Here is a 57,671-nt window from a genome sequence, read left to right as displayed (position 1 = left end):
GTTCACCTGGTCATTCCGGACAAGAGCCTGTTCATCGAAGAGCAGGCGCCCACGTCCGCATCGGTTGTTTTGAAGATGAAAACATCGAGCGCCCTTTCTCAGCAGGAGATTCGGAGTATCGTCAATCTGGTGGCCATGGGTGTCGAAGGAATGACCGACGAGCACATTACCATTTCCACGACCCAGGGCCGGGTGCTCTACCAACCCCGGGACGAAGAAGGGGTCGGCATGACCAGTACGCAATTCGAATACCAGCAGAACCTGCAGCGTAATCTGGAACGGCGTATTGAACAATTGCTCGCTCCTATTGTCGGCCAGGGAAGAGTCATTGCCCGGGTCGCAGCCGATTTGGACTTCAGCCGAACCAATATCCACGAGGAACTCTATGATCCGGACAGCTCCGTGGTCCGGAGCGAGCAACGCAGTGAAGAGGAGAGTGTCGGCAACAGCCGTGCGGAACAGGGTGATCCCGAAGCCGAATATCAGGCGGACACGAACGCCATGGCCGGGACATCCCAGTCATCCTCCAGAACCACGTCAACCACGAATTTCGAGATCAACAAGGTGGACAAGCACACCGTGTCCTCGCTAGGAAGAATCGATCGGCTCAGTGTAGCCGTCATCGTGGATGGAACCTACCAGAAAAACGAACAGGGCGGGTACGCCTATCAGCCCCTTCCCGAGCCGCAAATGGAACGCATCCGCAGCCTGGTGGAAAAGGCTGTCGGGTTCGACGCGGCACGGGCCGACTCCGTCGAGGTCTCCAATATCGCCTTTGGCGCACCCGAGCCCGAACCCATGCCCACCATCAGCGACACCGTATCCACCTATTTCAAGCTGATCGGCAAACCCCTGCTCAACGGTCTTCTGGTCCTGCTGTTCCTCCTTCTGATCGTCAGACCGGTGATCATGGCCATCATCAAGCCCAAGGTTTCGGGTCAGGAAATACCCGCTTCCGAGGAACTGCCTCTGGGTGAGGAACGTCTGTCCCTGGCCGAAGGGATCGACAACGAAGTCATGCAGGATATCGAAGATCAGGCCAAAATCCATGATGCCAAGGCCTACGCGACGCAGCTGGTCGACCAGAACATGGATCAGGCCGTGCTGATCATCAAGAAATGGGTTACCAAGGGAGGTTGATCCGTGGCGAACATAGAAAATGCAGCAGCCCTCGACGGCTCCCAAAAAGCGGCCATCCTGCTGCTCGCCCTGGGCAAAAATCTTGCGGCAACGATCTTCAAACATCTGGAACGTGAAGAGATCACCGCCATTTCCAGGGCCATGGTGGAGATGGACACCATCTCCAAGGAAATGGCCCAGGAAGTGCTCAAGGAATTCAACGAGACCATGATCGTTCAAAAGGACATGCTCGTTGCCGGCCCCAAGCAGGTCAAGAAGATGCTCACGGAAAACCTGGATGCGGACACGGCCAAATACGTGATCGACTCCCTGGACCTGGATCTTGGCCGTACCCCGTTCAAGGAGCTGCAGAATGTCAGCCCCAAAATCCTTTCCCAGATTCTGCGTAACGAACACCCCCAGACCCTGGCATTGATTGCCGGGCATCTGCCCTCTGACAATGCTGCCGAACTGATGCAGAACCTGGCTCCTGGAGTCAGAACCGAGGTGATGATGCGTCTTGCCAAGCTCGAGGCAGTCCCCGAGGACATGCTCATGGAGGTTGACAAGGTCCTGCAGAACCAGCTCATCGCCATCGGCGGCAAGGAAGGCAAGCACGTGGGCGGTGTCCAGGCCGTGGCCGAAATCCTGAACGCCATCGACCACAGCACGGAAGAAGAAATTCTGAATGAAATTGAAGAGGATTCCTCTACCCTGGCTGACGACATCAGACAGCTCATGTTCGTCTTCGAGGACGCCACGACCCTGGACAATCGGGCTATCCGTGAAGTGCTCAAGGAAATCAGCAACGAAGAACTCGGCCTGGCCATGAAAACCGCCTCGGACGAAGTCAAGACGAAATTCTTCAGTAACATGTCCGAACGAGCCGCGACCATGATTCAGGAAGATCTGGAGATCATGGGACCGGTTAAACTCTCGGACGTGGAGTCGGCCCAGCAGAGTATTGTCAAGAGCATCAGACGCCTCGAGGCCGAGGGGAGAATCGTGATCGCGGGCAAGGGAGGAGGCGATGTCCTTGTCTAGCCCCCGCAAGCCCTTCAGGAGTGGTCGCATATTCATGGGACTCGACACCCGGGGCGCCGACCCTCTTGCCCCCTTGCAAGATACCTCAACGCTCTCTCCGGAAATGGAGGAGGAATATGTCCAGCGGGTCAAGGCCAAGGCCCAGGTTGCGGCCCGGGAGATCATCGTCAAGGCCATGACCGAGGCCGAAGCCCTCAAGCAGGAAGCCTACGATCTGGGATACGAACAGGGCAAGGCCGCCGCCGACGGGGAACTCGAAGCGCATCTTCAGAAGCTTTCCGGCAAGCTCGATGAGCTCCTGAAACAGATCCAGATTGAAAAAAAGGCCCTCAGATCGAAGCAGAACCAGAATATGGCCCTGGTACTCAAGGCGGCCCTGGAAAAGGTCCTGTCCACGGAACTCGAAACGCACAAAACCAAGGTTCTCGAGAATCTCCTTGAAGAGGCCCTGAACCGCATCGATACCCAGGAACGCGTGACCATTTCCTGCTCCCCGGAGGACACCTCCTTTTTGAAGGATCTTTTGGCCCGGACCGAACAGCAATTTCCCGACCTTTCCAAGTGGGTGCTCAACCCCTCCCCGGCCATGAAAAAGGGCGGCCTCAAGGTGGAGAGCAAAAACGGCATGGTCGATAATTCCATTGAATCACGATATGCCCTGGTCAGGGAGATCGTCGAACAGATCAGCCTGGAGGACGACCAGTGAGTCTTTCAACCAAGGCGGCCATGAATCTTCTTGCCGATCTCACCCCGGTCCAGTCCTATGGCAAGGTGAGCAAGGTTGTCGGTCTGGTTGCAGAAGGTCAGGGAATCAAGGCTCCCCTGGGCTCCATCTGCCAACTTCTCCCGGACCGATCGGGAAGGACGGGATGCATCAATGCCGAAGTGGTCGGTTTCAGGGACGGGTCGGTGCTGTTCATGCCCTATGAAGACATGCGAGGTATTCAACCGGGAAGTTTGATCCGCAACGCCTCCACGCCTCCCCTTTTTCCCGTGGGAAATCGCTACCTGGGACACGCCCTGGATGCCTTTGGCCATCCTCTGGACAAATCCGAACATATTTCACCGGCCCGATTCAATCCCCTCTACACCCAGGCCCCCAATCCCCTGGAACGTCCCAGGATCACAGAGCCCCTGGACGTGGGGGTGCGCGCCATCAATTCCCTGCTCACCCTGGGCAAAGGCCAGCGGGTCGGGATCATGGCCGGATCCGGCGTGGGCAAGAGCACCCTCATGGGTATGATCGCCCGGTACACGGAGGCTGAAATCAATGTCATCGCCCTGATCGGAGAGCGCGGCCGCGAGGTCCGTGAATTCATCGAAAAAGACCTTGGGCCCGAGGGCATGGCGAGGTCTGTCCTGGTCATCGCCACATCTGATCAGGGTCCTTTGGTCAGGATGCGGGCTGCGTATGCCGCGACAGCCATGGCCGAGTTCTTTCGGGATCAGGGCAAGGACGTCATCCTGATGATGGACTCGGTGACCCGTTTTGCCATGGCCGCCCGGGAAGTGGGCCTTGCCGCGGGTGAACCACCGACGACACGCGGCTATACGCCCACGGTTTTTTCCCATCTGCCCAAACTTCTGGAACGGGCCGGTAAAAATCAACACGGAAGCATCACCGGTATCTACACGGTTCTGGTGGAAGGGGATGATTTCAACGAACCCATTGCTGACGCTGTTCGCTCCATCCTGGACGGGCACATCGTGCTCACCCGTGAGCTGGCCGATCAGGGTCACTACCCGTGCATCGATATCCTCAAAAGTATCAGCCGGCTGCGTTCCGACGTCATTCCCAGCGATGTCATCGCCTCGGGTCAGGAGCTCATCCGCCATCTGGCCACCTACGACAAGGTCGAAGACATGGTGAATATCGGCGCGTACGCCAAGGGAAGCAATCCGGATATCGATGCGGCGCTGACCATGATCAAACCGATCCGTTCCTTTCTCCAGCAGCCCATTGCAGAAAAGGCGACCCTCAAGCAGAGCGTTGCATCACTCAAGAAACTCATCACCGACAAGCCCTCATAACCCCCCGCACCTCTCTGCCCTTTTCTGTCCATCTTCCTCAAGATTCTCGCATCTCGGCCGATACATCATACATACCCCTTCATTGATACCCCTTTTCATTGTGGAGCAATGTCGCGGACCCATGCATCACAAGCCAATTGCCTTGTAACCTCGAGAATCACGCCTGGAGGCTTGCATCCCATGCCCATGAAAAATCTGTTTCATTTTTGCACCATCCTCTACCTGCTGACAGGGGCCATTTTCCCGTGTTCGGTCTTCGCCGAGAAGCCGGCGATTTCCGCAACGGGTCAGGAGCTCTTTCGGCAATTGCAATTCAGGGCTGACCAACAGGGTATGAACCTGACTGACATGGAATTTGTCGTCACCACACCGGTCAACCTGGACAACCTGAACCATACATCTCCCCTGGCCAGGGTCACGGCTGAAAACATGGGTCTGTGGCTCGTCAGACAAGGTTTTAGGGTCAGGGAGATCCGCAGGATCGACACACTTCAGATAATCCCGGGACAGGGAGAAATCGTCCTGACCCGCATACCTGAATTCCTGCACACGACTTCAACCGCCGGTGCCCTCCTGGTCACAGGTACCTACACGGTCCAAAACGACAAGGTTCTTTTCCATATCCGCGTGCTCGAGGCCGATTCCAATGTGATCCTGGCCATGGCTCCCCTGGAACTGCCGCGAAACCCGGATACCGATCTTCTCTTGACCCGTAACGACAAAAGGGGACGAACATCCCTGTTCGCCCCCAGCGTCAAGACATCGCTTGCTGCATACTGATAGAAAGGTGACCAGCCCCTTCGACAGGAGACTGGTCACACTCGTGTCTGCGTTCCCCCTGTTACCCGAAGAACCTCCTCGATGGTCGTTTTCCCGGCCCTGACCTTTTCCATCCCGTCCTGAAAAAGCCCCTTGATCCCCTTGGAACGGATCAAGCGCCGCAAGCCCTCCAGATCCCTGCCCGCCTCCAGCCCTTCGCCCAGACCGACATCAAAAGGGACCACCTCGAACAATCCTTCCCGTCCCTGATACCCGGTATTCCGGCAATATTCGCACCCCGACCCATGATAGAGGACATCCTTGGGGCTAAACAGCTCTCCAAGCCCCCATCCAGCCAGGTCTTCGGCCCGGGGACGAATGGGGGTCCTGCAATGGGGGCAGATCGTTCGGACCAAACGTTGAGCCACAACCCCCAGGAGGGAGGCGTTGATCAGATAGGGTTCGATTCCCAGATCCTTGAGTCGGGTCAGGGTGGACGCGGCATCGTTGGTGTGCAGGGTGGAAAAGACCAGATGGCCGGTCAATGCCGCCTGGATGGCCTCTTCGGCCGTTTCCAGATCCCGCATCTCCCCGACCATGACGATATCCGGATCCTGACGCAGAATATGGCGGAGCATCTTGCCAAACCCCACCCCGATGCGATCCTGGATGCCGATCTGGTTGAAATCCTCCACAATCATCTCGATGGGATCTTCAATGGTCACCAGGTTGACCCCGGGATGGGCCATGGTCTTCAGGGTCGAATACAGGGTCGTGGACTTGCCGCTTCCCGTGGGTCCAGTGACCAGAATCAGCCCGTGGGTCCGGCTGATCAGGGTCTGATAGGCCCGGAGCTGGTCCTCGCCCATGCCCAGAACATCCAGGGACTTCAGAATGGATTCCCCGGAAAGCAGCCGCAGAACCATCTTTTCTCCAAAGGCCACCGGAATGGTCGAGACCCGGACGTCGGTGGGCGTTCCCTCGAGCATGAGCTGGACACGGCCGTCCTGGGGGCGACGCTTTTCGGAAATATCGAGCCGGCTCATCCCCTTGATCCGGTTGAGCATGGCCTGGTGCACACTCATGGGCAGGCGATGAATGGGGTGGAGGATCCCGTCAATCCTGAAACGGACCAGACTGTGATCCCGTTTGGGTTCGAAGTGGATATCGCTGGCCCGCTCCGTGAGGGCCGTGGACAAAAGATAGTCCACCGCCTTGACCAGGTGACGCTGGGACGCGGGATCGAGTCGACCGGCAATGTTCACCCGGGCTTCCTGGTCACCCACCCCGACCTGTCCTTCGATCTCTTGTTCCGCAGCCCTGACCGAGAGACGAAACTGGAACACGTCCTCGATCAACCGGGCGATCTGCTCCCTGGTGGTCAGAAAAACCCGGCAGGGCAGAGTGGTCACCCGGGCGATATCCTCCCAGAGATCCGGACAAAAGGGGTTGTGAACGACCATGAACAGGACCCCGTTTTCAATACGCAGGGGGACGAGCCTGTTCCGGCGGGCAAAACTTTCTGACACCAGTCCGGCACTCACCTCGAGATCGATCTCAAGCGGATCGATCCGTTTGTACTCGAGCCCGGTTTCCCGGGCCACGGCCCGCAGGATGGTCTCTTCGTCAAGACGACGATCCGGACCGGAAGAAGGGGGCTGTGCCCTGGTAAGCCCCAATCGAATCAGAAAATCCATCCCCTTGGGATCATCCCGGCCAATGGCATGTTCCCGGGCCTTGCGGACCACAAATTCCGACTGCTCCTGGCCGAGTTCCCCCTGTCTGCCGAGGATGGGGAGCAGGAAGGCGAGACTATAGACGTGACGCGGCCATGCCCTGGGGTTCATGAACGAGGTTCCCTCCTGAAATCTAATTGCCCAAGGGCGCAAATCCGCTCGATGATCCGGGTTGTGGAATATCCGGGGAGCAAGGGGATGCTCAGCACCTGCCCTCCCTTGGCCTCGACAATATCCCGGCCGACAATTTTTTCCACGGGCCAGTCTCCCCCCTTGACCAGGATGTCCGGCATGACCGTGCAGATCAATTGGTAGGGGGTGTCTTCCTCGAAAATAACCACATGGTCCACACAGGTCAGAGCACCTAGAACCAGGGCCCGATCCCTTTCCGGATTCACCGGGCGGGTCTCCCCCTTGATCCTGCGAACCGAGGCATCGCTGTTCAGCCCGACCACAAGCAAATCCCCGAGAGCCCGGGCCCGGGCCAGATAGTCCACATGGCCGGGGTGCAGGATATCGAAGCATCCATTGGTGAACACGAGCCGTTTCCCGGGTCGGGCGGAACGAATCAAACAAGCCTCTTCAAAAGAGACGATCTTTTGTGCGCAATGCGTCATGAATGTCCTGTATCTTGCTGGTTGCGGGGTTCTCCCCGTATACGTCGATCCGTGAAAAAGGAAAAGGCCATCCGCCTCGTTGGAAGCGGATGGCCTTTTCCTCGTTTCTACTGTTCGATATAGGCCTGATTCCCGCTTATACGGACATTGTCCTCGGGAATATGGAGTCCCAGCCCCTCGAGAATGTCATAGAGTTCCCCGAAAACAAACTCATCGGGCGAGGTCCCGGATGTAAGATCCAGCACAAGCACATTACCCTGCATGGTCGCACTGGAAACACTCGAGCCGAGCTGGGTCTTGAGTTTGTAGAGAGTCCGCTTGGAGGCCAGCTTCACGCTGACCTTGCCCGGCTGGGCGGCACCCCGCTTCTGTCGCTGCAGGGCCATGGAGGCCATGCGCCTTCCTTCCTTCTTGGCATCGTTCATGAGCAGGGAGGCGGCCCTTCCGGCCACATCGGCCAGCCCGTCACGCAGGGCGATAGAGGGAACCTTTTCCGTCAGGGTGGTGGCGTACTCCTGAGCACCCACCGACTTGACCTCGTTGGTGGTCAGATCGAGCAGGGAGATGGACAGTTTGGCCTTCAAGACCCGCTTGACCTGATCGAAATACAGGGAATCGATCCGGTACTGATAGACAATCCCGTTTTCAGCGGCAAAGCGGTCCCGGACCGCCTGCATGAGCCGGCGGTCGATGACAAAATCCTCCCGGTCAAAATCAAAATGCACCCCGAGCAGGGGATCGTCCTCGGCCTGCTTGTATCTGTCCATGCCCGGAGTCTGCGCCAGCCATTGCAGCTTGAGCCCCTCCTGGTTGGCCTTGCGGGTGATTTCGTCGCGAATGGCCCGCTGGAAATCCGGATAAAAGGTCACAAAAGGCCCCAGTCCCCGGAGCTTCTTGACCCCGTCCGAGGCCTCGACATCCAGGATGAGATCCATGCTTGCCTTGGTCGGAGGTTCCTCCATGATCACGAAGACCACCCGGGCATTCTGTCCGGACTGCACCCCAACGCCCATCTCCTCCAGACGCCGGTTGATGGCCGCATCGTCCAGGGTCACCTTGTAGGTCCCGATCCCCTTGCCGCCTTCAAAGGAGAATCCCTGCTGGGTCTTGCCCTTGACGAATGCGGCATGGCTGGAAACGATGGTCTCCAGACTCTTTGCGTCGATCCCGGGGTTGGCCCGCAGGACATAGGATCTGACAGCCTCCTGGCCCGCACGCTTCTCAACCTCCTTCTTGGCCTTGAACCGACTGGAGGAGGAGCTCTCCACATCGACCCCCTCGGTGACCAGGGCAAAGGCAGATGTTGGGATCAGGCAGCACAGGCAGATACAAACCAATAGATTCAGACAGCGTTGCATGGGCACCTCAAAAAATGGATAGGTGATAAAAAAATCGTAACCATTCAGTTCGCAAAGGAACTACTCGAACAGCCTGATATTCACGAATACGTTTGGATGACATACAGTGAATTTGAGAAATGAGAGGATTTCAGACTCCAAACGAAACGCGAACATCCCTCAAAACGAAGCCTTTTCCCGGGCATGGAGCTTGGCCATCTCTTCCTCGGTCAGCCGATCGGCCATGTCCAGAGCCAAAAGACATCGCCCCAGACCATCGGCATAATCCTGGTCCTTGCTCTCGTACCGGTCAAAAGTGAACCGATAGATCTCCAATGCCCGTTCGAAATCTCCCAGTGCCTCCAGAGACAGGGCCATATTGTAGAGATCCTTGACATGGTCCTCGAGATAGTCGTCAGCCTCTTCGAGCAGATTTTCCCTGCTCAAGGGCACATACGGTTTGACCTTCCCCGGGTCCTTTCCCTGGATGGATTCATCGTATCGAGCACGATGATTGCGGGCAATGACCTTTGCGGCCCCGCCTATCAAATCGACATCGTAGAAATCCAGGGCGATGTCAGTATATCCCTGGGCCAGTTTGGTCCGAGCGATATATTTGACATTCCCCATATAGGCCTCCGCCGAGATGAGCGTCTTGGTCTTATTGTCCTGTCCGGCCACATTCACGGGGATGTCTTCCCGGTGAGGCGCGATCAGATTCTGCAGTCGTGCTCCGATCTCACCACACATGCCCAATTGCGATTCCAGGTCCACCGGCATGGTGCAGACATCGACAGCCGTAGCGGCATCCAGCTCGGCCTTGATCTCTTTTTGCTCTCCCAGACCCATGGAGCCCATAAATGATGAAAACCCGGACATGAAGCCGCCCTCCTCGGTCTTCAGGGTCCTGATCTTGCCGGCCACCTTTCTGGCCGTGGTCAGCTCGAGACGATCGGAGAACTCCCCGTTGACGATAAAGGCCGGACGGCTGGCAACTTCAAAGACATGGGTAAGCTTTTCCACATGCCCGTTTCGATCCAGTCTGTAGACCGAAAGGCCCATCATCAAGGTAGCCTTTTTGGCCCGGTACCGTTTCTCGTAAAAAACATCCCTGGACTCGGTAGTCACCTTCTTGGTGCAATAGATGGGATTACCGTCGTTATCATGGCCGCAGACGTAGCGGATATTTTTCCAGGCGGTCAGCTGCATCTTGCTCGGCAGGTAGTTCCGGTATTCATCGGTAACCTGCCACCAGACCCGGCCGTACATGACCGCATCGAGCCGTGATTTCAGGCTGCTTTCCGCGGCATGCCGCGTGATCTGCTGTTCCAGAGGAAGATCGACCAGGGCAAAAAACGGGTCCTGGTAAAAGACATCGGCCACGGTCTGCCGGGCCAAACGGCAGGTTTCCTTGTCCGCGGCAAAGGCCCCGTGTCCCAGTCCCGAGGAAATGGTGTTGAAATCCAGAAGCGCGATCTTGCTCACCCCGGTCAGTTTGAGCTCGCCGGGCTGGAGCACGGAGATCTTGGCCTTCTGAACACAACCCACTGAAAATGCCAGGATCATGACAATGAAAAAGGTGTGCACGATTCTCCGTATCATCTAACGCTCCTTGTTTTCCGCTTCTTCATACCCGCCATCGATGGTATGCTGAAAGGTCACGACCTTGTCGGCGAGCTTGGTGACCCGTGCCAGGGCCGAGGCAGCCGCATTGTTCTCAGGATCTGCTTCGGCCGCCAGCCCGTAAAAATCCAGAGCCTCATCCGTGATGCCCATGGCCTCGCAGACAATGGCCATATTTTCGAAATCCGGAGATCGGAATCGACCGGCAGCCAGAAGTGCGGTTTTTTCTTCCATGCGCAGGCTCTTGATCAGGGCCTCGAGCTCTTCCGGAGCGAGCTCGGAGGCTTGGGCCTTTTTGATCTGCTCGTCAAAATCCTCTTTGATCTCACTGGCCTCGCCCTTGTACGCGGCTGCATTTTCGTCGAGAACCTGGCACAAACGCTTGTACGCTTCGGAAAAGGCCGTGGCCTTGATCAGGGCGACCGCCGTGGGATCGCCCCCTTCGTTGACGTACAGGGTCCGCTCCACATTGTGGGGCGAAATATCCTTGATTACCGTGGCGATGGATGCGTCGAACAGGGAAGAGGCTATCTCCAGAACCGTGGGCAGGGCTTCGGTCGGACTGTCACCTCCGATTTTTTTCTCAAAGGTCAGATTCTTGAATGTTTTTTCATAGATCGACTGACCCTTTGTATCACGGACCTGAACCCGCAAGTCTCCCTTGGCCTCGATCTTGACAAAGCCCACCTGACTGATCTGTTCCCTGACCAGCTTGCCGTCATAGTTGGGAGCGGAATAGGGAACCCCGTCATCGGTGTATTCAATGCGATAGGGGATGGAGGTCAGGGAGGTGACCATGCGGTCCGTGCCTGTCGACCTGTTCAGGGAAAGAGTTGCCCAGGTCCTTATCTCCGCCCGATCCGACAACTGCGCCGGTTTGATGCTGTAGCCATGGGCATGGGAAAACGTCTTGTCCAGGGTTCGCAGCCCCTGAGTATTGCCGTGAATCTCATCCTGGACATTGAAAAATCGCTCCTGGTAAATTCCCGATGTCAACCGCTGGTCCAGACAAGAGGCAAACACCGTGGCAAGCTCGGAACTCTTCCCGTAATTTCCGCTCAGACTGACGCGCGGCCTCGCTATGGCCAGATTCTGGATGGACGACACGTCCCGGACCACTTCGGGTGGCACGATATATCTGGCCGTTAGACTCCGCTTCTGGGCCTGCTGACACCCCCCGATCAAACCCAGGCAAATCAGCACGGCCGTGATGACAAGGCCGGGGCGCACATTCGATTTCATGAATCTATCCTTCCTGGTTTCTATGGATGATTTGCAGTGGTCTCTGGACATGGATCATTCCGGGCTCAGATTGACATTGAGACGTCTCGCGTTCTGCTCCACACGATTCAGGGAGTGGGCACAGGCTTCGATCAGTTCCTGATTCTCGGTCAGGGCCAAAATCCCTGCGTAGCCGTCATGAACCTCCCGCAACCGGGACTCGGTCACCCCGGAGGCCTCCTTGGCCATGAACAGAAGATACAAGTTGTTCAGGTCCGTCTCCATGTCCCGCTCGACAGCCTGCGTATTCCCCTGCTTGCGGGCCTCGGCAGCGGCATCGGCCCATTTCTCATATAAACCGGGATTCAGATCGGCCAGGGGGGTGCCGGGCACCAGAGAAGCAGCTCTCTTGGCCGCAGCGCTGATCTTGCCCTGAAGGAGAAAATCCTTGACCGACTGGTCCCCTTCGCCAGGAAGGACTACTCCCACCTGACGGTGCTCGGTTCTCAGCAGGTTGCGCATCTGCTTGACGATCTGATCGGCCAGCTTCTTTTCCAGTGCTCCGGCAGCGGGCAGAGGTTTGGTCTCGTCCTCCCAGACCCCCTGGGCGGCCACACTGTTAAAATAGGCCATGGGTTCAAGGGTTCTGGCCTCGTAAATGGAAACCGAGGCCACGTATGCCCCAATGGCGGAATGTCGTTTTTCAGTCACCATCACCTCTCGACCACTTCCGCTCTTGTCGGTTTGGGATTTCTTGGTCACCTTGACATTGTAGGGAATCTCGTTGCGGCCGTCTCGGCGGTAGCCCTTGAACGTATTGATGTTCATGGCATAATCAAAAGGCTTGCTGGTGACGACGGTGAACCAGCCCGCCTCGTTCAGGGTTTTGGTCAGATCCCGGACAAAGGCGCTGGTCTGACTGCCCATATTTCCGGTAGTAAATATCCTGACCCGCGACCCCTTCTTGATCACCGAAATCTTTGACGGAATATCAAAAGAAAGGGTGGCATTGGGAGTCAGCTTCTTCTGGACACATCCTGTAGCGAGGAACAGACAGCAAAGAAGCCCTCCCAGCGACCATTTCATATACGCAACCACATGCTCGCTCATCAGAATCCCTCTGGATTTTCCCATTTGAATTTCAACGTCCGCCCATCCTGCTTGAAGAGCACCTTGTAGCCGTGCTTGTGCATCACGTCCCCGATAGCCTGGGCCAGTGCCGATCCCTGCAGATTGGACCAATAGCTGATCTTGAAATTGACAGCATCAACCTTGTCCACCTCATGGCGGACATAGCCGTTCAAGGCAGCGACTTCCCGCTCGAGGAGGTCCGTGTCCGGAAAATCAAAAAATCCGAGCGTATATCGGAACCCTGTCCCCCTATCCACCTCGGATTGGAGTTCCTTGACCAGGGCGGTGGCCACATCGGCTGCTGCGATAAAAACATCTTCAGAGGCGGTGGACACGGCCCTGCGGTATTGCTGGGCCTGCTTCAGGCCGGCAAGGGAAATCGAACCGACATCTCGGGTGGACTGTCCCAAAAGATGCCCGTCCGAAATGCGCACGCCCTTGAGGTCCAGATTCAGCCCGGCCGACTTTGCAACCATGTCCGGAATCATTTCCAGTTCCACAGAGACATAATAATCCGCCTGCAGCCGGGAACGATTGGCAATGGCCACGTCCTTGTCCAATTTCCCGGGCAGATCCTTGAACCGGGCACGCATGAGCGGCCAGTCTACGACCTCGAACCGGAACTTGTCCCTGAACACCTCTGATACGGACGCCACCAGGGGATCGAAGATCTCGGTACCCGACGGCACGGCATTGATGTCACTGTCTTCCCCAAAGACCAGAATTCTGGGGTGCCCGGCCATCTTCATCAGGATTTCCAGGGTCTGTGCATGGGTCTCGATCTGTCCGGCATCCACCTGGGCGTCCACGGTCAGCCGGAATCCCCCATCGGCCTCTTTGATTTCCTCGATGATCTTGTAGCTCTTTACGTATCCCTTGGAGTGGGTAACGATTTCATCCTTGATGACCTGGAAATCGACCACATCGGTACTGCTCTTCACGGTCACTCCGACAACCTGCTCAACGGCCACCTGCAGGGCGTTGGTCAGGGCATGATCCCTGTCCACGCCCATTCCCTGAACCTGGACGGCACGAGCGAAAACCGGAAGAAGAAAAATCGACATCCACACCATGGCCGCGCACAGGCCCATGCTCCATTTGTTGCTGTTCATGATCACCTGCCTGGTAGAGAGATGAAAAGTGTACACAGAGTGTGCACAAGGGCTATGACCGGAGCCGACCACCCCGGTGAATTCAGGCTATGAACGGGAAAGGGCAATCCCCTCTTTGGCGGTTGCCCTTTCCCCGGTAAGTAACCGGCTACCTGCTTCCTACCACTCGCTTTGTTCCTTGACCCGGCGCTGACGAACCTTGGCCGATTTGACCACCTTGACCTCGTTGCCGGAAATGTAGACCCGGCCGTTCATGTTCATCTTGTTCAGGGCCTTGTTGAAATTCCTCTTCAGTTTGGCGGAATCAATGGACGATTTGTACAGATACTCGTGATGCGTGGAGGTGTTCAGGGCATTCTTCTTGGGCCGGTGACTGTCATAACCGGAAAAAATGACCAGATAATCTTCCATATTCATCATGTCGTCGGCAGTGAAGCCATCAAAAATCAAGGTCCATTCGAGGAGCTGACCGCCCGGCTGATCCACGTAGCCGGAGAGCCGCTGCGCAAGTTCAGCGCCCACGTCACGGCCCACGAGCTTGGCGATCTTGCCCACACCTTCGATGACATCGTTGCGGGAATAGGGTTTGGCCAGGGGCTGGTACTGCTGGGGTTCAAGTTCGAAATTGCCCATGCGCGATCCTGAATAGACATCGAGCATCCGTCCCATGACCCGGGCCGAGGCCTTGACCGTGCTGTAACTTTCCTTGACGTCCGGGTAGATGGTAAAGATGACCGCCACGTCCATACCGGCATCCTTGGCAATGCTGATGAGTTCGGCATCGGTCCGACGCTGACGTCCCTGAATGTGGGTATCCAGGGTCATGGCGGTTTCGTCCTTGACATCAAATCCTTCGCTCAACATCTCGTTGACCATGGCGTTCAGAACCCGGTCATGAACCCGTGAATGCCTGGGGATGGAATCGCGGTCGGCATCCTCGGATAAAAACATCACCCTGGGAAGGTCAGCGGCCATAAGAGTCCCGGCCATGAAAAACATACAAAAAACCATCACACATACCTGTAAAACCTGTTTCATTGCAGTCCTCCTGTGTTTGGCCGCAATCCTGGCCTGTCATTCAACCTGGTTGTCATGTTTGACTCACCGTGACTATTCAGGTGGGTTTCCCAAAAATCCAAAACGCTGACATTGACTGATATTACTCACATCTGGTTTACATATCAGACTGTTCGAACAGCCAACCCTCGACCTGAACCGTTACGACTCAACCAGCTTCACACCGACATAGCTTGTCAGACAATGTCGAATCCTCTCCTGAAAATCTGGTCTGGTTTAAACAAAGATTAGATGATATTAATGGAGTGTTCAAGCATAATTTTGCGAATCACCCTTCTCTTTGTGGCCTCGAATTCCAACAAAAAATCCATGCGTTCGAGAAATCGGCTTGACAACCCGGGGCTCTCCGGAGAGAGAATTCAAATCTTGAGATATTATTGACGATGATCCTTTTTCAAGGACAACCACGGAGTCACAACACTGTCATAGAGGCGTTTCTCATGTCCAAGTCATGGATCAAACAAAAACAGGACGAATTCGTCAGGGATGTGCTCAGGGATTTCTGCCTGGTGAGCGTCCAGCTCGAAAACGAGTTCAGGCACTATGACTCCAACGGGTTCACTCGGTTCACTTTTTTCAAGGATCTTCTGGGAGCACGAACGAATAAAGGCCAGCTCTGGCGGCTTAAGGATACTGCCCACATCCTTTTTAGAAACGAACCCCCGGATGCCATCATTGCCCAATATCTCGACTGGGCCATCGGATATATCTTCCACGAATGCATGAAACTCATGGAAGACAGCTATCAGCGCAGACGATACAAGCCCTGGTTCGAATCGCTGCCTCCCAAGGAGGCTCTCGATCCCGAAGAAGTCCTTATCGGCAAGGAATTGTACACCCTCATCGAGCAGACCCGGGAAAGCATCGACCGAGAGATCAAACGGGTCAGGTTCCTGCTTTTTCACTGCCGCAGGATGCTGACCCTCTATCTGCCGGCACATCGTGACAATGCCCTCCTGGCCCGTTTTATCTATGATCAGAATGATCTGGTCCGTCTCATCTTTAAAAGTGGATATGACAGCCTCATTCGCGCCATTTATAATGATTCCCGGGATCAATTGTTCGTTTTGGCAGCCCGCAGCCTGGAACAGGGTGGCTGGCACCGAGAGGCCAGACATGCCTTGGAGGCTGGGAAAAACCTGATCAGGGAATCGAGCTCATCCTTGCAAGCCTGAGAAATACATGCTAGAAATTCTTCTAGAGAGCATACTCTTTTACACATGTCTGCACTCATTCATACGGCATCAACATCCATAAAGGAGGAACATTTTTATGAAACGCCTGATCGGACTCATTTTCATGTGCGCTCTTCTTCTCAGCTTCGGCTGTTCCAAGAAGACCAAGGTGTCATGTCCAGAACCCCAGACGCAGCAGCAGGAACAGGTCGTTGAAGAGGTGGTGATCGAAGAAACAGAAGAGATCGTCGTCGCTCCCACTCCGGTCCCCGAGCCTACCCCCATGGAGATTTACGAAAAGGACTATGCCCAGTTACCGACTCAGTACCAGGTTGCCAAGGGAGACTGTTTGTGGTGGATCGCCGAGTTCAGGCAGATTTACAATGACCCCTTTATGTGGCCCCTGATCTACAAGGCCAATCGGGACAAAATCAATAACCCCGATCTCATCTATCCCGATCAGGTTTTCTCCATCCCCAGGGATTTCAATCTGGACGAATTGACTGCAAGCCGCCAGCAGGCCGGTGCTCCCAAGCCCTTCATCGCCCCGCAGGACGCCAATCTTCCGGCCAATCTACGGGCTGAACTCGGTTGGGGCTTCTAGGCACAACGACAAGCAATGATCTAAGCGCCTTTGCCCGACCGGCAGAGGCGCTTTTTAACTTGTTCCGGTTATCTCGAGAACCCTTCAGGACTGCACGCTCAATGCCTTACAAAGAGTTCCGGGTAGAATACCTGCACCCCCGGGCTCAGCAGGCAGATGCCTTTTCGATACACATGCTCTTCCATCCTCTCCCGGCTTCCGCCGCCGGGCCCGAGCGTATCCAGATTCAGTTTCAACCCGTTCACCCGGGTTGTTCGCCGAGAGCCATCCCTTCCGATCGTACGCGAACGAGATAGCAAAACGAGTCGCTTTCTTTTCCTGATGCTTTTGCCGGCGAATGCCTCGCAACTAAACGCTGCAACCTCAACAGCCTGGAATGACAATGCAAAAAAACGGACTCCACTTCAATCCGGCTCGGTTGGATCATGAGCTGATCAACATTGAAAATCCCGAGCTCTACCGCTCCATCTACCCGTACAAAAAAATCGGGAGGACTCCCTTTGACGACAGTTTCGTCCTTCCCCGGTTCCCCGAGGAATTGTTCATCACCGACACAACCTTTCGGGACGGTCAGCAGGCCCGTCCCCCGTACACGGTTAAACAGATCGGCGACATATTCGACCTCCTGCACAGACTGGGCGGGCACAGCGGTCTGATCAGGCAGAGCGAGTTCTTTCTCTATTCGGACAAGGACAAGCGCGCGGTGGAACTCTGTCAATCCAAGGACTATCGTTTTCCCGAGGTCACCGCCTGGATTCGCGCGAACGCCGAGGATCTCAAACTGGTCAAGAGCATGGGTATCAAAGAAACCGGAATGCTCACCTCGGTCTCGGATTATCACATCTACATGAAACTGGGCAAAGACCGAAAGACGGCCATGGAGGACTATCTCAAGGTGGTCGAGAAGGCCCTGGAATACGGCATAGCTCCTCGCTGTCATTTCGAAGACATCACTCGGGCAGACATCTTTGGCTTTTGCATCCCCTTTGCCCGGAAACTCATGGACCTGTCCCGGCAAAGTTCCATCCCGATAAAAATCCGTTTATGCGACACCATGGGTTTTGGGGTTCCCTATCCGGGAGCCGCATTGCCGCGCAGCGTGGGCAAGATCGTCAGGGCATTCACCGACGAGGCCTCTGTTCCTGGCGAATGGCTGGAATGGCACGGGCACAACGACTTCCACAAAGCACTCATCAACACAGCCACCGCATGGATTTACGGATGCTCCGGCGCCAACGGGACCTTGCTCGGCTTTGGCGAACGCACCGGGAATGCCGCCATCGAGGCATTGGTTATCGAATACATTTCTCTGACAGGGGAGGATGACGCAGCCATCACCCAGACCATCTCCGAAATCGGATCCTATTTTTCACGGGAACTCGATTACCGCATCCCCCACAATTATCCCTTTGTGGGCCGGGATTTCAACACCACCAGCGCGGGTATCCACGTGGACGGGCTGCTCAAGAACGAAGAGATCTACAATATTTTCGATACCAAGCACATCCTGAACAAGCCCGTTCCCATCACCATCACCGACAAGTCGGGCAAGGCCGGGATCGCCTATTGGATCAACACGGCTCTGAACCTGGCCGGGTCCAACAAGGTGGACAAGCGCCATCCCGCCGTCGGCAAGATCTACAAACGGATCATGGAGTCCTATGCACGGGGGCGGACAACCCGGTTTTCCTATGACGAGATGCACGCCATCGTGGCCCGGTTCATGCCCGAATTGTTCTCCTCGAGCTTTGACAAGCTCAAGGACCTGGCCCAGACCATCTCCACCAAGATCATTTCCAAGCTCGCCAAGAGCCCGGACATCACATCCCTTGAAAAGGATTCGGCCTCTGCCAGCATGGCGGCCTTCCTGGAAGAATATCCCTTTATCCAGTATATCTATCTCATCGATACCAAAGGCTTCCCCATAGCCTGGGAGGTCTCTCATCCCGAGGACAAGGAGATCTACAGAAACAAACTCGGCTCCACCCACGATTTTTCCGGTCGGGACTGGTTCATGGCCCCCATGAGCAGCGGCAAGTTCTGCGTTACGGATTTCTACCGTTCCTATCTTTCAGGCAAACTCTGTTTGACCGTATCCACACCGGTCAGCGATGGGGATGACGAGATTCAGGCCGTTCTTGGCGCGGACATCCGGTTCGAGGAATTGGTCACAATCCAACAAAGCATCGAGAACGATGAAAAAGAGCAGGAACTGGCTTAAATCCCCCCTGACCAAACTGATCCTGGCCACCGGACTGCTGTTGACCCTGAGCTCGACCCTGTTCTATTGCATTGAGTTCGAGGGAGAGGGCAACCGGAGCATGTTCGAGGCCCTGTGGTGGTCGGTGGTGACCATCTCCACCGTGGGGTATGGGGACATTGTTCCCATGTCCATCCCAGGCAGACTGCTGGGTCTTTTGGTCATGCTCTCGGGCATCGGACTCGTCTCCACCCTGACCGGCAACCTGGCCTCTCTGCTCGTGGAACGGCACACCAAGAAACGCAAAGGACTTCTCAAGGTGAAACTTTCAGGACATGTGATCATTGTCGGCTGGAACACCCATGGCTACAACCTGGTCAAAACCCTGCAGGATCATCGGGAGGAGGGAACCAGCGGCCTGGTGCTGGTCAATACCCTTCTCCCGGAACAGCGCGACGAGCTGGCCCACAAAATTGACATGGACGTTCAATTCGTGGCCGGAACCTGCGCCAACGAGGCCGTGGCCACGCGAGCCGCACCGGACAAGGCCCGGGTCATCTTCATTCTCTGCCCGGAAAACCTCGATCCGGCAGAGGCCGACCAGCAGAATATCTACGCGGCCCTGACCATGCGCAGCCTGGCGCCCAAGGTTCCCATCTATGCCGAGGTCATGCTTTCGGAAAATCGGGAATATCTCCTGCGCACCGGTGTCGACGAAGTCATTGCCCGAGGGGAACTGGCCGGCAAACTTCTCGGGCTGATGGGCAGCACCCCGGCGTTTTATCATTTTTTTCAGCGGTTGACGGGCTCCGCCGACACGGGAATGCTTGGATGCCGCCCCTTGCGACATCATGAAAAACAGATGAACTGGGGGACCTTTCTGGCCAACGTGCGCAGGGAGGAGGGTATCCTGCCCATGGCCCTGTTCCAGGTCAGCAAGCACATGTCCCTGCAGGATATTCTGGATCAGGAGTCCGCCCTGGACCATTTCATCCTGGAACTCTTCTCTTCCACCGGACAGAGTACCAATCTGGGCAAACAAAACCCACGGATGTGCGTCAATCCAAAGGATGAACAATCCCTTGCCGGTTTCGACGCGATCATGTTTCTACAGGCCGGAGGGACCGCATGAACATCGACTGGACCGGCATTCCGCTTTTTTCCGGACTGGCCCACACCGACATCGATGTCGTCCGAGCCCTGTTCACCGCGGTCTCTTTTGACAAAGGGCAGGTAGTCATTGCCGAGGGAACCGAGGGCGATGAAATGTTCATCCTGGTCAAAGGCAGGGTCAGGGTGACCAAATCCATGCTCCTGGCGGAGGTGGCCATTCCTATCCCTGGTTTGCAGAATTCCCGCAAGGTCCTGGCGACCATGGACAACAGCCAGTTTCCCTTTTTCGGTGAGATGGCCCTGCTGGACAGGGACGTCAGATCCGCTTCAGTGGAAACCGTGGAATCTGCGAAATTTCTGAAAACCACCAGGGAGGCCTTCTTTTCCCTGCTGGCCAACCACCCACGAATCGGGGTCCTGATTTTGACCAATCTGGGGCGCCTTCTGGCCCAGAACGTGCGCAAGGGAAACAGGGAACAGATCAAGCTGACAACCGCCCTGGCCCTTGCCTTGAGCCGTCATGGCTGATCCCGCGCTCTGTGGTACAGTTTCTCTTTTCAGACCAGGGGAAGGAAGTATCTCCCCCCTCTTCTCCTTGACATCCCGGAGAAGAATGGTTTTCTTTTCTCGTTTGTTTTTATTGTCAGCGTCGCCAGCAGGTTATCCCGCATAAATTATTCATCTAGCAAGGAAGGTGTGTTCATGAAAAAGATTCTTCTCTCCCTGATTATGGTCATGGGTCTTTGTACGGCCTGTTCCAGCATGGATGGAACCAGCAAGACGACCCAGAATCCGGCAACGCCCCCTGAATCACAGGCCGTGAATCCGGAAGATGTCGATTCGTACTATGACTTCGACGATGTGCTTGTTCCCAGGGAGATGGAAATCGACAGCAAAAAATCGCTGGTCTTTGAAAGCCCCAATCTCAAGGCGGGAATGATGTTCTTCGAAGGTCGGGTGGAAGCGGTTTCCCTGTTCGATTTCTTTGTCAATTCCATGCCCAAGGATGGATGGCATGCCACCAGCTCCTTCAAATACGGCCGGTATATCATCGGGTTCGAGAAGCCGAACAAGGACTGCATCATCTCCATCACTGACGGCTCCTTCAAAACCGGACTGCAGATCTGGGTCAATGAGAGAAAGGCCCCGACCTCGGGGAGCATGGAACGGAACCTGTCCGAATAGACCATGATCCCTCTTCCCCTTCCGATATTTTCCGGCAAACGGGTCCACCTTGGAGTGACCGGGAGTGTAGCCGCGTACAAAGGACTGGACCTGCTCAGGCTGTTTCTGAAATCCGGCCTGAGCGCCGGGGCCACACTGACACATGCTGCCTCCAGGTTCATCACACCGCTTTCTTTCACCTCCCTGGGGGCCGACCCGGTATACGGCCCGCTCTTTGACGATCCCCTGGCACCCTACGCCCATCTCGAACCCGGGCAATCCGCCGGGGCCATGGTCATCGCCCCGGCAACCGCCAACACCCTGGCCAAGCTGGCCCGGGGATTGGCGGACGACATGCTTTCCTCCCAGACCCTCGCCTTTGCAGGGCCGCTGATCATCGCCCCGTGCATGAATCCCAGGATGTGGCATCATCCAGCCACCCAAACCAACTGGGAGACCCTCTTGTCCCGGGGGAACATCGGGGTTTCACCCTGCTCGGGCGATGTGGCATGTGGAGATTCGGGACAGGGGCGGTTGGCCGAGACAGAAGACATCTACCAGGCGGTTCTCAAAACCCTGGTTCCCCACGATCTGGACGGACGCACCATTCTGATTACCCTCGGGCCGACACGGGAACATTTCGACAAGGTCCGGTTCTGGAGCAACCCCTCTTCGGGAAAGATGGGCTGGTCTCTGGCCGTGGCCGCATGGCTGCGCGGCGCAAATGTCACGGTTGTCCATGGACCGGTTGACCTGAATTTCCCCGCAGGGATAAAGACGATCGGCGTGCAGACCGCCCGGGAGATGTTCACCGCCTGTATGGACCTCTGGCCGGACATGGACATCGGATGCTGTTCAGCTGCTGTGGCTGATTTTTCCCCGGTCCCTCATCCCGGGGGCAAGCTCAAAAAAAACGAGTGTCCTGAAGGCCTGCAGGTAGATTTTACCCCCAACCCGGACATCCTCAAGACCATGGGTGAACAGAAACGTCCCTCCCAGCGGTTGATCGGATTTGCTGCCGAGGCCGTGCCGGATCTACAACCCGTTGCCCAGGCCAAACTCAAAGCCAAGCATCTGGACCTGATCGTTGCCAACCGTATCGACACGGACCAGAGCGGATTTGCCCTGTGGGACAACTCCGTGCTTCTTGTGGACGCATCCGGAAAAACCGAGCACATACACAACCGCTCCAAAACCGAAATCGCCTGGAGGATCTGGGATTGGATCTGAATGCAATCGACCTGCCCCTTCATATGCGTTTGTGGCATACCAACGGCCTGCACGCCATTCTGTCCGATCCGGAAACGGTCACATCGGCCATGAAGACGGCGGTCACAACGAACCGCGCAACACCCCCTCCCCGAAAACCTGCCCCAGAATCCACAAGGCCCGCCAAGCCCGATTTGCAGCCAGTCCGCTCCAAAACAACTCGCCCCTCAGCTGCTTCCCCACCCGCACACGGTTCCACCCAAGGGGTGTCCGGCAAGCAACAAACGTCCCACCCACACGATGCTCCCTCAGGAAAGATGCCCAAGCTGCCGCCGTCCCTGCAGACCTATTTTTCCCGGTTGACTGTCCCGGCCTTTTCTCTGTGGACCTATTGGGATCTCCCTGTTGATCTGGGAGAATCACCCAACACGGCCCGGCAGAACCTGGTCAAGAAGATGCGCCTGGCCCTGGCCTGGCCCAGCGGCTCTTCTGTTTTCTGGCCCCTCTCCCGTCTGGAGCAGGGGGAGGTGATTGCTGACCTTGATCTCTTCACCTTTGGGGTGAGAACCGTCACCCCGGTATACATATTCTGCTTTGGAGAACAGGGATGCAGCCTTCTGGCTCCAGACAAGAATCCGGCATCCTTACAGCGGGCAGCCTCCCCCCACACTTCGGCCATGATCCAGTTTTTGCCCTCGTTAAACGCCATGCTCCCGGACAACCGCGAACTCAAGAACATTGCCTGGAAAATTCTCAAGGGCTATTCCCCCATGCCCATGTAGCCCTCAGGGCTGATGTGTTCCCGTGGCTGGTTTGCCCTGTTTGGGGCGGTTTGAAACTCACTCGCGGGCCTCGTACCATCGAGCCGTTGTTCAATACAAACAAACCGTTCCGGTAAGATGCCCGGTAACGACTTGATGAACGATGCCCGGCTCGGTCAGACAGTCAAATCGCCCCAAACAGGGCAAACCAGCCATAATATTCCAAGCGACTTTGCATTGATCTAGCCCCCTTTTTGCCGCCTTTTTCTTGCCCTCATGCCACGAGACGGGTAGAGTGGGAGCTATCTCGCGTTCACCATCATGTATGTTCATCTGCCCAGAGTGATCTCGCCGGAGGTTTATCATGGTCTGTCTTCCTTGCAAATTACTGGCTGTTGTCTGCCTGTTCGTGGGATTGTGGTATCGCCCGGCTGCGATTCCGGCCGCACCCCTTCCCGAATTTTCCTGTCTCTATCTTGAGATGGAGTCCTCCATCGGGCCTGCCCAGGAGGAGCTTCTGGATAATTTCTTGGAACAGGGCAGGTCCATGGCTGCGGATTTCGTGCTCATCCGTCTGAATACCCCCGGCGGGCTGGGAACCTCCATGCGGGCCATGGTTACCTCTATCCTGAATGCCCCTGTTCCCGTGGCCGTCTGGGTGGGGCCGGCCGGGGCCAGAGCCGCCTCGGCCGGTGTCTTTCTGGTCGCGGCCTCGGATTATGCCGGAATGGCCCCGCAAACATCCATCGGGGCAGCGAGCCCGGTGAGTATGACCGGCAAGGATGTTTCCGAGACCATGGCCAAAAAAATCCAGAACGATATCATCAGCCTGCTGCGGGGGGTGGTCACGGCCAGGAAACGGAACATGGACTGGTACGAAAAGGCGATCACCGAGAGCGCGAGCATCACGGCCGAAGAGGCCGTCCAGCAACGGGTGGTGGAATTTTTGGCACCAACCATTGGAGATTTCCTGGATCAGCTTGGTGCCAGGGGACTCGAGCGGGGACAGGATACCCTCTCCTTCAACGGCTCCCAGATCAGGGTGACACCCTTTGAGCCGGGTCTCACATACAAACTCCTTGCCTGGCTGCTCGATCCGACCATCGCCTATCTTTTGTTTCTCGGGGGCATTGCCGGGCTCTTCTTCGAGCTTTCCAATCCAGGGGCCATCTTTCCGGGAGTCTTTGGAACCCTTTGCCTGCTCTTGGGCATGTACGCCCTGTCCATTCTGCCGACCACTCCGGCCGGGGTGCTGCTCATTCTTCTGGGGCTGATTCTGTTCATCGTCGAGATCAAGGTGGTCAGTTACGGGCTGCTGACCATTGCCGGGATCGCCTCTCTGGTGGTCGGCTCCCTGATTCTTTTCGATTTCGAATACGGACTGACCTCCCTTCCTCTTCGGATCATCATCGCCTCCATCGGGGGGATTTGCGTGCTGGTCGTGGCCGTCATCTTCCTGGTGGCCAAGGCCCACACCCGCCCCAGGGCCATGGGCCTTGCAGCCCTTGTGGGCCAGTCGGGAAAAATCCTTGCATGGGATGGCACCCAGGGTCAGGTGAGAATCAGAGGAGAACAATGGTCCGCTCGAACCAACACACCAATCTCCCTTGCGCGGGGAGACACGGTCGTGGTCACCCGGGCCGAAAACCTGGTCCTGGAGGTTGCGCCCCAATCAGCAGCAAGCTGAACAATCGACGTACCGTCGATATATTGAGAGTCCAACTCCGAACTAGAACACTTTCCGTAAGACACCCACTCTATGGAGGTCCATCATGATCACCCTCGCTCCGATCCTTGTCATTGTCGTTCTCTTTTTGTTCGCCGCCCTCAAGGTACTCAACGAATATGAACGGGGGGTCATTTTCAGACTCGGCCGGGTCATCCAGTCCAAGGGACCGGGATTGATCATCCTCATCCCGGTCATCGATCGCATGGTCCGGATGAGTCTGCGTATCGTCACCCTGGACGTCCCCCATCAGGACGTGATCACCCAGGACAACGTGAGTATCAAGGTCAACGCGGTCATCTACTATCGGGTGGTCGACCCCCAGAAGGCCGTTCTGGAGGTGGAGGATTTCCACTTCGCCACATCCCAGCTGGCCCAGACAACCTTGCGAAGCGTCTGCGGCGCAGCGGAACTGGACGAGATTCTTGCCCACCGGGATGCCATCAACTCCAAGATCCAGATCATTCTGGATGAGCAGACCGATGCCTGGGGGATCAAGGTCACCTCGGTGGAGCTCAAGTACATCGATCTGCCCCAGGAGATGCAGCGGGCCATGGCCAAACAGGCCGAGGCCGAGCGTGAACGACGGGCCAAGGTGATCAATGCCGAGGGTGAATTCCAGGCCGCAGACAAACTCGCCCAGGCCGCCGAGATCATCAGCGCCAATCCCCAGGCACTGCAACTGCGATATCTCCAGACCATGCGGGAAATGGCTGCCGAGAGCCATTCCTCCACCATCCTGCCCATTCCCTTTGACCTGCTCAATGCCGTCAGCGGATTGGCACGCCAGGGAGCATCCCCTTCACCGAAACCCCCTTCTGAATAGACCATTCTGAGCGCGGTCCGGCAGTCCCGAGGGTTCCGGCCCGCATTCCGGCTATTGATTCTTGAAGGGCCCATTGGTAGAGATCGCTTTCTTTTTTTGACCATGAACCGGACTATGTGCATATGCTGGAAACTCTCTTTTTTCCGGGCGGGACCTGGAGCTGGTTTGCCCTATTCTGGTTTCTCCTTGGGGTCATGGGAACCCTGGTCTTCCTTTGTCTGGTAATCGCCCCGTTTTTCATCTGGAAATATTCCCGGCAGACAGCCCGAAATACCCACAATTCCATGATTTATTCCAAACATCTCCTGGATATGATGGAGACACGACTCACAGCCATTGAAACCTCACTTTCTTCCACCCAGAGCGACAAGGAGTGACATGCATGAGTGAACACCAAATCATCAAATATGTTCTGGCCGGAGCCTGCGGACTCATGGCCATCCTGGGCCTTTACAATCTCTTGTTCAGCGACAGTTCCTGGCTCATGAGCATCCTGTTCATGCTTGCTGCGGGCGGTCTGTATGTGTGGACCACACGCATTCTCGACAGGGAGAAGTGATCCCACAAGACGAAAATTTCATTCCCCCAAAAAAAGTACTTGCAAACGCTCAGGGGTTTCTATAAACACCGTTCCTGTTGTTCGCGGTGCCGAGGTAGCTCAGTCGGTAGAGCAGGGGACTGAAAATCCCCGTGTCGGCAGTTCGATTCTGTCCCTCGGCACCATTACAGTGGCACCTCAATAAGGACTTAAGCTTGATGCTTAGGTCCTTATTTAGTTTGGCATGTTTCATGTTTTGTAACTATTCAGATTCAGGTGCATTTCCCGGGAATCAGAATTGTAAATTTCAGAAATTTAAGAGATTTAAGAAATTACAGGCGGTTAGCGTGCAGGTCCTTAATTTCTAAAATTTCTGAAATCCTTAAATCTCTAAAATTTACGGGCTGGCACTCAAATTTAACATTACATTGCAGTCTGTTGCGTCTGATAAATTTTGACCTGAATAGTTACCATGTTTTTTTGAACCCGTTTGCTTCCGGGCCAACCACCATGTAGATGCAGCCCTCTGCATGAATTCCTTCCCCGTAGATCCCAAGGTACCTGTATGCTCAAGAATCTTTCCTTCCAGGCAAAGCTGTCCCTGATCTTTGCTTTTTTGATCGCCCTTATCGTCGCCACCATGGGTGCTGTCTCTCACTTCCAGGTCAAAAAGAGTCTGACCGCCCTGGTCGAAACCGACCTGGCAAACAACAGTGCTTCGGTCAGAGACATCCTGGCCATGCAGAATGAGAGCATTGGTGATAAGCTGAAAATCAATCTGAACCTGTTTGAAAAATCGATCACCGACATGGGCTATCTCTCTGTGGACGAAATGTCCTCAGCACCGATGACCATAACCAACCAGCAGACCAACCATCAAGAAGAGATCACGATCCCCACCCTGCGAATCTCCGCGATCAGTCTGAATAGAAGCACTGAGCTGGTGGATAGAATCAAGGATGCCACCGGAGCGGTTGCCACCATCTTCCAGGTCCTGCCGGACAAATTGCTGCGCATCTCCACCAACGTCACAACAGCTGACGGAAAGCGGGCCACGGGAACATACATCCCCTCCTCCAGCCCTGTTTATCAGACGGTCATGCAGGGAAAAACCTATACCGGACGAGCCTTTGTGGTCGATGACTGGTATGTGACCGCATACAAGCCCCTCCTGGACTTTGACGACACCATTGTCGCGGTCATCTTTGTGGGGGAAAAGATTCTTTCCCCGACCCTGCGCACCGGACTGAATCATCTCCAGGTCGGTGACGGCCATGTGGTCACCTTTGACTCCAAAGACACCGTCCTTTTTCACCCAGATACCAAACTCCAGGGCGAAGCGATCACCTCACTGCCTCTGGGCAAGGCGCTCTCAAAGGCCTCTTCCCAGACTGTCGAATATTTCGACGAGGGAAAACGCCAACTGGCCAAAATAGACTATTTTGCCCCCTGGGATTGGCATATTGCCTCGTTTGCCAGTGAAGAATCATTGCTTCAGGGCATTGACCAACAGCTGGTGACAGGTTCCCTGATAACCGGATTCGTGGCTGTCTTGAGCGGCGTGCTCATCCTGTGGTTTCTGATCAAGGCCATGGTGCGCCCTCTCGATCGGCTGGCCGCCTACTCGCAGGAGGTCGCTTCGGGCAATTTCCAAACGACCATATCCTATGAGGCCAAGGATGCCATCGGTCTGACCATCCAAGGGGTCAAAACCATGGTCGGTCAGTTGAAAAACCGTCTCGGATTCGCCCAGGGGGTACTCAACGGCCTCCATTTTCCCTGCGCCGTGGTGGACAGGAACAATACAATCACCTTTGTCAACCAGGACATGCTCGATATCCTGGGAAGAACCGAATCAGTGGAAGAGGTCCTGGGCCTTACAAGTGGCGAACTGGTCCATCATGACACGAACAAAACGACCATCGCCGACCAGGCCCTCAAGGAAAACAAAACCCTGCTCAAAGAAAACACCCATGTCCGACAGGATGGCAAGGAATTGATCGTCTCCATTGCGGCCGCCCCCATCCGTGATCTGGACGACCAGGTCATCGGAGCGGTCTCCACCTGGTTCGACCTCACGGAGATCCGTGAACAACAGGGGATCATCGAAGCCCAGAACCAGGCCATCAATCAGGTGGCCCTCGAGGCTCACACCATGACCGAACAGCTCGCAAGTTCCGTGACCCAGCTTTCGGCCCAGATCGAACAGGTCAACAAGGGAGCGAGCATCCAGCAGGAGCGGACCATCAACACGGCCACAGCCATGGAAGAGATGAACGCCTCGGTCATGGAGGTTGCCCACAACGCCTCAGATGCCGCCCTGACCGCTGAAACGAGCATGGAACACTCCCGTCAGGGCGAACGCGATGTCCTGCAGTCGGCGGACAAGATGAATGCCGTCCGCGATCAGATCCTCTCCCTGAACAGCTCCATGACCACCCTTGGTCACGATGCCGGAGCCATCGGTCAGATCATCGAGGTGATCAACGACATTGCCGATCAGACCAATCTGTTGGCCCTCAATGCGGCCATCGAGGCGGCACGAGCCGGAGATGCGGGTCGTGGGTTTGCCGTTGTGGCCGATGAAGTACGCAAGCTGGCGGAGAAGACCATGCAGGCCACCCGGGATGTGGATACATCCATCAATACCATTCTTGCGGGTGTCCAGACGAATGTCGATGCCACGCAGCAGGCTGCAGACACCATTGAAGAAAGCGTGACCATTGCCAAGCGAACGGCTGATTCCATCAAGGACGTCGTCTCCATCATTGCCAAGACCTCCGAACAGGTCCGAAGCATTGCCACTGCAGCCGAGGAACAATCTGCAGCCAGCGAAGAGGTGACCCAAAGCACCACGGATGTCAGACAGATTGCCGACGAAACCGCCAGGAGCATGGAGGAGGCCACCCAGGCCATTGCCGACCTGGCCGAGGTCGCCTCCAAACTGGAAGCGACCGTTGCCCGGCTCAAAAATGAATAGAACGTATGTCCACCCTCATACCCCGCACCCATACTTTTGTAACCAGGGGGTTGGGCAGAAGCTCTATGCAGCACAGCGAATCGCTCCTTTCCTGCCATGAAACAAAATCGGCTCCGGTCTGACGATTCATATTGATAAAATCCCTTCCTGTGGCTAAGGACAAACAAGGAAGTGCAGTCCTTCACAACGACCTGCCTTCCTGTCGATCCAGTATCCAGATCATCCACATCCAACCCTCAGGAGGATAGGCCGCAATGCCCATTGTCAATCGGTTATTCTTTGCTTGTGTCTTGCTCATACTTGTCGGCGCGAACCATTCCTTTGCCGGTACCGACAGTCAGGTGTATATCGATCAGGCTCAGAAGATTCTGTCCCAGAAAAACATCCGGGACATGATGGATGTATCAAAAACACTCAAGGAATACGGGGCCTCCTTCCAGAAATCATTGTTGATGCCCCCGAATCTCTCAGCGGACCTCGGTCCCGGCCAGAGTGTCCACCTGCTCATCGGTGCCTATCAGTTTGACGCCCTGTACGCCGCATCATTTGGTCGCAAACAGGACGCAGCCAAGGCTATCCAGTCCATGGGCACATTGCTGAACACCACCAATCTGCAAAGTATCGTTTCAACAGCCGCCCTGTTTCCGCCCGAGCTCAATTGGATGCTGCGTGAACCCGACAAGGTGGACATCGACGAGGTCATCGAGGCCTACGCGGCCAACGCCCCGAAGTACAAAAAGATCATGGCCGACAAACATGGTTTCGACGTGGTCGTGGATTCAGTATATGGCGGTTTGATCGAAGGACTGTACATCGCCACGCGATCGGCCCTGTTTATGAACGATCCCGCAGCCACCAACAAAATCCTTGCTGAATTCCAGACCAACATCGGCCTGGTTCTCGGGTTGTACAATATTTTTGAAAGCGACATGGCCTATGCCAACGCAGTAGACGGATTCATGTTTTTGGAACGGGGCGAACGTGTCGGTTGGCTCGAATCCCTGGCCGATTTTCTGAAAACCAACAAAGGCAGGTTGACCATGGAACACGTCAAGGCCATCGGTCGTTTCGTGACCAAGGAACGGATGCGCCTTCTGTACAACGAATTCAACGACCTCGGTTTTGATTGATCCCCGCCCTGTGCCGAAATCATGCTCACAATGATGAACAAAGGCCGACAAGGAAACTTGTCGGCCTTTGTTCTTGGAGAACATCATGACCCAGACAATGCTCGTCGCCGTGCTCAGGCTGTTCGCCCTGCTCTCGTCCATGCGGGGGGATGCAAAAACCAGGACCACCCGCTCACTGGTGGAACGCTACCTGGAAGAACATCTGAGCCTGCACGACAGGGAAGAACATCTTCTCCTCTTCGACGATTTTCTGGACATGGCCATGGCGGGGGACGATCAATCCCGTAAGCAGGGGGCCTGGGACATCTGCACGGAACTATGCAGCAATCTGCCCCGGGAAGAACACTACATCCTGCTGGCCAACATCCTTTCCCTGTTCGAGCCGGATGACGATGACGCCACTACGGCCTCCATTCTGGCGTCGGCCCTGGATATGGACTGGGACGTGCTCCAGGATCTGGCAAACTTCATCCATCACCCCTCATCCTATCACCGTCTCGGCCAATCCTTCCTGGTCCAGGACAGAGAAGCTGCCCCGGACGAGTGCGCCTGCACCTTCCTGAACCTCCCGTCGTTCAACGCTGCCTGGACCCTTCTGCATATCCGGGAGACCGGGACCATGCTGATCATGCCCACCCGCGGGATCCTGACCATCAACGGTCGTCTGACCCGCACCGGACATTTTCAGGTCCTCCCTCAGGGCGGGCTGCTTCGGGACGGCATGGGGAGGCCCTGCTATTATTCGGATATCAGCAAGGTCCTGCACCTGGGCAAACAGTCCTCACCCGTGGTCTTTGAGGGCAAAGAGCTGGATTTCCGGTTTCCCGGAAGCGACAACGGGCTGCACCACTTTTCCTTCAAACAGGGATCGGGACAGCTCATCGGAATCATGGGAGGCAGCGGCACGGGCAAATCCACCCTGCTGAGCATTTTGAACGGCACCCTGCCGCCCGACTCGGGAACCCTGCTCATCAACGGCCGCGACCTGTACGCGGGTGATCCGGAACTCGAAGGCGTAATCGGGTATGTGCCCCAGGACGACCTCCTCTTCGAGGATCTCACCGTTGCCCAGAACCTGTACTACAACGCACGATTGTGCCTGAACAATCTCTCTCCCGAGGAAACCGGTAAACGGGTGGAGAAAACCCTCATCGACCTGGGCCAGGTGGAGACAAGCGATCTCAAGGTCGGCTCCTCCCTGGACAAGACCATCAGCGGGGGGCAGCGCAAACGGTTGAACATCGCCTTGGAACTCATCCGCGAACCAGCCATTCTCTTTGCCGACGAGCCCACGTCCGGGCTCTCTTCGTCCGATTCCCTGAACGTCATCAGTCTGCTCCGGGAACAGGCCAACAACGGGTGTCTGGTCTTCGTGGTCATCCACCAGCCCTCCTTCCAGATCTTCCAGATGTTCGATTCCCTGTGGGTTCTGGATAAAGGGGGTCGACCCATCTACGACGGCAATCCCATGGAGGCGATCACCTATTTTCGCACTGCGGCCCAGCATTCAGGGGCCGAGGAGTGCATGTGCCCGACCTGCGGGAACGTGAATCCGGAACAGATCTTCGAGATCATCGAGATGAAGCGGGTGGACGAGCGGGGTCGATTCACCAGGGACCGGCTGGTCTCCCCCGAAGCATGGCACCAACGCTATCTGGGATGTAAACAGGCCGCACCAGAACACGAGAGGACCGATCAGACCACCCCGCCACCGCGCAGACTCTGGCGACCGAGCCTGTGGGGACAATTTACCATCTTCCTGACCCGCAACCTGCTCACACGCGTGGCCAACCGGCAATACATGTTCATCAACATGCTCGAGGCCCCGCTCATCGGCCTGGTCCTGGCCTGGCTGTGTCGAGGTTCGTCCGGTGAGAAGATTCCCTTTGCGGACAACGTGAACATCGCCATGTTCTTTTTCATGAGCGTGATCGTAGCCATCTTCATGGGGCTGAGCGTGAGCGCCGAAGAGATTGTCAGGGATCGCACAATCCTCAAACGGGAACAATTTCTGAGCCTGAGCCGATTCGGATACCTCAACGGCAAATGCGCCTTCCTTGCCGGAATGACCGCCATCCAGGTCCTGGGGTTCATGCTCGTCAGCTTTCCTCTGCTGGATATCCCGAACATGTACCTCCCCGGATTCGCCGTACTCTTCAGCGCGGGATTCTGCTCATGTCTGGTGGGATTGAACGTGTCCGCTTCACTCAAATCCGTGGTGGCCATCTACATCCTTGTCCCTCTCCTGCTCATCCCGCAGATGCTTTTGTGCGGCAGTGTCATTGATTTCAACGAATTGAGTTCCAGAACAAACAGAGACAATTATGTCCCCCTCTACGCCGGGATCATGCCCTCGCGCTGGGGATACGAGGCCCTGGTCACGGAGCAGTACGTCAACAACCGGTACATGGCCCCTCTTTTCGACCTGGACTGCAAACTCAGACAGATCGACTTCGACCTGGATTATCGGCTGGAAGAAATCAAGAGTCTGGCCGATCGGCCGTTCATGAATGCAAGTAACACCGACAAAAAAAATAATGACAAAGAGTCCCTGCGCACCGCCCGCAACGAAATCCGTCAACTCGAAGCACGACTGGGCATGGATTCGGGACTCACCGACCAGGATTTCGATCCCCAGAGGTATGGACGCAACGAGCAGAAAACGATCAGAAATTTTGTGCTTGCAGCCGCCAAAGACCTCAGAACCAAACGCACAAATGTGTTCGCTGCCAAACAGCAGATACAAAAAGACCGCAAGGCAGCGCTGGGAACAGACGGGATCAGGGCCTTGAAAAACAACCACACAAACACGAGCGTTACCCATGTCGTCCTCGGCAGCATGGGCCTCACGTCCCTGCGAGTCCAAAACGGGCATGTGGTCCAGCTGAGCAGTCCCATCTGCAAACCCCCGAGTTCATCCCTGGGCCGAGCCCATTTCGGGGCAGCCACCAAACGGGTGGGATCGATCCTCATCCCGACCTTCTGGTTCAATCTGGGCATGCTCTGGCTGCTCACCCTGCTCCTGTACCTCTGCCTGTACGCCGACCTCATCAATCGGATGACGGCCCGATTGGCTCGGTGTCTGGGGAAGAGATCGTAGGGGCAGATTCCATATCTGCCCTTTTTGGGAGACAACAACACCGCGCGTGGGAACCACCATCCGGTTCCCACGATAGATGAGCATCTATGCATCGATTTTTTTACGCAGAAAGGGGGCAGATATGGAATCTGCCCCCTTGTATGTGATATTTTGCCGGACCATACCTTCAGAATGAACCTACAAAAAAGGCTGCATGGTTTCCAGAAAACCATGCAGCCTTTTTTGCGTAGCGTTGTCGGGATCAAGAACGATCCGGTCCGCGCACCTACAAGCCGTCCAGCTGGAACCGGCCGCCCGCATAGACGACCACCTCGCTGCCATCGTGCAGATGGGCAACGACCTTCTTGTCCTCGGTATTGACCAGATCCCAATGCAGGGCAGAATCATTGAATCCGAGTTCCTGTTTCAGCTCGTTGTCGAGCGTAGCGATATCCCCGGCATAGGTGTCCGCGTACGAAGCGCCCACAGCCACATGACAATTGCCCCGCACACCCCCGTAATTTTCGTCATACAGGGTGTTGGCCATGAAATGATCGATGCACGAGAATCGGGTATCGGTCAGGGAGAATTCCCCGAGTCGCTTGGCCCCGGGGTCCATGTTCAGCTGGTTGCGCACGAAGTCCTCACCCTGCTCGGCAGAGATGGAGACCACCTCGCCCTCCCTGAATTCCAGGCGCACCCCCCTGACCAGATTACCGCTTCGAAAGGATGGCTGATCCGCATAATAGACCCCGCTGGTGCCCCGCCAATCAGGGGATAAAAAAAGCTCGAAACTGGGAATATTGTGGCCGGAAACCCCGATCCACTGTCGCTCTGATCCCGGAGTGACCCACAGGTCCACATGGTCGGAAAGGACATGGTACGAAGCCACATCCATGCTGTTCAGCCAGGCCTTGACCTTTCCGGCCCGGGTGAAGATCTCCTCCCAACGGGCCACGGGATCGTCATCGTTTAAGTAGACGGCCCGGGCGATCTGATCCGCATATTCCGCTTCATCGAGTCCTGCATTTTCTGCCAGGGCCGGTGTGGGCATGAGACAGAGGGTCCAGCCGAAGTCGCCGCGGGCCTCGCGCTCGTCCAGAATGTCCCGCAGATATTTTCTGGCCACAGCGGCCTGGGAAATCTTGCCGGGATCAACGTCTTTCAGATGGGTCAGCGAGGCCGGAGAGATGATGGAGACCAGACCGTTGAGCCGCTCATAGAGCTCCCTGTCTCCGGGGATGTTGAAGGCGATCTGGAACTCCCGGGCCGCGTCAAAGAAACTCTTCTCGCACCCGGGATCAGTATTCACCCGGACCACGGGATGACACTCCATGGCCAGAATTTCTTCGACCACATGGCGGGTCAGGGACAGTCCATCGATGTCGCTGCGAACCAGGACGACGTCCCCTTTTTCATACGAATGCACCCGGGCCTTGGTAAGTCCCCATACCAAAACCCGGGCGTATTTGCGAAGTTGTTCATGAGTGAACATGTAATGATCCTGTTGGTTGAGGTTGAAGTACACGCAACCTAACCCCATGAACCTGGAGGATCAACCCTGTTTTCCAGCCCCTTCAAGGCAAAGAAGTTCTCATCCAGGCACATCACATATTCTGTCTCATGGCCGGCTTACCCCGCTTTGAGAGGATTGACTGTCTGACCGAGCCAGGCATCGTTCATCAAGCCGTTGCCTGACATTATTCCAAAACTTCCAGCCGTTATCGAGCAACGGCTTGATGGTACGAGGCCGGTAAGGGAGTTTCAAGCCACTCAAAGCGGGGTAAGCCGGCCATGAGACTTCCACCCTGCCGGAACCTGAGCGACAGCTATCCGCTATATTCAGTTACGGTTCTCTCTGTGCACCAGACAGCAGCCGTTTGTACCAGACATTCATGCTCTCCAGGCCGCCGGCTATATGGGTATTGTTGACCAGGGTCCCGGCGTACTCATAGCCGTTTTTGGCAAAGGTGATGTTCATGCCAAAGGAAATGGCCCGGGCAATGGTGTAGACGGTTGCGATCCCCGTGTCAGCGAGCATGGATTCCAGTCCGGAAAGAAGCAACCCGGCAAGTCCCTGACCGCGGTATTCGGGCAGGGTCGCGAAATCGGTCATCTCGGCATTGCCCCCCCGGACGTCTATTTCAGCCGAGGCCAGGGCGACCAGCCGGTCGTCCTGGAAAACTCCCTGGTAGCGGACATCGTTGTCCATGGTCTCGAGCAGATAGGCGGGATCGTGGATGGGAAAGGGATAGGACTCGAAAACCCGTGCATAGACAGCGGCCATCTGATCCACATCGCTTCGAGTGAGTTCCCGAATACATCTTCCTGACAGCTGCTCCCCGGGCTCGCCCCCCGGGCCCTGTTTCGCAAGGGCCGTGCGCAGCACATCGGCTTCCAGCCCCTTGTCCTGCGGGGTCTTTCGCCAGTTCTCCAGATAATAGCCCATGAAGCGTGCCGTGGTCTCCCCCTGGAACATTCCGGGAACCTTGGCCTCGGTGGAGAAACCCGCATCCAGAAAATCTCCGGATGCGGGTTCGGGCACCTTGGCAAAGATCTTGGAGTAACCGCGATCCCGGGCCAGTTTCTTGAGCCGAGCGGCAAGGCCGGGTCGGTCCTTGGAATGGATCTTCATCAGATAGACCCGGTCGCTGAGCCGGCCATGCTGGATCACGGACTTCCCCAGGGATTCGATCCTGTCCCGGGGGGTATTTTCCGTCTTAGACCGCATCGGCATCATCGGATCTCCGGTCCATACGTTCGTTTTCACTGGGAGTCAGGCTCTGGGTATCGTCCCAGTCGGAAAGCAGCTTCTCGATACCGATGCACTGTTCCACACCGTCATCTTCCTTGAGCTGCAGCTTGCACGCCTCACAATTGCGGTCGCAATCCTGATTCTCGTAGTGCTCGGGTTCGCAGTAGGTGGTGATCACCCCTTCGTAATTGCGCAGAACCACCTTTCTGGTTCCCCATGAAATCACGTAATTGGGCATGACCGGAATCTTGCCCCCTCCGCCGGGCGCGTCGATCACGTAGGTTGGCACGGCAAAACCGCTGGTATGACCGCGCAGACTCTCGATGATCTCGTAGCCCTTGCCCACGGGTGTTCTGAAATGGGTCAGCCCCTCGGACATATCGCACTGGTAGAGATAATAGGGTCGGACCCGGTTGCGAACCAGTTTCTGATTCAGGGTCTTGATCAGTCTCGGGCAGTCATTGACCCCTGCCAGGAGCACACTCTGATTGCCCAGGGGAATTCCGGCATCGGCCAGCTTGGCCAGGGCAGTCTTGGAGGAATTGGTTATCTCCCGGGGATGATTGAAATGGGTATTCAGCCACAGGGGATGATGTTTGGACAAAACCCGAACAAGGTCGTCCGTCACCCGGTAAGGCAGCACCACCGGCATCCGCGTCCCGATACGAACCACTTCGACATGATCGATGGAGCGTACCTCGCCGAGAATCCAGTCGAGCATCTCATCGGAAAGCATAAACGGATCTCCGCCGGAGAGCAGAACATCACGGACCGCCGGGGTCTTTCGGATATAGTCGATTCCGGCCAGAAGCTGCTTCTTGGACGGGACACTGTCCCGGTCCCCGACCTTGCGCTTTCTGGTGCAATGCCGGCAATACATGGAACAGAGATTACTGATATGAAAGAGTACCCGGTCCGGATACCTGTGCGTGATGCCCGGGGCCGGACTGTCCGTGTCCTCGGCCAGGGGATCGGTCATGTCATAACGACCGATATCCAGCTCCTTGGGTGAGGGAAAGGCCTGTCTGAAAACCGGATCGTTCTCATAATCATCGGGATCGATCAAAGAAAGATAATACGGGGTTACAGACATAGGGAACTTGGCCACGGTCATCTTGAAGGCCTTGCGTTTGCGCTCACCGAAATTCACACCGAGGAGTTTTTCAAACGTCGCGATGTCGTGCACGGATTTGCTGATCTGCCACTTCCAGTCCTTCCAGTTGGATTTCCATCCGTCCCGGTCGAGCTGCCTGGCTACATCTTTCTGATGGGTGCTGATCGTATGCATACATTCTCCTTGGTTTGTTTCTTGGTTTGTTTCTTGTAACTTCAGTATGCATACGACCATGCCCGCGCCATCAGGGGAAGGGGAGAAATGGGGGTTCCTTCGGGTAGACACATCTACCCGGAAAAGGCTCTGTCAACATAGTCGACCACAAATGACTTCCACCCAGACATGAGACCTTTCTTCGCCCATCCGCATAGCACATTGAGAAGAAAAAATATAGCCCTTCCAGTTCCAGCTTATATAAGGGTTGGATGGGTTCTCATCCAAGCGCCTGCCATAAGAACAGATTTACCCTGGGACCTTTGTGCTTCCATCTTGACAGACCCCATGGCCCATGGGCTACCCACTCGGGCGTGCATCATCTCTCACCCTCTCACAAGGACACCATATGCGTACGGACAATATCCTCGATCTCATCGGCAATACCCCGCTCATCCAGCTCAAGGGGGAAAATATTTTTGCCAAGGCGGAATTTCTGAACCCCGGCGGCAGCGTCAAGGACCGCGTGGCATTGGCCATGCTTGAAGGGGCCGAGCGGGACGGCCGACTGACCCCGGATTCCATCATTGTCGAACCGACCTCGGGAAACACGGGCATCGGCATCGCCCTGGTCGGTCGGCTCAAGGGATATACCGTGCGCATTGTCATGCCCGAGAACATGAGCGAGGAACGCAAGAAACTGATCACCTCCCTCGGGGCGGAACTCATCCTGACCCCGGCCGAGGCGAGCATCGGCGGGTCCGTGGACAAGGTTCGGGAACTTGCGGCAAATGACCCGCGCGTGTTCGTGCCCCAGCAGTTCGAGAACCCGGACAACCCGCGCATTCATTACGAGGAGACGGCCAGGGAATTGTGGCGGCAGATGAGTGGGGAAATCGACTGTTTTGTGGCGGGTGTGGGAAGCGGAGGGACCCTGCAGGGGGTGAGCAGCTTTCTCAAGGAACATCGCCCGGGCGTACGCATTGTGGCCGTGGAGCCCAAGAATGTTTCCGCCCTGCTCGGCCATGAACCCGGGCTGCACCAGATCCAGGGAATCGGTGACGGCTTCGTGCCCGACATCCTGGACACCTCACTGGTGGACGAGGTCATCGAGGTCACGGACGAGGATGCCATCACCACCACCCGGGAACTCGGCCAGAAACACGGTCTGCTGGTGGGCATCTCTTCAGGGGCCAATATATGGGCCTGCCGGAAGATGACTGAAAAACTGCCGGGCAACGTGGCCACCATCCTTCCTGATAGAGCCGAGAGGTACTTCAGTACGGCGTTAATGTAGTATTTATTCGGAATGTCCGGGCACTTGAGAATCCATGCCCGCCCTCTGGTCATCCCGGCGCAGGCCGGGATCTTGATGGACATATGGACATGATGTCGAATAACCGTCGAACCGTTCTTCAGACCATTCAAGATCCCGGATCAAGTCCGGGATGACGAGCAAAGAGGCGATACTCAAAAATGGTAGTCTCTAAATCCGCCCGTCATTCTTCAGCCTGAAAAGTCTGGCCCCGGCCGGCAATTGTTGCTGATCGATCATTCCTGAACAAAGACCCTGCTCATGCCGTACCGGATGGTTTCCGGTGCGGTACGCAGGGCCTTTTCCAGTTCCGGCGTCACCGGTGTCAACGAGGTGATCGCCCCGCCCGGTTCGGTGATGGTCACGTACACCCGGTCACCCTGACGGGGATAGAAGTAGATGGTGGGTCCGACCATGCCGTGACGTTTCTGAAAATCGGTTTCAACGGACTTGCAGGTTCCGTTGAACACCGGTCCGACCTCTGCAGTCAGCCCGAACTCCCGGCAGAAGATGACCCGCTTGGTAGTACAATATTTTCCAACTTCCAGAATATCGATCCGGTCGATCGTCCCGATGGCCTTGATCCGGGCGTTTTCCGACCGCTCGGCATAATATTCCGGTGCCATGATTCCCAGGGCCATGGTCCCGGCACCCAGGATCAAGGGCAGGATCAGGGTCGTTATGCAGCGTTTGTGTAGCATATTGATTCGACCTCCCTTACGCTCTGTTTTCCCTCGCCTCCCGGGTCTCGGTCAAACGGGCGATTCATGAATCGCCCCTACAATGTCTCGAAAACTTTACTGATCTCCGACCTCACTGAATCATATATCCTCTATCCTTTTTATCCTGCCTCCCGTCTCCGTGCCTCCCGTCTCCCGTCTTTGCCTACCCATCATCCCTACTTCCTCCCCACCGTAGCCACCACAATCCCGGTGACGATCATCACCCCCGCCGTTCCATGCACCCAGGTCATGGTTTCTCCCAGGATCATCCAGGCCAGGGTCCCGCTGAACAGGGGCAGTGAATAATAGACAATACCCGCCTTGACCGGACCGATGGACGCAACAGCCTTGGTCCAGCAGACATAGGAAACCAGGGCCGGCCCAATGCCGACAAACAGCAGGGAGCCGACAACCCCGGAACCGGGCATGGTCAGCGGATGACTCGTCCACTCCCAGACGACCCAGGGTATAAGCATGATCAGACCGAAAAGAAACGTTGCTGTCAAATAAGTCGTGGGCTCGATGTCCCGGGGTTTCTGTCTGATCAGGATGGAATAGATGGCAAACACGGCTGTGGCCGCGACCATGAGCAGATCGCCGGGATTGAAGGTCAACCGGGTCAGGATGCTCAAATCGCCGGAAGTCGTCAGGACAACGACCCCGATAACGGCCAGAGCCACCCCTGCAAGCCGGCGAAAGCTCAGGGGTTCGTGCATGAAAATCCGGGCCAGCACGATGATCCATACCGGAGAAAACACGGCGATCAGGGAGAGATTCATGGCCGTGGTATGCTTCCCGGCGATGTAGATCAGGGTGTTGAATAAGGTGATGCCCAGAAAGGCGCTGACAACGAGGTGGGGCAGATTGGATCGCACAAGGGCCCATTGCCGGACGAAATGGGGAAGGCCAAAGGGCAGCAGAATGACAGTTGCCACGAGCCAGCGGAAAAAGGCGATGGAAACCGGGGGAAAGGTCTCGGCCAATCCCCGGGCAACGATGAAATTACCTGACCAGATAATGGTTGCGACAAGAGCGAACCCAAAACCGAGAACGGCAGTGGAGGATAAAGGGGACGAAGAATCGGACATGGGGACCTCGATAGGGGTGACAAGAAAAGGCAGTGAATGACGGCCACCCATCATCCCTGTCATGGCCAAAGAGGAGTGCTATGTCTCCGCCCCACACTCTTGTCAACGATCACTGGCGAATTCCCGGAACAGGTCGTGCTCCTCTAGCCCCAATCTCAGCGCATACGCACACACAAACCAAAATATCGGCCATTCCCGTCCCACGACTCACATGGCCGCTGTGAGCAGAGTCTCGTAGGTGAGCGGTTCCGGATTGTTCAGATAGATGAACTCAAAAATATGATGGTCACTGTCCACGATGGTCCGGGTGATCTTGTGTTTGTCCTGATCCTTTTCAATGATTTTAAGGGCGCTGTAGTCCAGATCGAAATCCCTGCCATCCCCGCGTAGCTCGAAACGGGCCACATAGGTGATCAGCCTGTCCTTCAGAAGATTCTTGGCCTTGCTGATCATGGAAGGGGTAAGCTGAACCCCCACATAACAGCTTTCCACAAACCGATCATAATCCATATCCCCATTAAATTCCACGATCTCGTGACCGCACGCATCCACAAAGGAACGCCAGTGGGTCTCGCCGAAATAGGAATACAGAGAAAGGGCCTGCCCCAAGGTCACCGAGGGATCGATGTCCACCCTGGCCTGCCTGACCACCTCCTCGGCGCTCGGCCTGCATCCCTGCAGCATGAGAACGACCCCGCACGCAATGAAAAAACGAATCAAACGATTTCGGTGCTTGCTCATGATTCCCCCCTTTGCTTATACTAAGTTCCGATAGGCCATGGCAAAAGACGGGAAAAATCACATGCCATGCCGCCAGCAAGACATCTCCTTGGGAGAGGCCATGGAAACTGATACGAGTGTACAGCTTCTCACTCTCAAGCACGGGCAATGCCAGCATGCTGATGGGGGGTGTTTTCGAAGAGTTGACAGGAGGCAGAATCGTGCGAAACACACAAGCTGACAAAAAGGGTGTCACCTTTTTTATCAGCTTGTAAAAAACAGGGAAAAACGAGCAGAACAACACGTTGTATGCCTGTCTGTTCCAGGCCCGGTCATGTGGCACAATGAGGATTATGAAAACGTCAACGCACAAGGAGCGATCCATGTACGCAGTAGCATTCAACGGAAGCCCGAGGAAAAAAGGAAATACCCGGCACCTTCTGGACGGGGTTCTGGCACCCTTGAACGACAATGGATGGGTGACCGAGGTGGTCCAGGTGGGGGGCACAAATCCTGCCGGATGCATTGCCTGCGGGAAATGCATCACAAACCAGGATGGCCGATGCGCGGTCAAAAGCGATATGGTCAACGAGTGCATCGAAAAAATGCTCAGGGCCGATGCCGTCATCATTGGCTCACCCACCTACTTCGCAGGCGTTGCCTCGGATATCAAATCCCTCATTGACCGGGCCGGGTTCGTCGCCCATGTCAACGGGGGCCTTTTCGCAGGAAAAATCGGCGCGGCCGTGGTTGCGGTGCGCAGAGGCGGGGCTACCCATGTGTACGATACCATCAACCACATGTACCAGATGTCGCAGATGATTCTTCCGGGGTCCACCTACTGGAACATGGGCTACGGTCTGGACAGGGGAGATGTGCAGAACGATGCCGAAGGGCTGGCCAACATGAAAAATCTCGGCGAGATGATCCATTGGCTGGGTTCGGCCCTCGCCCCGGCCAAGGACAGTCTGCCCCGGCCGCAACAGCAAACAGGGGCGTAATTGTCGCGGCCCTCAACCAACCGTATGTACCGTCATCCCGGCGAAGGCCGGGATCTTGAACGACATGGGGAGATCTTTGATGCGAATCTTTCAGCCGCGTCCTTCAAGATCCCGGATCACGTCCGGGATGACGACATTTTTCGATCTGCGCACTGTGTACTGCGCACTGCGCACTCCATTTTTTCTCCTCTGCCCTCACCGCCCCTGCATGAGCGTAATCCTCACCCCGACACCGATCTGCTCCTCCAGAGACGCCCGGGTACGGTTGACCAGGCTTTCCAACTCCTTGATCTCGTCGGAAAAAAGCGCGTCGTCCATGGCCACGCTGATGGACAGGATTTCCGTGCCCCTGGACCGGGTCTTCAGGATGGTACACCGGGGGTGTTCCATGTTCAGGGCCGTGGAGAGATAGTCATTGACCTGGGGCAGGGAGATTTTGATCCCGGAAATAATCAGCAGGGAATCTGCCCGTTCCGGCAACACCTCCATCTTCATCAGGTTCGAAGCGCATCCGCAGGACTCGGTGACCAGACGGGCCATATCGCCGGTGCGAAAGCGGATCAGGGGAAAGGCCCGGACCGAAAGCGTCGTCAGCACGAGTTCCCCCTTGTCCCCGGGTTCAACCGGATTGCCTGTGGCCGGATCGACAATTTCCGGGAGAATATGATCATCGCTCATATGCAATCCCCCGTGATCCGGACACTCATGAGCCATGGCCGGCCCCGGGATCTCGCTGAGTCCGTAATGCCGCCACACGCTCACGTGAAGCCGGTCTTCAAGATCACTGACCGCCTCACGCGTTACCGGTTCCCCCACAAGGATGATCCGGGTCAGGTTCAGTTCATTGGGATTGAAATCCCGCTCAAAGATATGCTCCATGAGCTCACGGGCAAAGACCGGCGTGGTCACCAATGTGGTGGTCTTGTAATCCCGAAGGACCATGAGGGTCTTGGCAAGGGAGAGGGACGAGTTGGGGATGACCCCGGCGCCCAGGGCCTCGCCCCCGTCCTTGTAATCTCGGGCCCAGCCCGAGAGCCCCGGGGGAAGATGGATCTGGACGATGTCCGTTTCTCGCACGCCGGCCGCTGCAAGGCTTCTGGCCACCAGCTTCTGCCAGATGAGCAGGTCCGCTCGGGTGTAGCCGCTGACGCTCGGCCTGATTCCGGTTCCCGGGGCCGTATGGATACGCACGATGTCCCGAAGCGGCACGGCGAACAACCCGTAGGGATAGTGGGTGGCCAGATGAGAACGGTCCATGAACGGCAAAACAATCAGGTCCTCCAGGCCGGCGATGTTTTCGGGCAAGAGCCCGCAGTCTGCAAAACGTTTCCGGTGAAAAGGCACGTTCTTGTACGCCCGGTTCAGAGTCGTCTGCAGCCGTTCCAGCTTGAGCTGCTCCTTCTCCTCCATGGTCATGTGGTGCACCTCGGCCATGTTCACTCCCTCCCTTCGTAAAAATCACCGTAATCCCGGCCCAGATAGGCCCGTTTGACATCGTCATCCACGAGCAGTTCGTCCGCGCTGCCCTGCAGGACCACCTTGCCGGTCTCCAGAACATAACCGCGGTCCGCGATCTCCAGGGCCGCGCGGGCATTCTGCTCCACAAGCAGAATGGTTGCGCCCCGATCCTTGAGATCCCGGATAACCGTAAAGATCATGTCCACGATCTTCGGGGCCAGCCCCATGGAAGGTTCGTCCAGAACGAGCAGCCGGGGCCGGGCCATGAGGGCCCTGCCAATGGCCAGCATCTGCTGCTCCCCTCCGGACAGGGTCCCGGCCGGTTGATCAGCCCGTTCCCGAAGAATGGGGAACATTGAAAAAATCTTCTCCAGGTCCTCGCGGGCCTCAGCCTTGAGCCCCATCCGATACCTGGTATAGGCCCCAAGTTTCAGATTATCCATGACGCTTAAAGGAGCGAAGATCTGCCTGCCCTCCGGAACCATGCTGATCCCGGCGCGGACAATGGCCGGAGGCGACATCCCTCTGAGGGGCGCGTCCTTGAAATGGATCTCGCCCTCCCAGGTGGTGAGCAGCCCGCACACGGCCAGCAGCAGCGAGCTCTTGCCCGCGCCGTTGGCCCCGATGATGGAGATAAGCTCCCCCTGCCTGACTGACAGGCTCACATTGTGGACCGCAACAATGTTCCCGTAGGTGCATTTTAGATTTTTTATACGCAGCATGTTCGATTTCCTGATGGTTCAAACGGATACACAACGACGGCAGAAAAATCATACCCATCACATTCACAAGGGGCACGGCGCGCTGTGCCCCTTCTCGACATGGCCGGATAGGGACCAAATCTTCTCAAAGGCAGCCACAGGGTGGTGCCCTACGATTTGTTATCGGCCCAGATAGGCCTCGAGGACATCCGCGTTTTCCTGGATCTCTCGTGGAGAGCCCTCGGCCAGTTTGCGCCCCCGATCCAGAACAATGACCTTGTCAGACACGGTCATGGCCAGACTCATGTCGTGTTCCACGAGCATCATGGCCACGCCCTGGTCCTTGACCTTGCGGATCAGGATTCCCAATTCGTCCGTTTCCACAGGATTGAGTCCTGCAGCGGGTTCGTCCAGAAGAAGCAATGCCGGTTCCGAGGCCAGACCCCGGGCGATCTCGGCCATCTTCTGCCTCCCCACGGGCAGATCCCCGGCCGGCCGGTGGGCGTAATCCGCCAGCCCGATGAACTCCAGCAAGGCCATTCCCTTTTCCCGTGACGAACGCTCCTCGCGCAGTACCCAGGGCAGCCGGGTCACCGCTCCCCAGAATCCGCTTTTCGTACGTACGTGCATGCCGACAAGAATATTCTCCAGAAGTGTCATGCTTCCAAAAAGCTCCACATGCTGGAAGGTGCGGGCGATCCCGGCCCGGACACGGTCGTGAACGGCCAGATGACGCACGGATTTCCCCTTGAAGATCACATCCCCCTTGTCCGGCTTGTAGATCCCCGTGATCATGTTGAACAGCGTGGTCTTGCCCGCGCCGTTGGGTCCGATCAGACCGCAGACTGCAGAGGAATCGATGCAAAAGGAGATGTCCTCCTGGGCCGTGACCCCGCCGAAGGTCTTGGTCAGGGAACGGACTTCGAGCAGGGGGCCGCGCTCCCGGCTGCCCATGTCGTGATTCGTCATCACCTGAGTTGTCATGACCTCCTCCTCGAACGCGCGCAGAGGTCCAGAATCCCCCGGGTCAGCCCCTGGGGCATGAAGATCATGACCACCATGAGAACCAATCCAAAGACGATCATTTCGTACTCGGCGAACCCGTGCAGAACCTCTGGCAGAAGAGTCAGCAGCGAGGCCCCCAGAAAGGCCCCCCAGACACTTGCCATGCCGCCGATGACCACCATGGTCACAATCTTCACTGAAACCATGAACCCGAAGGATTCCGGGCTGATGAACAAGACAAAATGGGCATACAGGAACCCGGCCACCGCACCCAGTGCCGCGCTGAACATGAAAATCTGCAACTTGAGTGCGTGGGTATTCACGCCCACGGCCCGGGCCGCGTTCTCCCCGTCGTGGATGGCCCGCAGACCCCGACCCATGCGGGAGCCCAAAATACGCCGGCAGAGAATGACCGCCATCAGCACAATGAACCAGACAAGCAGAAAATAATTGCTCTCGACCATGAACGAGACAGGCCCGGCCTCGAGCACGGGGATGCCCACGAATCCCGAGGCGCCGCCGGTGACATCGGACCATTCCCTGAGCACAATGGTCACGATCATCCCGAACCCGAGGGTGCCCATGCCCAGATAATACCCGGACAGCTTGAGGGTGGGCATGCCCACCACAAAGGCGATGCACACGGCACAGGCCACCGCGCAGATCAGTGCCAACCAGGGAGAGAGACCATAGGTTCCGGACAAAATGGCCGTTGTGTAGGCCCCGATCCCATAGAAGGCCGCATGTCCCAGGGAGACCTGACCCGCGTATCCCATGAGCATGTTCAGCCCCAGGGCAAGCAGGGTGTTGATCCCGATGAAGGTCAGAATCTGCAGATAATAGGTGTTCTCCACCAGGACCGAACAGCCGATGATCGCCCCCAGAAACAGGGTGTATTCCATGCAGTTTCTTGAGATATTCATATCAGAACCGTTTGCTCTCCCCGGCCGTAAACAGGCCACCGGGGCGCAGGTAGAGGATCAGAAGGAGCATGATGAAGGCGATGGCGTCCTTGAGTCCCGACGAGATCAGCCCGGCCCCCAGGGACTCGAGCACGCCGAGAAGAATCCCCCCGGCAAAGGCCCCCCAGAGGCTCCCCAGGCCGCCGATCATGGCCGCACAAAATCCCTTGAGCCCGAGAATGGTGCCCATATCATAGCTGCTCATGGTGATGGGGGCGATGCAGATCCCGGCCAGGGCCCCGCTTCCCGTGCTCAGGATAAATGCCAGGACCCCCATCTTTTCCGAGGGAATCCCGGTGAGCCAGGCTCCCTTGCGGTTGACCGCCGAGGCAACCATGGCCTTGCCGGTCAGACTCCTGGTGAAAAAGAAATGAATACCTCCGGCCAGGACAAGGGCGGCCAGAACGATCCATATGGACTGGGGAAGCAGAGAAGCTCCGGCAATCTCGATGGATTCATTCCCGGAAAACGGGGGAACGCTGTGCGGGTCCTTGCCCCAGACGATCATCCCGGTTCCGCGCAAAAAGATGGACGCCCCCACCGTGATGATGACCAGCACAATGGGCTGGGGAGTCCGGGCGGTCCGGATGGCCAATCGTTCGAAAAGCAGCCCGGCCACGCACCCGAGGGCAACCGCGCCCACAAAGGCCACAGGCAGGGGAAGCCCCATCCTGACCCACAGGGTGACCATGGCCATGGCCCCGAGCATGACGAACTCCCCATGGGCGAAATTGATCAGCTCCGTGGAGCTGTAGAGCATGGAAATGCCCACGGCGATGACCGCATAAATGGCCCCGGTGGTGATGCCTGAAAAAAGATACTGGATGATTTCCTGCATGAGGTATCCGGTTTCTAATGTAAAATATTCGACAGAAGACAGATAAAGTGCGCAGTGCGCGATAGGCTGTACACAGTACACAGTACGCAGTGCGCAGAGAAAAACCAAAAAGTGACAACTCGTTTTTAGGACTGGACGAAGATGTCAACCTGGAATTGATCCGGGATGATGTCGAGTCTTAACTGCTTACTGCGCACTGTGCACTGCGCACTATGTACTGTGTACTGTGCACGGCGCGCCGTGCCCCTACATGCATCTGGTGATCCATGACGGTCACCCGGGAAGATTACGGAATCAATTTCCAGGTCCCGTTCTCGATCTCGACCATGACAAAGGCCTCGGGGGACAATCCGTTGTGATCCTTGGCAGAAAACCTGAATTCACCCGTGGCCCCCAGATAGGGAGGTATGTTTTCCAGGGCCTCGCGGATCTTGTTCGTGTCCCCGCCGCATCCCTCGAGGGCCCGGACCAGGAGGTTCATGGCGTCGAAAGCATAGCCGCCGAACCCGGAGACGTGACCGCCGTGTGCCTTGGTGTATGCGGCCCGGTACTCCATGAGAATCTTTTTCTGGGGATCGGTGTCGTCGAGAAGGTCAATGACCAGAATCTTGCCTGTGGGAAGAACGATCCCCTCGGCCGAATCACCGGCCAGCTCGATGAACTTGGGCGAGGCCACCCCGTGACTCTGGTACAGGGGGATGTCGATGTTCAGCTGGCTGACGTTCCTGGCCACAACGGCCGGCCCGGGATTGGTTCCCCAGCAGACGATGGCCTGGGGCGAGGCCGCCTTGATCTTGGTCAGCTGGGCCGTGGTATCGGTATCCTTGGCCCCGAAACTCTCAGCCCGGACGATCTCGATCCCGTTGTCTGCGGCCTGACTCTCGAGCTGCTGTTTACCGCTCTCCCCAAAGGAATTGGATACGGTGAGAATGCCGATCATCTTGATCCCCCGGGCCTGCATGTGATCATACATGGCGGCCACGGCCAGAAGATCGCTCTGGGCCGTCTTGAAGACCCAGGGCTTAACCGGGGAGGTGATCGCAACCCCGGCCGCACAGCTGATCAACGGAACCCGGGCCCGCTGGGCAAAATTGACCACGGCCATGGTCGCAGGAGTGGTGGAGGGTCCGATGATGGCCAGAACCTTGTCCTTGTGGATCAGCTTGTTCACCGCGCTGACTGCCTTGGCCGGATCACCCTCGGAATCGTAGATGACCGCCTCGAGCATGTGTCCGTCGATCCCTCCGGAGGCATTGATCCTTTCAACCATCATCTCCATGGTCTTTTTTTCGGGATCGCCCAGAAACGAGGCCCGGCCCGTGGAGGAAAAAATCCCTCCAATCTTGTACACGGATTTGGCTAAAACGTAATTTGGCGCAAGGATCAGGACCAGCAACAGGGTCGCGATGCAGGTTGTTCGAAACGACATGGGACACGCTCCTTGGTTAAAAGATGGTTGGCAGAGAAGTATGGAAATCACGGAGCATACCTGGCGAGGATTTTTCCCGAACCGTAGCCGCCCCATAAAAAAAGGGCTGCGGATACAAACCCACAGCCCTTGAGCCACAAAAAAACCATGGGTTCGCTTGATTGCGTCCGCCCATGGTTTGGATGTTTTTGGTATGCTCCTGTAACGCTACACGCATCCTCTCCCGACGGACTCTGTAAAAAAGCCGCTAAAAAAGGAAAACATAAAAAAGAAAGCGTAACCGGAGGTCATGATATTCTCGGATGTTCGGTAAAAGATAGAACAGTAGCTAGCCAAACGAAGGGAAGGCGTCAAGGGGTTTTGTCGGAAGAAACAACCGCTTGCCCGTGTACAAGCATGCGGGCCTCTGCTCATAAGTCACTGTCCGGTCAGCCGGAAGGTCTCCCGGAAAACCCCGTCAGGCATCAATAATCCTGCGGCAGCCCGTCCAGCTGGGTCTTGGAGAAGACCGGGCCGTCCTTGCACACGTAATACGGACCCACGTTGCACCGGCCGCAGATGCCGATGCCGCACTTCATCCGGTTTTCCAGGCTCATGAAGATCTGATCTCCGGTCCAGCCCATCTTGTCGAAGACCGGCTGGGTGAACTTGATCATGATCGGGGGGCCGCAGATCAGGGCGATGGCATTGTCCGGATCGGGTTCGGCCTGCTCGGCAATGGTCGGCACGAATCCCACCAGTCCGTCCCAGCCCTCGGCCTCGCGGTCAATGGTGATGTGACAGCGGACGTCATCGCGTTCCTGCCACTCTTTCAGCTCGTCCCGGTACAGCAGCATTCCCGGGGTTCTGGCCCCGTAGATGAAATCGATGGTTCCGTAATCCTTGCGGTTGTCCGGATGCAGGAGCCAGTGCATGGTCGCGCGCAGGGTGGTCACGGCAAAGCCCCCGGCCACGATGACGATGTTCTTGCCCCGATTTTCCTGAAGGGGATAGCTCGTTCCCAGGGGGCCGCGGATGCCCATGATTTCGCCCTCCCCCATATTGTGCAGCCGCGTGGTCACCTTGCCCGCCCGATTGACCGTGAACAGGAGTTTGTCTCCTTCGGTGGGACTCGAGGCAATGCCTATGGGAATCTCACCGTACCCGGCAATGCTCAATTCAGCAAACTGCCCCGGAAAATGGTTGAAGGCCCGGGCGTGCTCCTCGTCGAGAAATTCGAACCAAAAAGATCGCAGCTGCCGATCCTCGGTCTCAACGACCACCTTGTCGATACGCACGGGATAGGGAAGATAGGGATTGTGCATATAGTTCCTGAAAAAATTGGTTAATGCGCGCAGTGCACAAAAAAAAGTATACAGTACACAGTACATAGTACACAGTACATATTACGCAGTACGCAGTGCGCAGTTAAAAACCTGGGTGCCGAAGGTTACGCGATACAAAAGCCCCCGATTCGAAGCCCGAGAGCAAAAGCTGTCTCTACCATCAATATGTGCCGTGCCAAGACCTGCGTACTGTGCACTGCGCACTCTCCTGCACTGTGCACTGCGCACTCTCCTGCCCTGCGCACTTTACTTTTTTTTATTCTTCTTCTGCTGATCCCGCAAAATCATTCATCAGTCGGACAACCTCGCGCACATCGATATTTACCGGACAGAGGCGGACACAGCGGCCGCAGCCTACACAGCCCATGGCACCGTCACGGCGGACCGGGATGTAGGAAAATTTGTGCATGAACCGTTGCCGGACCCTGTCCGTCTTGGTCGACCTGGGATTGTGCCCGGAGGCATGCTGGGTGAACAGCCAGCTCATGCAGCTGTCCCAGATGCGGATTCTGCGTCCAGCATCCCCCTGGACCTCGTCCTGGATGTCGAAACAATGGCAGGTGGGACAACAAAAGGTACAGGTGCCGCAATTGAGGCAGGAAAGCGCGACCTCTTCCCAGAACGGCGCGTTGTACAGTCCGAGCACATCGGCCGAGGCCAGATGCCCGGTGGAAGGTCCCGGGGACATGGCATTCTCGGCCTTTGCCTTGAGCTCGACGGCCTGGGTCCTGTCATCCTCCCCGGCAGGATCCAGATTCCTGACCAGGGATTCCCCCCTGCCGCTGAGCACCCGGACCAGAAAACGCTCCCCCAGATCGACCAGAAGCAGATCCAGCCCCTCTTCATGATGGGGACCACATTGCATGGAGGTGCAAAAACAGGTTGCACAGGGATCGTTGCAGGCCAGTCCGATCAGAATGGTTTTGGCCCGCTTGTCCGACCAGTAGACATCATGGGTCAGCTCGTCCTGACAGAAAATGCGGTCAAGGACACAAAACGCCCGGGCGTCACAGGGCCGGATATTCAGAAGGACCCGTTCCCCGGCTGCAGGAGCGACCTCCCTGAAAACCATTCCCCGGGGTGATTCTGCTTCGTTCGCATCCTCGTCCCGATTGGGGCGGTTGACAAAACGCATCATGCACTCGTCCTGGGGGAAAAAGAACTCCTTGGGCGAGAGATCCGTGTTCTGAAACTCGAACACGAGCTCTTCGGCGTTGGTCACTCTGTCCCAGACCAACGCCTTGTCGCGGACCACCGGGGCATAGACGTCGCGGCCATCCTGCAGCGTTTCCAGAAAAGCATTGATCCGTGTCTTGGGGAGTATCTTATCTGTCATGAGAAGCTGTCATCCTTGCATAAGAGAAACAGGGCACACCGGAAAAATCCGGCAGCACACGAGCCCTTCCAGAAAATCATCAGCTGATGAAATCTTCCGGATCATTGGGCTGAAACACGGTCATGGGCGGTTTGGCATTTATATCCATGCCGGGTTCGTATCCATAGAGCCCGCGGATGTCCTTTTCAATCTTGCTGGTCAGCCGGCGCATCGAGATATTCATGGGGCAGACCGACTCACAGGCCCCGCAGTCCGTACACCGTCCGGCGCAGTGAAAGGCCCGCAGAAGATGGAACGTGGCCACGTCACCCTCTTCCAGGGTCTTGCCGCACCATTGGGGAGAGGCCTCGTCCACGAAACAGACCGAGCAATAACACAGCGGACAGACATCTCTGCAGGCGTAACAGCGGATGCAGGAGGCGAAATTTGAGGTGAAGGCCTCCCACCTGCCGGCCGCGTCAAGAGACTCCCAGGGCGCGGCCACCTTGTCCAGGTCGCCGCCCGCGGTTTCCTCAACCGGGTCCGCGGCCAAAATATCGGCAAGGACCGGATTCCTGTGCATGCAGGTGGTGCAATTATCCCGTTTGAGATGATTTCTGGGAACTTCCTCGGAAAAACCGGGTCCCTCGATGCGGATCATCTCTCCGTCCTCAGCAACGGTGCGCACATCCTTTCCCGGCAGCCGGGCCTCGATCTTGCGGTAATCGAGCATGCCCAGACAGGGGACCCCGATGATCACAACCTTGTCGCGGTCCACCTGACCTTCCTGAATCAGGCCGACAATGTTTCGGCTGACGCATCCCTGGGCCACGATCCCGACCTTGTCCTTCCTGCCGATGAGATACTTGGACAGATTGCCCGTACAAAACCCTGTCCAGCAGAGGCGGTCCACGTCGTCGGACCGGGTGATGCAGACCGGCCTGGCCCGCAGGGGAATGGTCCCGGCCTCATAGCCGATCACGCAGTCCACTGTGCCCTTGGTCAGCAAGTCCCTGGCGGTTTCACGGATTTTCGCTTCTCGTTCTCGCATCATCCAGTCGTCCTGATATCCTTGATGAGCCGGGTATTCGGCCCGAGTGCGCGTATGGTTTCCACAACATCCTGAGCGGTTTTCTGAAATTTGGTGGATTCCGCCGAGGAAATCCAGGAAAACTGCAACCGCCGGGGTTCGATCCCGATATATTCCAAAAGATTTTTGAAGACGGCGAACCGCCGTCTGGCGTAGAGATTGCCACTGATGTAGTGACATTCGCCCGGATGTCAGCCCGAGACCCAGACCCCGTCCACTCCGCGACGGAAGGCCTGGAGGATGTAATCGGGTTTCATGCCCCCGGTGCAGGGGATACGGATGATCCTGATATTTGCCGGATAGGCCATTCGCCCGACCCCGGCCAGATCCGCAGCCCCGTAAGAACACCAATTGCACAAAAACGCAGCTATGCGTGGTTCAAATGTCTGATCGCTCATAAGCCCTCTCTTTACGGGGAAGGGATACCTTCAAACGGCGCCTCCGTCCAGATGTGCAACCGCTTAGCGTGCCCACTTGCCTTTCCTGGGCCACACTTTGAATACAACGGGCATATGGTCAATATCATGAATTTATTCACAACATCTGTTGACACATCCCCAGAGGTAAAACAACCGAAAAGGCTCCCTTGATGAGCCGGTCAACGGTATGTAATCCCAGACAAACGGTAAAACACCCTACGCGCGTTCGTCTCCCCATCAACACCTCAACAAACAAACGATGAAAATCTTTCTTTGAAATGGATAACCATCTTGTTTCAATTATGTTTTCACTCCAGTTTTTTGATCGTATCGACAACGTCCCTACCACAAGGGCAGCAGATCCTCTCCCTTCAAACTTCAAAAAATATATATCCTTCCGATTGGTTAAAACTGATATGTGACTTCATGTGATCTTCCCACTCACGCAGCAATACAACCGTTGACCTAAAAACGATACAAAACGTGAGCAATTTGAGGGCAAAGACTCTCTTTTGGCATGATTTTCTGTCACCATTACCCTTTCTTGTCCATGGGCTGGATCAAACGATCGATTTCATAAACAGGAAAAAAAACAATCACGGGAGAATGTTCATGCATCATATGCGGGAGAAAACCGGCTTTTTTCTTGGCCCCATTCTATTCTTTCTCGTCCTGTTCATGCCGCTTCCCGAAGGCATGAAACCAGAGGCCCTCAAGGTCGCTGCCGTCACCGTTCTCATGGCGGTCTGGTGGATCACCGAGGCCATTCCCCTGCCGGCAACATCCCTTTTGCCCATCGCCCTGTTTCCCCTGCTCGGGATCATGAAATCCGCAGCCGCCACGGCTCCCTATGCCAACCATTTGATTTATTTGTTCATGGGTGGTTTTTTTATCGCCGTGACCATGGAAAAATGGAATCTGCACAAGCGCATTGCCATGCATATCGTCAACCTGGTCGGTACCAGTCCGGGCAAACTTGTCCTCGGGTTCATGATCGCCACGGCCTTTCTCTCCATGTGGGTGAGCAACACGGCCACAGCCATGATGATGGTCCCCATCGGGTTGGCTGTCGTCAAAAAAGCCAGTGAAGGGGCCCGTGCAGATATCCACGCCGGCGTCCCCCTCTCGAATCCCTTCGGCATCGCCTTGATGCTCGGGATCGCCTACTCCGCATCCATCGGCGGCGTGGCCACAATCATCGGCACCCCGCCCAACGTGGTCATGGTGGGCATGATGGACAAGATGTACGGACAGAGCATTTCTTTCTTTGACTGGATGCTTTTCGGCGTTCCCCTGGCCGTCATCATGATCGCCATTGCCTGGTTGCTGCTGACCAAGGTCCTTTTCACCCTCAAGGGCAACGTCCTTGAAGGGGGCAAGGAGTATATCCAGGAGGAATTGGCCAAACTGGGCAAAACCACTCCCGAAGAAAAAAAGATTCTGATCATCGGCGCTTTTGTCTGCACCTTCTGGATCTGCCGGGGTTTTCTGGATATTCCCGCTCTCAGGTATGTACATGACGCGACCATCGGTATTCTCGGGGCGGGTTTTCTCTTCATCACCCCGAGCAATTTTGCCAAGCGCGAGTTTTTGCTCGACTGGCCAACGGCCGTTAAAATTCCCTGGGACATCATCCTTCTCTTTGGCGGTGGCCTGGCCCTGGCCAACGGATTCTCCAAATCCGGCCTGGCCGTCTGGCTGGCCACCCAGTTGACCGGACTTCAGGGGGTCAACATGGTCATCTTCATCGGCATTGTTGTTTTGATGGTCATCTTCCTCACGGAAATCACTTCCAACACGGCAACCGCAACCCTCCTCGTCCCGATCATGGGCAGCGCCGCCGTGGCCCTGAGCATCCATCCCTTCGGTCCAATCATCGCCGGCTGTGTTTCCGCGTCCTTTGCCTTCATGCTTCCGGTGGCCACCCCTCCCAATGCCGTGGTCTTTGGCAGCGGATGTCTGACCATACCCCAAATGGCCAAGGCCGGAATCTGGCTGAACATCATCGGTACACTGGTGATCACTGCAGCCATTATCTACGGCGTTCCCCTGATCTGGGGCGTGGATCTTTCCCAGCTTCCTGCCTGGGCGACCGTCGGCCAGTAGACTTGAATGGTTTAAATCAAATGCAAAAAAGGGACGCTCGCGTCCCTTTTTTTGTATCTGAAACATTGATCGACACCCCAGCAGCAGCTGGCACTTGCCGGTGATCACGAGTTGGGATAGTTTATAACATCGAGCCGTTTCACTCATGAATCGCCCGCCCCATCGGGCCAACCTCAACCCTCAAATCCCATGACATCGAATCCCTTACAAAAAATCCATGTCCGCGAATACTTCATCCTCATGCTCAACGGCATGGCCCATGGATTGTTCGCCTCTCTGATCATCGGCCTGATCCTCAAGCAGATCGGCAACATGGCCGGCATCCCCCTGCTCGTTCAATTCGGCCAGATCGCCCAGTATCTTATGGGGCCGGCGATCGGCATAGGTGTCGCTGCCAGCCTGGGTACCGGGCAGAAATCACCCCTGGGATTATATGCATCCCTGGTCACCGGGGCCATCGGGGCCAAAACCGTTATCTTTCAGGGAACAGGTATCGGCCTGGCCATTGGGGAACCGGTAGGCGCCCTGGTCGCGGCATGGGCCGGGGCTGAATTTGCCAAGCTCATCAGCGGAAGAACCAAGGTGGATATTGTTCTGGTTCCGGCGGGAACCATTCTGGTCGGCGGGTTGGTCGGACACATGGTCGGCCCCTGTGTGGTTCAGCTCATGACCTGGCTGGGCGGGATCATCAACATGGCCACCCAGCTTCACCCGTTGCCCATGGGCATAGTTGTTGCCGTTCTCATGGGCATGTTTCTGACCCTGCCCATCAGCAGCGCGGCCATTGCCATTTCCCTGGGCCTGCACGGACTGGCGGCCGGAGCAGCCACTGTGGGATGCGCCTGCCAGATGATCGGATTCGCCGTGATCAGCTATCGGGAAAACCGGTTCAGCGGCCTCATCGCCCAGGGACTGGGCACCTCCATGCTCCAGATCCCGAACATCATCAAAAATCCCCGCATCTGGATTCCCTCAATCATTGCCTCGGCCCTGCTCGGTCCTTTGGCAACCACTGTGTTTCACATGACCAACAACAAGATCGGCGCGGGCATGGGCACCAGCGGCCTGGTCGGTCAATTCGCCACCCTGGAGGTCATGGGCCAAGGCGGCTGGACCGGAATCATTGCCCTCCACTTCGTGCTCCCGGCAATCATCTCACTTATCATAGCCGAATATATGCGGAAAAAAGGGTGGATCGCCCCCGGAGACATGACCTTGCCATAACCCCTGTGGCAGAAATTTTTTTATGCGTTGCACAAACCAGATAAAAAGGGACGTCCTGAACAAGACGTCCTTTTTTTTGCGAACATGCAGGATAGAATACTGCTGACGATTCTGGGGCAAAGTCCCTTTCACCATCCTCCCTCCTTTGAAAAACTCCTCGGGCTCCATCCTTCTCTTTGAGTGACAACACCCGTCCCAGTATGCTACCGGACCGATCAATTCCGTTTTATCGCATCACAACAAAACCTCCTTCTCCCCACCCCGACCAACAAACACTGGAGGAACTATGAAGTCCGACCGCCTTGTCACCAGCATCTCCCTCCCCCTGCTCACCTCACTCTACCTGCTCCTCCTCTTCGCGCCTCCCGTTTCAGCCCTTTCCCCGGAACTCCAGACACCCGAGACCTACCACGGCAACGAAAACATCAAGGGCTGGTCCATGAGTGAAAAACTCGACGGCATCCGCGGCTACTGGGACGGGCAGCGATTGCTCACCCGGGAAGGCAATGTCATTCACGCTCCCTCATGGTTCTTGAACAACCTCCCTCCATTCGAGCTGGACGGCGAACTCTGGGCAGGACACGGAAATTTTGCGAGTGTCCAATGCACGGTCATGGACGACACCCCGTCTTCGGGATGGCGCAATATCTCCTACAACATCTTCGAGGTCCCCCATGCCCCTGGTGATTTTCCCACCCGCCTGACCAAGGCCCGTATGTGGTTCAACGAGCACGAGGTCGAGCATGTCCAAATCATCCCCCAAACAACCTGTACCGGCCATGAGCACGTCCAGCGCTTTCTCGAAAAGATAGCCAAAAACGACGGCGAGGGCGTGATCATCAAGGACCCGACCATCCCCTACCGGGACGGCAGCGAGCAGCGGGTCCTCAAACTCAAGCATATCGAATACATGAAGGGCGAGGTCATCGGCCACAACCCGGGCAAGGGAAAATTAGCAGGCCTCATGGGCAGCCTGACCGTGAAGCTGGAAAACGGAGTAATCTTCAACCTTGGCACGGGTTTTTCCATAAGCGAACGCCACTATGCCCCACGTATCGGAGCCGTAATCACCTTCAAGCATTACGGATTTTCCAAAACCGGCAAGCCCCGGTTCGCCTCGTTCGTGAAGGTCGAGAAGCCATAAAAAAAGGGAGCGGGCAGCCTATCTTTCCTGGAGACAGAGTCTGAAAAAACTGTGCGCGTGAAAGTTGCCGAGCCCAGGCTCGGCAAAACCTTCTCCATCCGTTTTCGTATCCGAAAGCAGCGCTCTTCCCAAAGGATACCCGCTACAAAACCAACGCCAGGGCATGCCCAGAAGAAAAGACAGTGGGGACAGGCAAACTATGTTTTTCATCCAGCTCTCCTCCCTCATTCAACGCGCTATCTCCATCTCGAACCCTCACGAACCTCGTTCGGAGATAACCGCGATAGAGGACAGGACAAAAAATCATCCTTCCCGACCCAGATACAACCCGGATAGTTCCGCGCCCCTGAATTTTGGACGCAAAAAACCATGCGCAACCTATATGCTTGCGCATGGAGACTGCGAGCTCTCCACAAGTATCCGTGGTCAGACGTTGGAGAGTCGTTTCAGAGAGTAAATCCCGTCCAGCCCCTGG

At 56.3% G+C, this 57,671-nt stretch carries 49 protein-coding genes and 1 tRNA gene (1 of these 50 running past the window's edge); 26 read left to right on the top strand and 24 right to left on the bottom strand.

Going from position 1 to position 57,671, the window contains the following annotated elements:
- The 5 genes from fliF to ACTVJH_RS05355 all read left to right on the top strand — a co-directional run.
- Positions 1 to 1,140: the 3' portion of a flagellar basal-body MS-ring/collar protein FliF gene (fliF, locus tag ACTVJH_RS05375; protein ID WP_455988239.1), read on the top strand. 459 nt of this gene lie to the left of the window's left edge; the window shows 1,140 of its 1,599 coding nt (coding positions 460-1,599); the start codon falls outside the window, past its left edge; its stop codon occupies positions 1,138 to 1,140.
- A gap of 3 nt (positions 1,141 to 1,143) precedes the next feature.
- On the top strand, positions 1,144 to 2,163 hold the full coding sequence (gene fliG, locus ACTVJH_RS05370; RefSeq protein WP_455988237.1) for a flagellar motor switch protein FliG: 1,020 nt from the start codon (positions 1,144 to 1,146) through the stop codon (positions 2,161 to 2,163).
- Entirely contained in the window at positions 2,150 to 2,869 is a 720-nt protein-coding gene (locus tag ACTVJH_RS05365) for a FliH/SctL family protein (protein ID WP_455988235.1), read from the top strand. Before fliG ends, ACTVJH_RS05365 begins: the two co-directional genes overlap by 14 nt.
- A gap of 20 nt (positions 2,870 to 2,889) precedes the next feature.
- Positions 2,890 to 4,194, top strand: coding sequence for a FliI/YscN family ATPase (locus ACTVJH_RS05360; RefSeq protein WP_455988348.1), 1,305 nt, complete (start codon positions 2,890 to 2,892; stop codon positions 4,192 to 4,194).
- Positions 4,195 to 4,374: 180 nt separating this feature from the next.
- Entirely contained in the window at positions 4,375 to 4,974 is a 600-nt protein-coding gene (locus ACTVJH_RS05355) for a FlgO family outer membrane protein (protein ID WP_455988233.1), read from the top strand.
- A gap of 35 nt (positions 4,975 to 5,009) precedes the next feature.
- Here the strand turns inward: ACTVJH_RS05355 and ACTVJH_RS05350 are convergent, their stop codons facing one another.
- From ACTVJH_RS05350 to ACTVJH_RS05315, 8 genes are all read right to left on the bottom strand, one after another.
- Positions 5,010 to 6,800, bottom strand: a complete 1,791-nt coding sequence (locus ACTVJH_RS05350) for a GspE/PulE family protein (protein ID WP_455988231.1) — start codon at positions 6,798 to 6,800, stop codon at positions 5,010 to 5,012.
- On the bottom strand, positions 6,797 to 7,306 hold the full coding sequence (gene rfaE2 / locus ACTVJH_RS05345) for a D-glycero-beta-D-manno-heptose 1-phosphate adenylyltransferase (RefSeq protein WP_455988229.1): 510 nt from the start codon (positions 7,304 to 7,306) through the stop codon (positions 6,797 to 6,799). Before rfaE2 ends, ACTVJH_RS05350 begins: the two co-directional genes overlap by 4 nt.
- Positions 7,307 to 7,413: 107 nt before the next feature.
- A complete protein-coding gene (locus ACTVJH_RS05340) occupies positions 7,414 to 8,664 on the bottom strand; it encodes a hypothetical protein (protein WP_455988227.1) in 1,251 nt (416 codons plus the stop codon).
- 159 nt (positions 8,665 to 8,823) lie between these two features.
- Positions 8,824 to 10,245 (bottom strand): hypothetical protein, encoded by a 1,422-nt coding sequence (locus ACTVJH_RS05335; protein WP_455988225.1) that lies wholly within the window; start codon positions 10,243 to 10,245, stop codon positions 8,824 to 8,826.
- Positions 10,246 to 11,508, bottom strand: a complete 1,263-nt coding sequence (locus tag ACTVJH_RS05330; RefSeq protein ID WP_455988223.1) for a hypothetical protein — start codon at positions 11,506 to 11,508, stop codon at positions 10,246 to 10,248. It abuts the gene before it with no gap.
- 54 nt (positions 11,509 to 11,562) lie between these two features.
- Entirely contained in the window at positions 11,563 to 12,621 is a 1,059-nt protein-coding gene (locus tag ACTVJH_RS05325) for a hypothetical protein (protein WP_455988222.1), read from the bottom strand.
- Positions 12,597 to 13,730, bottom strand: coding sequence for a hypothetical protein (locus ACTVJH_RS05320; RefSeq protein WP_455988220.1), 1,134 nt, complete (start codon positions 13,728 to 13,730; stop codon positions 12,597 to 12,599). The genes ACTVJH_RS05325 and ACTVJH_RS05320 overlap by 25 nt, the downstream gene beginning before the upstream one ends.
- A gap of 159 nt (positions 13,731 to 13,889) precedes the next feature.
- Positions 13,890 to 14,768 carry a hypothetical protein gene (locus tag ACTVJH_RS05315; RefSeq protein ID WP_455988218.1) on the bottom strand — a complete coding sequence of 293 codons (879 nt, stop codon included), beginning with the start codon at positions 14,766 to 14,768 and terminating at the stop codon, positions 13,890 to 13,892.
- Between the two features lie 479 nt (positions 14,769 to 15,247).
- Between ACTVJH_RS05315 and ACTVJH_RS05310 the strand changes: the two genes are divergently transcribed.
- From ACTVJH_RS05310 to ACTVJH_RS05235, 16 genes are all read left to right on the top strand, one after another.
- A complete protein-coding gene (locus ACTVJH_RS05310) occupies positions 15,248 to 15,982 on the top strand; it encodes a hypothetical protein (RefSeq protein WP_455988216.1) in 735 nt (244 codons plus the stop codon).
- A gap of 97 nt (positions 15,983 to 16,079) precedes the next feature.
- A complete protein-coding gene (locus tag ACTVJH_RS05305) occupies positions 16,080 to 16,586 on the top strand; it encodes a LysM peptidoglycan-binding domain-containing protein (RefSeq protein WP_455988214.1) in 507 nt (168 codons plus the stop codon).
- Positions 16,587 to 16,968: 382 nt separating this feature from the next.
- Positions 16,969 to 18,807 carry a triose-phosphate isomerase gene (locus ACTVJH_RS05300; RefSeq protein WP_455988212.1) on the top strand — a complete coding sequence of 613 codons (1,839 nt, stop codon included), beginning with the start codon at positions 16,969 to 16,971 and terminating at the stop codon, positions 18,805 to 18,807.
- Positions 18,782 to 19,918: a potassium channel family protein gene (locus tag ACTVJH_RS05295; RefSeq protein ID WP_455988210.1), complete on the top strand. Its 1,137-nt coding sequence runs from the start codon at positions 18,782 to 18,784 to the stop codon at positions 19,916 to 19,918. The genes ACTVJH_RS05300 and ACTVJH_RS05295 overlap by 26 nt, the downstream gene beginning before the upstream one ends.
- A complete protein-coding gene (locus ACTVJH_RS05290; protein WP_455988208.1) occupies positions 19,915 to 20,427 on the top strand; it encodes a cyclic nucleotide-binding domain-containing protein in 513 nt (170 codons plus the stop codon). The genes ACTVJH_RS05295 and ACTVJH_RS05290 overlap by 4 nt, the downstream gene beginning before the upstream one ends.
- A gap of 174 nt (positions 20,428 to 20,601) precedes the next feature.
- The gene (locus ACTVJH_RS05285) at positions 20,602 to 21,084 is read left to right on the top strand and encodes a hypothetical protein (protein WP_455988207.1); all 483 of its coding nucleotides are present in this window, start codon (positions 20,602 to 20,604) and stop codon (positions 21,082 to 21,084) included.
- Between the two features lie 3 nt (positions 21,085 to 21,087).
- Positions 21,088 to 22,293, top strand: a complete 1,206-nt coding sequence (coaBC, locus tag ACTVJH_RS05280; protein ID WP_455988205.1) for a bifunctional phosphopantothenoylcysteine decarboxylase/phosphopantothenate--cysteine ligase CoaBC — start codon at positions 21,088 to 21,090, stop codon at positions 22,291 to 22,293.
- Positions 22,284 to 23,054: a hypothetical protein gene (locus tag ACTVJH_RS05275; RefSeq protein WP_455988203.1), complete on the top strand. Its 771-nt coding sequence runs from the start codon at positions 22,284 to 22,286 to the stop codon at positions 23,052 to 23,054. Before coaBC ends, ACTVJH_RS05275 begins: the two co-directional genes overlap by 10 nt.
- Before the next feature lie 343 nt (positions 23,055 to 23,397).
- Positions 23,398 to 24,720 carry an NfeD family protein gene (locus ACTVJH_RS05270; protein ID WP_455988201.1) on the top strand — a complete coding sequence of 441 codons (1,323 nt, stop codon included), beginning with the start codon at positions 23,398 to 23,400 and terminating at the stop codon, positions 24,718 to 24,720.
- Between the two features lie 85 nt (positions 24,721 to 24,805).
- Positions 24,806 to 25,585 carry a slipin family protein gene (locus ACTVJH_RS05265; protein ID WP_455988199.1) on the top strand — a complete coding sequence of 260 codons (780 nt, stop codon included), beginning with the start codon at positions 24,806 to 24,808 and terminating at the stop codon, positions 25,583 to 25,585.
- Between the two features lie 122 nt (positions 25,586 to 25,707).
- Positions 25,708 to 25,962 (top strand): hypothetical protein, encoded by a 255-nt coding sequence (locus tag ACTVJH_RS05260; protein ID WP_455988197.1) that lies wholly within the window; start codon positions 25,708 to 25,710, stop codon positions 25,960 to 25,962.
- Between the two features lie 5 nt (positions 25,963 to 25,967).
- Positions 25,968 to 26,144 (top strand): hypothetical protein, encoded by a 177-nt coding sequence (locus tag ACTVJH_RS05255; protein WP_455988195.1) that lies wholly within the window; start codon positions 25,968 to 25,970, stop codon positions 26,142 to 26,144.
- 88 nt (positions 26,145 to 26,232) lie between these two features.
- Positions 26,233 to 26,308: transfer RNA gene (locus ACTVJH_RS05250), tRNA-Phe, on the top strand.
- Between the two features lie 380 nt (positions 26,309 to 26,688).
- Positions 26,689 to 29,103, top strand: coding sequence for a Cache 3/Cache 2 fusion domain-containing protein (locus tag ACTVJH_RS05245; RefSeq protein WP_455988193.1), 2,415 nt, complete (start codon positions 26,689 to 26,691; stop codon positions 29,101 to 29,103).
- A gap of 254 nt (positions 29,104 to 29,357) precedes the next feature.
- Positions 29,358 to 30,233 carry a hypothetical protein gene (locus ACTVJH_RS05240; RefSeq protein ID WP_455988191.1) on the top strand — a complete coding sequence of 292 codons (876 nt, stop codon included), beginning with the start codon at positions 29,358 to 29,360 and terminating at the stop codon, positions 30,231 to 30,233.
- Between the two features lie 85 nt (positions 30,234 to 30,318).
- Positions 30,319 to 33,333: an ATP-binding cassette domain-containing protein gene (locus tag ACTVJH_RS05235; RefSeq protein ID WP_455988189.1), complete on the top strand. Its 3,015-nt coding sequence runs from the start codon at positions 30,319 to 30,321 to the stop codon at positions 33,331 to 33,333.
- A 265-nt stretch (positions 33,334 to 33,598) separates the two neighbouring features.
- Here ACTVJH_RS05235 and ACTVJH_RS05230 read toward each other — a convergent pair whose 3' ends face one another.
- The 3 genes from ACTVJH_RS05230 to kamA all read right to left on the bottom strand — a co-directional run bounded on the left by ACTVJH_RS05230 (position 33,599) and on the right by kamA (position 37,355).
- Complete coding sequence (locus tag ACTVJH_RS05230; protein WP_455988187.1) at positions 33,599 to 34,807, bottom strand: aminopeptidase; 1,209 nt, start codon at positions 34,805 to 34,807, stop codon at positions 33,599 to 33,601.
- A 351-nt stretch (positions 34,808 to 35,158) separates the two neighbouring features.
- Positions 35,159 to 36,043, bottom strand: coding sequence for a putative beta-lysine N-acetyltransferase (gene ablB, locus ACTVJH_RS05225; protein ID WP_455988185.1), 885 nt, complete (start codon positions 36,041 to 36,043; stop codon positions 35,159 to 35,161).
- Positions 36,033 to 37,355 carry a lysine 2,3-aminomutase gene (gene kamA / locus ACTVJH_RS05220; protein ID WP_455988183.1) on the bottom strand — a complete coding sequence of 441 codons (1,323 nt, stop codon included), beginning with the start codon at positions 37,353 to 37,355 and terminating at the stop codon, positions 36,033 to 36,035. The genes ablB and kamA overlap by 11 nt, the downstream gene beginning before the upstream one ends.
- Positions 37,356 to 37,743: 388 nt before the next feature.
- On the opposite strand from kamA, the gene cysK reads away from it, so the two are divergent.
- A complete protein-coding gene (gene cysK / locus ACTVJH_RS05215) occupies positions 37,744 to 38,631 on the top strand; it encodes a cysteine synthase A (protein ID WP_455988181.1) in 888 nt (295 codons plus the stop codon).
- Positions 38,632 to 38,885: 254 nt separating this feature from the next.
- Here cysK and ACTVJH_RS05210 read toward each other — a convergent pair whose 3' ends face one another.
- The 3 genes from ACTVJH_RS05210 to ACTVJH_RS05200 all read right to left on the bottom strand — a co-directional run bounded on the left by ACTVJH_RS05210 (position 38,886) and on the right by ACTVJH_RS05200 (position 41,200).
- Positions 38,886 to 39,350 carry a hypothetical protein gene (locus ACTVJH_RS05210; protein ID WP_455988179.1) on the bottom strand — a complete coding sequence of 155 codons (465 nt, stop codon included), beginning with the start codon at positions 39,348 to 39,350 and terminating at the stop codon, positions 38,886 to 38,888.
- Positions 39,351 to 39,547: 197 nt separating this feature from the next.
- The gene (locus tag ACTVJH_RS05205) at positions 39,548 to 40,459 is read right to left on the bottom strand and encodes a DMT family transporter (RefSeq protein WP_455988177.1); all 912 of its coding nucleotides are present in this window, start codon (positions 40,457 to 40,459) and stop codon (positions 39,548 to 39,550) included.
- Between the two features lie 207 nt (positions 40,460 to 40,666).
- A complete protein-coding gene (locus ACTVJH_RS05200; protein ID WP_455988175.1) occupies positions 40,667 to 41,200 on the bottom strand; it encodes a hypothetical protein in 534 nt (177 codons plus the stop codon).
- 362 nt (positions 41,201 to 41,562) lie between these two features.
- Between ACTVJH_RS05200 and ACTVJH_RS05195 the strand changes: the two genes are divergently transcribed.
- Entirely contained in the window at positions 41,563 to 42,180 is a 618-nt protein-coding gene (locus ACTVJH_RS05195) for a flavodoxin family protein (RefSeq protein WP_455988173.1), read from the top strand.
- A 195-nt stretch (positions 42,181 to 42,375) separates the two neighbouring features.
- Here the strand turns inward: ACTVJH_RS05195 and ACTVJH_RS05190 are convergent, their stop codons facing one another.
- The 10 genes from ACTVJH_RS05190 to ACTVJH_RS05145 form a co-directional block, all read right to left on the bottom strand.
- The gene (locus tag ACTVJH_RS05190) at positions 42,376 to 43,614 is read right to left on the bottom strand and encodes a phenylacetate--CoA ligase family protein (RefSeq protein ID WP_455988171.1); all 1,239 of its coding nucleotides are present in this window, start codon (positions 43,612 to 43,614) and stop codon (positions 42,376 to 42,378) included.
- A gap of 2 nt (positions 43,615 to 43,616) precedes the next feature.
- Positions 43,617 to 44,360, bottom strand: coding sequence for an ABC transporter ATP-binding protein (locus tag ACTVJH_RS05185; RefSeq protein WP_455988169.1), 744 nt, complete (start codon positions 44,358 to 44,360; stop codon positions 43,617 to 43,619).
- Positions 44,361 to 44,519: 159 nt separating this feature from the next.
- On the bottom strand, positions 44,520 to 45,323 hold the full coding sequence (locus ACTVJH_RS05180; RefSeq protein ID WP_455988167.1) for an ABC transporter ATP-binding protein: 804 nt from the start codon (positions 45,321 to 45,323) through the stop codon (positions 44,520 to 44,522).
- On the bottom strand, positions 45,320 to 46,267 hold the full coding sequence (locus ACTVJH_RS05175) for a branched-chain amino acid ABC transporter permease (protein WP_455988165.1): 948 nt from the start codon (positions 46,265 to 46,267) through the stop codon (positions 45,320 to 45,322). Before ACTVJH_RS05175 ends, ACTVJH_RS05180 begins: the two co-directional genes overlap by 4 nt.
- Before the next feature lies 1 nt (position 46,268).
- Positions 46,269 to 47,144 carry a branched-chain amino acid ABC transporter permease gene (locus ACTVJH_RS05170; protein WP_455988163.1) on the bottom strand — a complete coding sequence of 292 codons (876 nt, stop codon included), beginning with the start codon at positions 47,142 to 47,144 and terminating at the stop codon, positions 46,269 to 46,271.
- A gap of 286 nt (positions 47,145 to 47,430) precedes the next feature.
- Positions 47,431 to 48,573: an ABC transporter substrate-binding protein gene (locus tag ACTVJH_RS05165; protein ID WP_455988161.1), complete on the bottom strand. Its 1,143-nt coding sequence runs from the start codon at positions 48,571 to 48,573 to the stop codon at positions 47,431 to 47,433.
- A gap of 464 nt (positions 48,574 to 49,037) precedes the next feature.
- Positions 49,038 to 49,877, bottom strand: coding sequence for an FAD/NAD(P)-binding protein (locus ACTVJH_RS05160; protein ID WP_455988159.1), 840 nt, complete (start codon positions 49,875 to 49,877; stop codon positions 49,038 to 49,040).
- A gap of 277 nt (positions 49,878 to 50,154) precedes the next feature.
- The gene (locus tag ACTVJH_RS05155; RefSeq protein ID WP_455988157.1) at positions 50,155 to 51,234 is read right to left on the bottom strand and encodes a 4Fe-4S dicluster domain-containing protein; all 1,080 of its coding nucleotides are present in this window, start codon (positions 51,232 to 51,234) and stop codon (positions 50,155 to 50,157) included.
- A gap of 79 nt (positions 51,235 to 51,313) precedes the next feature.
- Positions 51,314 to 52,267, bottom strand: a complete 954-nt coding sequence (locus ACTVJH_RS05150) for a hypothetical protein (protein WP_455988155.1) — start codon at positions 52,265 to 52,267, stop codon at positions 51,314 to 51,316.
- Positions 52,264 to 52,701: a hydrogenase iron-sulfur subunit gene (locus ACTVJH_RS05145; protein WP_455988153.1), complete on the bottom strand. Its 438-nt coding sequence runs from the start codon at positions 52,699 to 52,701 to the stop codon at positions 52,264 to 52,266. The genes ACTVJH_RS05150 and ACTVJH_RS05145 overlap by 4 nt, the downstream gene beginning before the upstream one ends.
- A 633-nt stretch (positions 52,702 to 53,334) precedes the next feature.
- Here ACTVJH_RS05145 and ACTVJH_RS05140 point away from each other — a divergent pair.
- The 3 genes from ACTVJH_RS05140 (at position 53,335) to ACTVJH_RS05130 (ending at position 57,196) form a co-directional block, all read left to right on the top strand.
- Positions 53,335 to 54,828: an SLC13 family permease gene (locus ACTVJH_RS05140; RefSeq protein WP_455988151.1), complete on the top strand. Its 1,494-nt coding sequence runs from the start codon at positions 53,335 to 53,337 to the stop codon at positions 54,826 to 54,828.
- Positions 54,829 to 55,017: 189 nt separating this feature from the next.
- A complete protein-coding gene (locus ACTVJH_RS05135) occupies positions 55,018 to 56,052 on the top strand; it encodes a PTS transporter subunit IIC (protein ID WP_455988149.1) in 1,035 nt (344 codons plus the stop codon).
- A 286-nt stretch (positions 56,053 to 56,338) separates the two neighbouring features.
- Positions 56,339 to 57,196 carry a DNA ligase gene (locus ACTVJH_RS05130; RefSeq protein ID WP_455988147.1) on the top strand — a complete coding sequence of 286 codons (858 nt, stop codon included), beginning with the start codon at positions 56,339 to 56,341 and terminating at the stop codon, positions 57,194 to 57,196.
- Positions 57,197 to 57,671 lie beyond the last annotated feature (475 nt).

Source organism: Desulfoplanes sp. PS50, from assembly GCF_053851535.1.
Note: the sequence above shows the minus strand (reverse complement) of the source record. Positions and strands in the feature narration are given on the sequence as shown.

Bases quoted from the DNA above. Each gene is read 5' to 3' on its own strand.
- ACTVJH_RS05365 (WP_455988235.1), top strand. From the start codon at position 2,150: ATGTCCTTGTCTAGCCCCCGCAAGCCCTTCAGGAGTGGTCGCATATTC.
- ACTVJH_RS05360 (WP_455988348.1), top strand. From the start codon at position 2,890: ATGAATCTTCTTGCCGATCTCACCCCGGTCCAGTCCTATGGCAAGGTG.
- ACTVJH_RS05355 (WP_455988233.1), top strand. From the start codon at position 4,375: ATGCCCATGAAAAATCTGTTTCATTTTTGCACCATCCTCTACCTGCTG.
- ACTVJH_RS05350 (WP_455988231.1), bottom strand. From the start codon at position 6,800: ATGAACCCCAGGGCATGGCCGCGTCACGTCTATAGTCTCGCCTTCCTG.
- rfaE2 (WP_455988229.1), bottom strand. From the start codon at position 7,306: ATGACGCATTGCGCACAAAAGATCGTCTCTTTTGAAGAGGCTTGTTTG.
- ACTVJH_RS05340 (WP_455988227.1), bottom strand. From the start codon at position 8,664: ATGCAACGCTGTCTGAATCTATTGGTTTGTATCTGCCTGTGCTGCCTG.
- ACTVJH_RS05335 (WP_455988225.1), bottom strand. From the start codon at position 10,245: ATGATACGGAGAATCGTGCACACCTTTTTCATTGTCATGATCCTGGCA.
- ACTVJH_RS05330 (WP_455988223.1), bottom strand. From the start codon at position 11,508: ATGAAATCGAATGTGCGCCCCGGCCTTGTCATCACGGCCGTGCTGATT.
- ACTVJH_RS05325 (WP_455988222.1), bottom strand. From the start codon at position 12,621: ATGGGAAAATCCAGAGGGATTCTGATGAGCGAGCATGTGGTTGCGTAT.
- ACTVJH_RS05320 (WP_455988220.1), bottom strand. From the start codon at position 13,730: ATGAACAGCAACAAATGGAGCATGGGCCTGTGCGCGGCCATGGTGTGG.
- ACTVJH_RS05315 (WP_455988218.1), bottom strand. From the start codon at position 14,768: ATGAAACAGGTTTTACAGGTATGTGTGATGGTTTTTTGTATGTTTTTC.
- ACTVJH_RS05310 (WP_455988216.1), top strand. From the start codon at position 15,248: ATGTCCAAGTCATGGATCAAACAAAAACAGGACGAATTCGTCAGGGAT.
- ACTVJH_RS05305 (WP_455988214.1), top strand. From the start codon at position 16,080: ATGAAACGCCTGATCGGACTCATTTTCATGTGCGCTCTTCTTCTCAGC.
- ACTVJH_RS05300 (WP_455988212.1), top strand. From the start codon at position 16,969: ATGCAAAAAAACGGACTCCACTTCAATCCGGCTCGGTTGGATCATGAG.
- ACTVJH_RS05295 (WP_455988210.1), top strand. From the start codon at position 18,782: ATGAAAAAGAGCAGGAACTGGCTTAAATCCCCCCTGACCAAACTGATC.
- ACTVJH_RS05290 (WP_455988208.1), top strand. From the start codon at position 19,915: ATGAACATCGACTGGACCGGCATTCCGCTTTTTTCCGGACTGGCCCAC.
- ACTVJH_RS05285 (WP_455988207.1), top strand. From the start codon at position 20,602: ATGAAAAAGATTCTTCTCTCCCTGATTATGGTCATGGGTCTTTGTACG.
- coaBC (WP_455988205.1), top strand. From the start codon at position 21,088: ATGATCCCTCTTCCCCTTCCGATATTTTCCGGCAAACGGGTCCACCTT.
- ACTVJH_RS05270 (WP_455988201.1), top strand. From the start codon at position 23,398: ATGGTCTGTCTTCCTTGCAAATTACTGGCTGTTGTCTGCCTGTTCGTG.
- ACTVJH_RS05265 (WP_455988199.1), top strand. From the start codon at position 24,806: ATGATCACCCTCGCTCCGATCCTTGTCATTGTCGTTCTCTTTTTGTTC.
- ACTVJH_RS05260 (WP_455988197.1), top strand. From the start codon at position 25,708: ATGCTGGAAACTCTCTTTTTTCCGGGCGGGACCTGGAGCTGGTTTGCC.
- ACTVJH_RS05255 (WP_455988195.1), top strand. From the start codon at position 25,968: ATGAGTGAACACCAAATCATCAAATATGTTCTGGCCGGAGCCTGCGGA.
- ACTVJH_RS05245 (WP_455988193.1), top strand. From the start codon at position 26,689: ATGCTCAAGAATCTTTCCTTCCAGGCAAAGCTGTCCCTGATCTTTGCT.
- ACTVJH_RS05240 (WP_455988191.1), top strand. From the start codon at position 29,358: ATGCCCATTGTCAATCGGTTATTCTTTGCTTGTGTCTTGCTCATACTT.
- ACTVJH_RS05235 (WP_455988189.1), top strand. From the start codon at position 30,319: ATGACCCAGACAATGCTCGTCGCCGTGCTCAGGCTGTTCGCCCTGCTC.
- ACTVJH_RS05230 (WP_455988187.1), bottom strand. From the start codon at position 34,807: ATGTTCACTCATGAACAACTTCGCAAATACGCCCGGGTTTTGGTATGG.
- ablB (WP_455988185.1), bottom strand. From the start codon at position 36,043: ATGCGGTCTAAGACGGAAAATACCCCCCGGGACAGGATCGAATCCCTG.
- kamA (WP_455988183.1), bottom strand. From the start codon at position 37,355: ATGCATACGATCAGCACCCATCAGAAAGATGTAGCCAGGCAGCTCGAC.
- cysK (WP_455988181.1), top strand. From the start codon at position 37,744: ATGCGTACGGACAATATCCTCGATCTCATCGGCAATACCCCGCTCATC.
- ACTVJH_RS05210 (WP_455988179.1), bottom strand. From the start codon at position 39,350: ATGCTACACAAACGCTGCATAACGACCCTGATCCTGCCCTTGATCCTG.
- ACTVJH_RS05205 (WP_455988177.1), bottom strand. From the start codon at position 40,459: ATGTCCGATTCTTCGTCCCCTTTATCCTCCACTGCCGTTCTCGGTTTT.
- ACTVJH_RS05200 (WP_455988175.1), bottom strand. From the start codon at position 41,200: ATGAGCAAGCACCGAAATCGTTTGATTCGTTTTTTCATTGCGTGCGGG.
- ACTVJH_RS05195 (WP_455988173.1), top strand. From the start codon at position 41,563: ATGTACGCAGTAGCATTCAACGGAAGCCCGAGGAAAAAAGGAAATACC.
- ACTVJH_RS05190 (WP_455988171.1), bottom strand. From the start codon at position 43,614: ATGGCCGAGGTGCACCACATGACCATGGAGGAGAAGGAGCAGCTCAAG.
- ACTVJH_RS05185 (WP_455988169.1), bottom strand. From the start codon at position 44,360: ATGCTGCGTATAAAAAATCTAAAATGCACCTACGGGAACATTGTTGCG.
- ACTVJH_RS05180 (WP_455988167.1), bottom strand. From the start codon at position 45,323: ATGACAACTCAGGTGATGACGAATCACGACATGGGCAGCCGGGAGCGC.
- ACTVJH_RS05175 (WP_455988165.1), bottom strand. From the start codon at position 46,267: ATGAATATCTCAAGAAACTGCATGGAATACACCCTGTTTCTGGGGGCG.
- ACTVJH_RS05170 (WP_455988163.1), bottom strand. From the start codon at position 47,144: ATGCAGGAAATCATCCAGTATCTTTTTTCAGGCATCACCACCGGGGCC.
- ACTVJH_RS05165 (WP_455988161.1), bottom strand. From the start codon at position 48,573: ATGTCGTTTCGAACAACCTGCATCGCGACCCTGTTGCTGGTCCTGATC.
- ACTVJH_RS05160 (WP_455988159.1), bottom strand. From the start codon at position 49,877: ATGCACAATCCCTATCTTCCCTATCCCGTGCGTATCGACAAGGTGGTC.
- ACTVJH_RS05155 (WP_455988157.1), bottom strand. From the start codon at position 51,234: ATGACAGATAAGATACTCCCCAAGACACGGATCAATGCTTTTCTGGAA.
- ACTVJH_RS05150 (WP_455988155.1), bottom strand. From the start codon at position 52,267: ATGATGCGAGAACGAGAAGCGAAAATCCGTGAAACCGCCAGGGACTTG.
- ACTVJH_RS05140 (WP_455988151.1), top strand. From the start codon at position 53,335: ATGCATCATATGCGGGAGAAAACCGGCTTTTTTCTTGGCCCCATTCTA.
- ACTVJH_RS05135 (WP_455988149.1), top strand. From the start codon at position 55,018: ATGACATCGAATCCCTTACAAAAAATCCATGTCCGCGAATACTTCATC.
- ACTVJH_RS05130 (WP_455988147.1), top strand. From the start codon at position 56,339: ATGAAGTCCGACCGCCTTGTCACCAGCATCTCCCTCCCCCTGCTCACC.